The sequence below is a fragment of the Pantoea sp. X-Soil-OKNW-556 genome, assembly GCF_059730695.1.
On record NZ_AP035990.1, the window covers coordinates 2,929,088 to 2,986,758 of the forward strand.

The window sequence follows — 57,671 nt, forward strand, 5'->3', positions numbered from 1 at the left end:
GCAGTAACCTTTAGCCCAGAAGTGATTTCCCCAGAGTTTATGCTTACGTAAGTACGGAAACTTGCTGAAGAGCCTTATTGCCGTCCTACCTTTCAAGTGGCCCATCACTTCTGATACTGACAACTTCGGTGGTATCTTCACCAGAAGATGTACATGATCTAACTGAACATTTAATTCAATAATTTGGATCGTTAGCTACTCGCTGAGTATCCATATCTGCCGGTACACTTCTTTGCCAACATTACCTTTAAGAATTCTGAAACGGCACTTAGGCGTCCAGACTATGTGATATTGACAATGCCACAGTACGTGGGAAGCTCTTTGAAACCTGCTCATGTTTAATTTCCTTATCAGTTGTGGGGACAACAGCTAGGGATTTTGGCATGGATAGGTTCTTACATGCAGAGCCAAAACCGAGTCGATAACCACGTCCACAGGACGTGGTTTTAAGCTAGCAATAAAAAAAGCCTGTTTATTAAACAGGCTTAGAATTTGATGATATTTAATTAACGAAACCCATTCGGGTTCTTTGACTGCCAGTTCCAGGTATCACGCATCATCTCATCGATACCCCGAGTCACACGCCAGTCCAGCTCGCTATTCGCCAGCGAAGCATCCGCCCAGAATGCAGGCAGATCGCCGTCGCGACGCGGCTTAAACTCAAACGGAATCTGCTTACCGGAAGCCTTTTCAAACGCGTTGATCATCTCCAGCACCGAGAAACCTTTTCCGCCGCCGAGATTATAGGCTTTATACCCGGTCACTTTTGGCAGATGGTCGAGCGCTTTCAGATGGCCTTCGGCCAAATCGACAACATGGATATAGTCACGCAGGCAGGTGCCGTCAGGCGTATCGTAGTCATCGCCAAACACGCCCAGTTTGTCGAGACGACCGATGGCGACCTGAGCAATGTACGGTAACAAATTATTCGGAATGCCGGTTGGATCTTCACCAATCTCACCCGATTCGTGCGCACCTACCGGATTGAAATAACGCAGCGCAATCGCATTGAAGCGGTTATCCGCTTTGGCGAAGTCGCGCATCACCAGTTCAATCATCAGCTTTGATGTGCCATAGGGGCTGGTGGTGCCGCCAATCGGGGTGGTTTCCACATAAGGAACCGGTGCATCAGCGCCATAGACCGTCGCTGAAGAGCTGAAGATAAAGTTCCATACACCCGCGCTGCGCATCTCTTCCAGCAACACGACGGTGCCTGCCACGTTATTCTCATAGTATTCCAGCGGCATACGGGTCGACTCCCCCACCGCCTTTAACGCAGCAAAGTGGATGACAGCCGTAATTTCATTGGCGGCGAACAGATCGCGCAAGCACGCACGATCGCGAATATCACCTTCAACAAACACCGCCTTTTTGCCCGCCAGCTTTTCTACGCGGTTAATCGCTTCGCGCGAGGCATTGCAAAGGTTATCAAGGACTACAACGTCGTCACCGCGCTGCAACAGCGCCAGCACCGTGTGAGAGCCAATGTACCCCGCCCCACCCGTTACCAAAATAGCCATGCGTACTCCTTTAAGCCGCGCAACCGCGCGGCACATAATGAAAAGGGTTATTTCGCCAGGATTTTCTGAATAGCAGCGCGGAAGTCACGGCCCTGGCTGTTGTTACGCAGGCCATAAGAGACGAATGCCTGCATGTAGCCTAGTTTACGGCCACAGTCGAAGCTGGTGCCAGTGAGCAGCGTCGCATCTACCGGTTTTTTCTTGCCAAGGGCGGCAATGGCGTCAGTCAGCTGGATACGTCCCCAGGCACCCGGTTCGGTGCGTTCCAGTTCAGCCCAGATATCGGCAGAGAGGACATAGCGACCTACCGCTGCGAGGTCAGAATCCAGTGTGTTAGCCTCTTCCGGCTTCTCGACAAAATTGGTGATAGTGCTGACGTCACCTGGGTTATCCAGCGGCTGTTCAGTGGTGATCACGGAGTATTCAGAAAGATCGGCACCCGGCATATGTTTTGCCAGTACCTGGCTGCGACCGGTTTCCTCAAAGCGTGCCACCATTGCGGCAAGGTTATAGCGCAGGTGATCGGCGGTGGAGTCGTCCAGCAGAACATCCGGCAATACCACTACAAATGGGTTGTCGCCAATCATCGGGCGAGCGCACAGAACCGAGTGGCCTAACCCCAGTGGGTTTGCCTGACGTACGTTCATGATAGTTACGCCCGGAGGACAAATCGATTGCACTTCGCTCAGCAGCTGACGTTTAACACGCGCTTCAAGTAACGCTTCCAGCTCATAAGTGGTGTCAAAGTGGTTTTCCACTGCATTTTTGGAAGCATGAGTGACCAGCACAATCTCCTTGATGCCTGCAGCCACGCACTCATCAACGATATATTGGATCATCGGTTTGTCGACGACAGGCAGCATTTCTTTCGGAATGGCTTTCGTCGCAGGGAGCATATGCATACCGAGACCCGCAACCGGGATTACAGCTTTAAGCTTGGTCATATTTATTCCATTTCATGAAGTGAATACGTGGGGTCGATTATGCAGGATCGGCCGGAACAGCAAGTATAATCTTTATCTGAAAAACCGGCACTAACTCTCTGTCACAGCATAAAAAATCGCTTTTTTCGGCACCCACCGATGCGCCAGTTGGCAGGAAAATTAAATCGCTAAACCACTGTAAAACAGTAGAAGGGATCAGAGAAAGTCAGATTTAATAAGACCAGTCATTTTCAGACAGATCGTGAGGTCGCGGCGCGAAAAATCGCGCCGCCAGATTAGAGCCAGCCCGCAAACCATTCCGGCATCACGAACAGGTTGAAATGGTTAACCAGCAACATCAGGCCGACAAATACCACCGAGACGGAGACCCACTGACGGGCATAAGGCATAAAGCGGATGCCAATCACCGGCTTGATGAAGAACGGATGGGCAAAAGCCGAGATCAATACCTGAGAAATCGATAACGTCAGCGCCACATAGATGACGTTCGGCCAGATCAAGGTGGTCGCCAGCACGGCCACCACCACCAGGCTGGCAACGATATTCCAGTAGAACTCGACGTTGGTCCGTCCATTGGCCTGAGAAATTGCGCCGGTCAGGCCGCCCATCGGACGCAGCATGCCAAACAGCAACATCAGCGGGATCAGATGGTAAACCTGCTCATGGGAAGAGCCGTACAATACCCGGACAATCACCGGTGACAGAATGCCAATCGCCAGGTACATCACACTGCTGAACAGCATGATGACGAAGGTGCCTTTCAGGAACAGTTTCTTCAACTGTTCAGGATCGTGCTGTTTCTCGGCAAAGCGCGGCAACGCCAGACGGTTGATTACCGGTGAAACCAGCTTCAGCGGTTGCAGAATCAGCTCTTTAGCCAGCGAGTAAATCCCCAGCATATCGGCCCCCATCACCTTACCCACAATCAGCGCATCTGCCTGGGTACGCAGTTGGTTGATGGTTTGCGATCCCAGTTGATAGATACCGTAGCGCACTGCCGCAATGAAGGTTGCCCGGTCGAATTCCCAGGTTGGCCGCCAGGATTTTTCACCGAAGTAAATCATGCAGAGAATACGCGTGAAGGCTGCGATGAACAGACCGAGGATCGCCGCGGCCACCGTCAGCGTGGTGAAATACAACATCGCCACGGTACACAGGAAGGCAAACAACTTGGTGACCATCTCAATCTTCGCCAGCGTCACCATGCGTTTGGTTTTGACAAAATGCGCCTGATATTGCGACAGATGCCCCAACACGAGGAAGTTCAGGCTGGTGAGCATAATCAGCCCGGTCAGCTCCGGCAGATGGTAGAACCAGGAAACCGGCCAGGCAATTATCAACATAATCAAACCGGTACATAAACTAAGCGAGACGTTAACCCAATAGATGGTGCTCTGCTCACGGCGTGTAATGTCCTGACGGTGCACGAGGTAACTGCTCATGCCCATGTCCTGCAACACCGAGGCAACCGCCAGAATGGCGTTAATGATCGCCAGTAATCCCAGCTCATGCGCCTCCAGCTTACGCGCCAGGACGCTGAGTTGTAACACCTGCAACACCGCAGCAAAACCGGTGCTGCCGAGTAACCAAATGGCTTGCGACTTTAATCCGCTCACACTATGCGCTCCAGAATCTTGGCCAGCTCGCCATAGGCGATATGTTGATTAAACTCGGTTTCCACTTTATGGCGCGCAGCGGCAATTACCGGTGCAACGTCCACATCCCCGCGCGACAGGCGTAATAACGTTTGCGCCAGCTCATCGGGATTGTTCTCAGAAACCAGCCAGCCGCTTACGTTGTTCTGTATCAGCTCTGGGATACCACTATGGAAGGTGGAGACAACCGGCAAACCTACTGCCATCGCCTCCATCAGCGCCACCGGAATTCCCTCCATATCGCCATCCGCCGCCGTTTTAGACGGCAGCAAAAAGATGTCTGCTTCGTTCAGCGCCTGGCGAATCTCGTCCTGTGGTTTAAAGCCCGGCATGCTGACGCAATCTTCCAGGCCTGCGCGCGCAATGTGCTCACGCATCATGCCGTCCTGCTCACCGTTACCGATAATGGTGAACTGGAACTGACCGCCCTGATCACGCAGGATTTCACTGGCTTTCACCGCCACATCCAGCCCTTTTTTCTCAGTCAGACGTGCCACGGAGACAATGCGCAACGGCGAATGAAAAGCGGCACGCGGGCGGAAATTAAACTTTTCTGGCTCGATGCCCATGCGCGTAACATGAATTTTCTCCGCCGGGCAGCCCATCTCAATTAGCTTGTTCTCCCACAGATGGCTGATAGGTAGCATCAGTTCGCTCTGGCGGAACAGATTGACGTAATCCAGCTTGTGTTCCTCGAGGATATGACGACGTGAGATGTCGGCACCGTGGAACACCGTCGCCTGCTTGCCTTTCAGTACGCCAAGTTCACGCAATTTATTCGCCAGCGCTCCGGCATAGCCGAAATGCACCAGGAAGACATCAGCGACAAAAGGTTCTCTGGTATTGGCGACAATCGCCGGCAGCAGCAGTTTGCTGGACTGTGCGCCATAGCGGCGCACATTGAGGGATTTGATCAGCGAGGGCTTGGCAATTTTCGGCAGCATCAATCCGATACGCTGCGTAAGCTTATCGAGATTCGATACTTTCTCTTCCGGCAACAGATAATGTGTTTTCGCCACCAGATTGTAATCATCGAACGCGGCATGACGGTTAATCATGTCGCCCGGAAACACGGAGATCACCTCCACGTCATAACCGGCATCAATAAAATGCGTCACCTGATTGAGGACAAACGTCTCAGAGGCAACCGGAAAACGCATGGTGAAAAAGGTCAGCTTCATCACTTCACCCTAAGACGTTAAGAATTTCTTCAGTGATTCGGTTACCAATCTCACGTTCCTGTGCCACTGCTGCGTCAACTTTCTGTTTCACGTTGTCGTAATCCGCCAGTACGGTGTGTACCTTATCGATGAGTGAGCCATCCATCAGGCTTTTCACATCGGTCGCCATTTGCGGCAGGCCAAGCTGGTTCATCACACCCAGCGACTTGTGCTCATAATTGATGGCGACGGCAGGGGTACCGAAATTCATCGAGATAATGGCGGAATGCAGGCGAGTGCCGATCGTCAGATGGCAATGACTTAATAATATGCCGAGTTCGAGGTCGTTAAATTCGTCCATAATCACATGATAATGCTCAGGATGATCAACGCGATCGCGCAACTGTAGCGCCACCATGCGGTCATCTTTGGCATAACTGTCGATGCCGGTACAGGTCGAGAAAGCCACCACCTGATAACCCTCGGCGATCATCGCGTTAATCACGCGACCAAACGCGGCTTCATACTCTTTCTGCGTCACGCCAAGACGTTTGTCGAACGGTGCCAGCTCACGCACGGTGATGGCTATCGTTTTGCGCGCGCTGATAATCTCTTCCCAGTGCAACAGGTTATGACTGGGGTTCGCCACTGCGCGGGCCTTAACCAGAAAGGCTGTGTCAACGCCCTTTTTCACCCTGCTGGTGGTCACGCCATCTTGCTTCAGGCGATCGAGACTCACCTCTTCGCGCAGCACAAGGCTATCGACACGGTCAAATACGAAGTTCGCCAACGCATTCACACGCGGATTTTCAAACGGCCCGACCGAATGGCCGATCATATGTAGCGGTTTTTTTGCCATCAGCGCACACAGCGCATGATCGAACTGCGTCACCCCATACAGATCGACAAAGAAAGAACCGCCAACCTGAATAACGGCGTCATAAGAGGCAAGACTTTTGGTGAATTCAGCCAGATGCGGCGGCACGGAGAACGATTTATACAGCCCACCTTTGCCGAGGTGCGCCATCATAATCTCCGGCATCAGTCGGTTTGCAACTTTACGCTTGACGCTGCCCACCAACCCTTTTGCTGATTTGCTGTTGTGCAGAAACAGGGAATCCTGCTGAATCTCATGCTGCAACAAATATCCGGAGCTGGTTGGATAACGACTGATAACGTCAATATCCAGATCACTACGCGCAGACTGAAGCGAATCGATCAGTCCACGTAAAATCGCGCCATCCCCACGATTTCCACAGGTATGGTTACCCACCAATAAAATCTTCATAAAAACTCCAGATAAATTTTTGTAATTCTACAAACCGCCATTTCCTGAACTGGCAAAGTGAACTCTGTATTAAAAAGACTGCAATAGAGGCGAAACGCCTGGAAAAGACCTGCTCCTGGCATTCCGGCCGCGTCCCGGTGCGGCCGGTTTAATCATCATGACTTGATAGCGAAATACGGCAGTGCGCACGGCTCCCCATTGATAACCACGGAGACATACCCCTTTGGCTCGCGCGTATCGACCTGCTCGGGCTTGAGCGGGCGTGACGCCATCAACAGATCCCCTTGTTCATTGCCGCCAATCCCGGCCTTACCGTTATGCAGGCTGAAACGCTGTGGAGCGGGCTTGCTGCCGTTGGACGGATTGCCCTGCGTCATGCTGGCATCCACCCTGGCGCAACGACCGGCGAGGAAGCGATCCTTGCCGGTGCTTTTGATCAGCACGGCGCTGGTTGGCGTCCAGCCCGCCAGTTTGACGAACACTTTGGTATCGGTATCGGTGCGTGGTTCAAAGCGCACCTCAACCACGGGTGAACTGCCTTCAGCCGACCAACTGGCTTCCGCCTTATTGGTTTTGCGTTGCAGATGGATCACCGCCCTGCCGCCGGTCCCTTTACCGTCGATTGGGTTCATTAGTGGCTGATTGTCGGTGCCATTGCTAAACTGCGACTGACCAAACACTTCAATTTCCCAACTGTCGCCCACCGTCGGCGAGTAGAAGTTGCCCAGCTCAAACCAGGTTTCCTGATTGGTGTTGTTGGTCAGTCGAAAGCGTGAGGTGATGTAGTTGTATTTCAGGCTGCCATCGATGGCGACGCCGTAAGACTCAACCCGCGTGGAACCCATCTCCCAGATATTCAGCCAGCGTTCGCCTTCGAGCGAGTTGTCGATCCAGCTTCCGGCCTGCAAATTGGTCTGACGCATATTCAGCCGCGAGTTACGAGCGATCAGCGGGTTCTTACAATCCTCAAGACTCAACGCATCAATGATCCATTGCCCGTTGGAAATATCGCCCGGATGTTCGGTGTGCTCGATCCAGCCGTTGTGAATAATCGACTGGCTGCAACGCGGCAGATTCAACACCATGCCACCTTTACAATGCTGAGCATTAAAGTTGGAAAGCTCAATTGCGGTGCTGTGATCCCAGTTACCGGCTTTCTGCCCGGACCAGCTGGCTTTGATCACATCGCCGGTACAGGCGTTGGCATACCACTGGTCAATTTTGCAATCCAGCGTATCGAGCAGACTCAGCGAGACGCCACCCACCTGGTTAAAGCGCAGACAGGCACCACGGAAGAACTGCCCCCCCGGACAGGTGTTGCGGAACAGTCCCTGCCTGTTCGGGCGCTTGTCAGTGTTGCCGTTAAAAATCAGGTTAGAGATTTCGGTCCAGCGCGCATTCACCTGGAACAGGAAGTCGGAACGTCCGTCAGATACCAGCGTGGTGGCCGGAAAGTAGCCAAAGTTGACCATCGCACCAGAGATGCGGAAGAAACGCTGCTGCTGGTCGCCAAAATCGCAGCCAGAAACAAAGAACGTGCCCGCCGGGAACTGCACGCATATCGGTTGATTCGCATCCTGCGACCATTGATACATCGCTTTGATGGCAGGCGCAGTATCGGTTTTGCCGTCGGCTATCGCGCCGAAATCAAACAGCGTCAGGCGATTAAAATCGTCCACCACACGACGCCAGGTAAAACCCTCACCGGCAAATATCACGCCGCTATCGTCTTTACCCGCGCCAAACGCACCAACAAACTCACCGCCACCCACTTCCAGCCCTTCATGCCAGCTTTTCAGCTTGATTTTGGCACCGGCAAACAGTGGGCGGGTTTTGCGCAACTCCTCCACCGACGGGATCTCGCCAATCAGCTGATAACCGTTCGGCTGCGCCAGACGCTGGCTGAAATTGCTTTGGTTCGGGCGGCTAACGTCATCAATGGAGAACAACGTGTTGCCATTGCTGTCCTCCACTGCCATTGAATGCGCAGGATCGGCAATCAATGCGGCATTATCGTGAATAAATTGCGCAAAGTTGCCCTTATTCAACGCAATCGGCTGACTAATTTGGGACACTTTTCCGCTGGCGTCGCGCAGATAAACCGGGATTTGATTCCCCGCTTTACTGGCATCGCTGCCCGCTTTACCAATCCACAATTTGCCCTCGAAGTTCTGCCAGAACTGCGGCGGCATGGTGTAAACATTTTCCGGGGTGAGAATCGGTACATCCCCCTGCGGTACGCTGGAGGGATCCACCGTTTTCAGCGCCGGCTGGCCACTTTTTGCTGCGTAGCTGGAAAACGCACTCACCGAGAGTGCGGCAACAATGGAGGAGGCTGCGGTTTGCAAGACTTCTCTTCTTTTCATGCGTCAAATTCCGTGGTCAATGGGCGGTGAAAGTATCCCCGAGGCACGACAATCGTTACGGCTTGCTAAACAAGCGCCAACCAGCTTTGTTTGATCTGTTTACCGTCAAACTTCAGCGCAGTGTCTTTGGTTTTTTCGCTCATGGCATAGAACAGGGCATCGTTGCTGGCGAGCTGATCCATGCGTGCCAGGAAGGTGGCTTTATCGTCCATCGGCACCAGGAAACCATCTTCGCCCTGATTGATGATCTCCTGCGGTCCGGTCGGGCAGTCATACGCCACCACCGGTAACGACCAGGATTTGGCTTCCAGCAGCACCAGCGGCAGCCCTTCATAGCGCGAGGTCATCAACGCCATGTCACTGTCACGGTAGTAATCGTTGATGTTGCTGACTCGGCCGACAAAATTGACGCTATCGTTAAGACCCAGCTGTGTCGCCTGCTCCTGTAACGACTGGCGCAGTTCACCGTCGCCAGCAATCACCAGCTTCCACTCCGGGTGGGTTTTGCTGAAATCGGCCCAGATATCCAGCAGCAAATCGAAGCCTTTCTGGTGTTCAAGACGGCCAATGGCCAGCGCCTGCCGACTGCGTGCATTACGCTGGAATGATTTGTACACCACCGGATTCGGGATCTGCTGGCTGGGAATGTTCCAGCGGCTGAACACCTGATGATCTTTGTCGGTCAACACAATCACCTGGTCATAGAAGCGCAACAGCAGCCATTTCAGCAGTTTGATCGGTTTACTGAATGAGTTGATGGCGATGTGTTCACAGGCATAGGCCTTGAAGCGTTTTTTCTTCATCGACATCAGATTCCAGAACGCAAACATCACGCTGAGACGCCCCATGCTGATCAGGAAAACGCTGTCGAATCCCTCCTGCTGGATACGCGCCACCGCACTTTTAATCGGGTTTTTATGCCCGGCGAAACTGACGATCTCTTTCGCATGGGTGAATGGATAGAACGGCTTACCACTGCCCTCCAGCGAATACACGGTGACATCATGTTGCTCGCCGAGACACTCGGACATAAAGTTGCAGATGTTTTCCGTCCCCGCGTACGAATAGGCATCCTTAATCACCAGAACAATCTTTTTCATGAAACGCTTTCCACCTCAAACGTAAATGATGCCAGCTATTAACGATGCTTCAGGGTGAAAAGCACACCATTCACCATATACCAGCCGTAATAGTAATAAATTTTTAAGGGATTGTTTTTATAGATAATTCTTAATAATTCCAGATGCCATTTCGCTGCTTTGTTTTTATTACGAGACAGCGAATCGCCCAGTTCGTAATAGTTCACCAGCGTTTTCTGGATCACCCTGGCTTGCCTGTAGCGGAGAAACAGTTCGTAGAGGAACAGGAAATCTTCATGGCCTTTACGCTGGAAGAAGATGCCCTGCGGGGGACGGCGGAAACAGACGGATGAGAAGCAGACGCGATACTGCTTCTTCACGAAGTTTTCCTGTTGCAGATAGGGTTTGCTGTAGTTGATGTCGTGATCAGCGCTTTGGGTTTTGTAGTGATAATGGGTAATGACGAAATCGTCACCTGCCGCCAGCGCGGCGGCCTGCTCCGCCAGTTTTTCCGGGTGCCACTCATCATCACTGTCGAGAAACGCAATGATCTCTTCCTGCGCGGCGCGCAACCCGACATTACGGGTTTCTGCGGCCCCGAGGTTCATCTCATTATCCAACACAGTGATGCGCGCATCCTGGCAGTGCTCACGCACCAGCGCCAGTGAGTCATCGGTCGACTTATCGTTGATGAGGTAGATGTGCCAGTCGCTATAGCTTTGATTCATTACCGACTGCACGGCACGCAAAATGGTCTGACGTGCGTTATACATCGGCATGACAATGCCAATGGTGCCAACATGATTTTTCATCTGAATACCCGTGAGAGGAGATGACAGGAACCAAAAAATGCTCCAGAGATCGGAGCCAATAAATACGCAATCAAGAAACGGCTCTGCTGCCGAAAAACCGGGCTTTCACCTTATCCATCAGGCGGCTGAGAAAGTAGGCCTGGTTGTCCTTGTTGGTCAGGAAGAAGTAGCGCGCAAAACTGAGGCTCGCCTGCAATGAATTGCCATCCATTTTGTAGCGCAGTGGCAACTTGAACGCTTTGTAGGTGTGGATATCACGCGCAGTCAGGTAGGGTTTCATGGTGTCGAGCCAGAAGAAGGAGTATTTCACCGACTCCCCTTTATGTTTCGAACCGAATTTGGTCACCAGATGGTAGGTCGCCAGCGGCTTATCGATCATCACAAAGGTATAACCCATGCGATCGGCGCGGATGCAAAAGTCGTAATCCTGATGGCGGATATAACGGGCATCAAACTTGATCTTTTCAGCATCACCACGTCTCAGCACGATGGTACTGGTCTGAATAAAGCCATAGCAACCAAACAGATATTCAGCCACCGTCTCTTTTTTGCCCGGCGGTTGCATCGGCATGACTTTCAGGAAGCTGCCATCCTGATGGATGTTTACCTGGCTAAAGATGACATAGCGGGATTTGCCCTGCGCCTCAAGGCTGGCGATGGTGCGGCTGACTTCCAATAGCTTGTCCGGATGCCACTCGTCATCCGCATCAAGGAAGCTGATAAAATCACCCGTGGCAAGTTCAATGCCCTTATTACGCGCACCCGCACCGTTCAGTTTGACGTCCGACAGTTCCAGCCGGATATCCAGGTCCTGATAGCGATCGCTACGTACCACCTGCGCCAGTTCAGTCGCATCGGCCGATTTGTCATCCACGATGATGACCTCAAAATTGCGATAGCTTTGCGCATTGACGCAATCCAGCGTGGTCACAATCGACTTCGACGCGTTATAGGCGGGAATTACAATTGAGAAACGGATGTCCTGCATTGCCAGCACCTCTTAAACAGCTGTTCCAGGGTTAACGGTAACCTCTGCGGGCTGAAGAGAGGAATTGGCTTTATTCCTAAAAATCATAGCGTTAGTTCCATTCTTCATTTGCAGATACGTACCATTACGGAATTACTTAAGCGTGTGCTGTGTGTAACGTCATGCCAGACGGCATGAAAAAAATGAACGGCATCAATTCATCGCGCATTTAAAAACCAGGGCGCGCGATAAATCGCGCCGCTACATAAAAATGGGGCGGATAAACCGCCCCGGAACTTTGCGTTTTAATTAGCTTTTCGTTTCTTTGCCGTATTCGTAGTTGTAGTAGTCGTAGCCATAACCGTAGGCATTCGACGCTTTACGTACGACGGCGTTGAGGATGACGCCTTTAATTTCGATACCGTTCTGTGCGAAACGACGGTAGCTGACATCCAGTTCCTTGGTGGTGTTGGTCTCGAAGCGCGCCACCATCAGTGAGGTTCCCGCCAGCTTACCGATAATGGAGGCATCGGTGACGGCCAGAATCGGCGGCGTATCGATCAACACCAGATCATAGTTCTTACCGGCCCACTCCAGCAGCTCACTCATGCGGCGGTGCATCAGTAACTCTGACGGGTTCGGTGGCACCTGACCACGCGGCAGGAAATCAAACCCATAAACACCTTTCTGAATCATGGCTGGCGAGAATTCAGTCTTACCCGACAGCACATTAGACAGACCAACCTTATTCTCCGCACCGAGCAGTTCGTGGGTATAACCACGACGCATATCACCATCGATGAACAACACGCGCTGACCGGCTTTTGACACCAGCGTCGCCAGGTTGGCACAGATAAAGGTTTTACCAATACCCGGGCTGGCACCGGTGATCATCAGGATGTTGTTCTTCGCTTCCATCATGGCGAAATGCAGGCTGGTACGCAGGCTACGAATCGCTTCGATGGAGAGGTCAGTCGGGTTCCCCAGCGCCAGCAACGTATTGTGCGGGTCGCTTTTCTCTTTGTGACCACGACGCGCCAGCGCTTCGGTGTCCTTCTTACGCTGCCAGTCCGACAAGGGAACACTGGCGTAGACATTCATGCCCAGCTCTTCCAGCTGTTCCGGGTTCTCGATACCGTGGTGGAACAGCGCTCTCAGCAGCACCAGACCGACTGACAACATCAGACCAACAATCAGGCTGGCGGCGATAATCAGCAGTTTCTTCGGTGCCACAGGTGACGCGGCCGTCTCTGCCTGGTCGATAATACGCACATCGCCAACGGTACTGGCTTTACTGATACCCAGCTCTTGCTGACGGTTCAGTAACTGCATGTAGATTTCCTGCCCTGCCTGCACATCACGGGTCAGACGCAGAATCTCCTGCTGGGTTTGCGGCATCTGGGCAATTTTCTTGTTCAGATTGGCCTGCTCATTTTCCAGCGTTTTGCGTTTTTCCAGCAGCGCGCGGTACGTCGGGTGATCTTTGGTATACAGCTGTGACACTTCCGCTTCACGGAAGGTCAGCTCGTTAAGCTGGCTCTGGACGCTGACAGACGAGTCCAACGCTGATTTCGCTTCCAGCGACATATCCACCGATTCGTTTTCACGGCGGTAAGCGTTCAACTTGTCTTCTGCCACATTCAGACTTTCACGTACTTCGGGCAGCTGATTTTTCAGGAAGTCGAGGCTCTTCGCCGCCTGCTCCGATTTGCGATCAACGTTCTGCAACAGATAGTTGTTCACAATCTGGTTCAGTACACGACTGGCCTGATCCTGGTCTTCGTCCTGGTATTCCAGACCCAGTACGCCGGTATCTTTCCCTTTATCAGCCACGGTCAGGTTAGCCAGCACCGCTTTGATCGCCTGCAGATCGCTCAGCTTGGTGACATCAAAGCTGGTGCCGGTATCAGCCTCAATACCGCTTACCAACATGGTCACTTCGCCGTGCTGCTCCAACTGGCCCACGCGGCCTTTGAACAACTCATCGCCGTCGCTGGTAACGGTGTAGGTCTGCGGACCCGTCACTTCCAGCTGTACGGTGCGTTTCTCAATTGAGCGCGGAATTTCCAGACGGGTAATGGCGATTTGCGCGGGTTTGTTGCCCATCAGGCGCGACAAACCTTTACCAATAATCGGGAAATAGTTTTGTTGCACCACGGTATCCAGACCGAGGTCATTTACCGTCTTACCCAACACCATGCGAGATTCAAGAATCTGAATTTCGGTATCTGAAGCCGGGGTTGAAGGAATAATGTCCTGTAAGTCATTCAATACCGAGTTGGTATTTTTTTGCTCGACCTGCACCATAGCATCGGCGCTGTAGATCGGTGTCGCGAACAGTGTGTAAAGGGTGCCCGCTAGCATGAAGAAGGCGGTGACAGCGACAATGATCCAGCGATGGTCAATGAGCTGTCCCACAAGATGCGCCAGATCCCATCCATTCGAATCCTCTTTCGGCGCTGTCATAACCTTGTTTTTTATATTCATGGATAATCCCAACTATCGGCTTAGTACGTTGACCCATTTCTGGGTAGCGTTTTCCAGTAACCCGTAAACCTCTTCAAAGGCCTCACGGCTTTTTTTGTACGGGTCCGCTATTTCCTGTTGGTTGAGCCAGTGCCCAAGCAGCATGGTTTTCCCGCGCGCGGCTGGATCGATGCGATTTACCTGTTCAACATGACGCTTTTCCATCACCAGGATCAGGTCATAGTCACGACACATATCTGCCGTTAACTGTTGAGCATGATGTCCCGCCAGCGAGAGGCCATGTCTGGCGGCCACATCACTGGCGGTCTGGTCTGCCGGGGAGCCACGCAAGGCACCCAACCCGGCAGACGCTACCCGGGTTTCAGGTAAAGCGCGTTTGAACAGACGCTCCCCGGTAGGGGAGCGGCAAATGTTGCCGACACAGACGACTAACACGGACGTAATCATGGTTAAACCTTAGTCTGACCAGTTGCGGAAACGCAGTGCTGCGGAGCTTGCATCATCAATACCCACAATGGTCGGTAACAGCGCGGAAATCACACGGTTCCAGCGGGTGAGCGGAGTGGAGGTGACATAAACAATGTCATACGGCTCCAGTTGGAATTCGGTGCCCATCACCATCGACGCCGCATCTTTGGTATTCAACTGATAGATGTTGGCAATCTTGGTGCGGTTGCTGCCACGAATAGGACGAATAACAAATACGCCGGTGGCATCGGCTGTGGTCTGATCCATCCCCTGCGCATTGCCCAGTGCTTCGGCTAGCGTCATACCGCTGCGGTCCATCTTCAGCGTGGTCTGCTGCTTCACTTCGCCCATCACGAAAATCTTCAGATCATCGTTACGTGGTACGTAGAGAATATCGCCCGGATACAGCAGATGGTTCTGGCTCAGGTCACCGTTTTGCATCAACGCCTGCAACGAAATACGCTGCTCGCGGCCATTGTGCGTCAGCACCACATTGCGCCAGTCAGCATCGGCGGTCAGGCCACCGGCGGCGTTGACGGCATCCAGCACGGTAAGGGGTACGTTGGTGATCGCCTGCTGGCCGGAGGTGGTCACTGAACCACTGATGTAGGTTTTTTGTGAGCGGAAAGCCGCGACATTCACATCCACCTGTGGGCTTTCGATGTACTGCGCCAGACGACGGGCGATTTCCGCACGGATTTCGGTCACCGTTCGACCTGCGACGCGCACTTTACCGATATACGGATAGAAGATGGTACCGTCTGCCTGCACCCAGTTACCGGTGTCGCTGGCACTACGATACTGACCTGCCGGGGTGGTTAATTCCGGGTGATCCCAGACCGTTACGTTAAGCACGTCGCCAATGCCAACACGATATTCGTAGTTCTGAATTTCGTTCTGCAACATTGGGTTGGCTTGCGCAACCAGCGGTTTCGGGCGCATCTGCTCAACCAGACGCGGCGTTAAAGGAAAGACGTTAACGTATTTGTCGATGTCAAAATTGCTATCCTGTTGTTCAATGACATCTTTTCCGCTAGTGGAAAGGCGCTGACCTGGTTCGATCGTGCACCCGGATAGAATAGTGGCGGATACCAGTAACGGTATCATTTTAATTTTCATTGTAATCATCTGGATCTTCGCTATCAGTTAATGATTGATAGAGGCGAAAACGCCGCTGTGTAAGCGTCTTACAAAACAAAGACTGACGGGTTAAACACCGAAACTGTGGGTCATTATCATTTGCTCCCTATGCTTTCTGTTCTCACCCTGCCCTCGCGTCTATCAATAGGCGCCATCGCGCTTGAGCACTACGCCAACGGTCTTAAACAGAATCGCGATGTCATTCCATAGCGACCAGTTTTTGACGTACCACGAATCGAAATAGACACGCGTTTCATAGTCAACGTCGTTACGACCGCTGACCTGCCACAATCCCGTCATGCCTGGTTTCGCCATCAGGTAATAATCGACATCACCGGCATAACGGCAGAGTTCATCTTCGATAACCGGACGCGGTCCTACGAGGCTCATATCGCCACGGACCACGTTCCACAGCTGCGGCAGCTCATCCAGGCTGGTTTTACGAATAAAGTGACCAACCTTTGTGATGCGCGGGTCATTTTTCAGCTTGAAGTCTTTGTCCCACTCGGCTCGGGCCACCGGATCGGTACGGAGCACCTCTTCCAGCACCTCTTTGGAGTTGATCACCATGGAGCGGAACTTCAGGCATTTGAATTTTCGGCCATTCATACCGACACGTTCATGACCATAAATTGGATTGCCACCGTCACGTCCGACAAGGAACCCTAACACCAGCAGGGCTGGGGACAGCGCGATGATAATGCTGAGTGCACCGACGATATCGAACGCGCGCTTCAGGCAGCGTGAGGTGCGTTTTGCCAGGTTGTTATTAACGCGCAAAATCATCACTTCGTGGCTGAAGATATACGCCATATCGGTGCCGTAGAGTGGTACACCACGCAGGGTCGGGATCACTGACACCGAACGGCAGTTGTGCATCGCCAACGTCTTCAACCAATTATCGCGGTACTGACTCTGCTCAAATTCAACGGCGACAATAAACTGCGTTTCATTGTTGGTAAGTTGCCAAAGCTCGTGTTCGCTGCGTAGCACCGGCACACCTTCGATGCTGGCTTGCGGGCAACTGCCATCAACATCGAAAAAGGCAATCACATCAAATCCCATCACCTCTTCGCTTTGCAGCGCCTGCCAGGCTTCCACGGCATTTTTGCTGCTGCCAATGATGATGGTCTGCTTTTTCCACAGTCCAAACCGGTTCAGCACACGTTTTGCAATGGCGCGCCCCAGCGGGATCAACATTAATGCCAGCAGCCAGGTCAGCACCCAGACGAAACGCGACATTTGCCATTGCGACAGTGCGGTAATGGACAAATCGATAACTGAGAAAATAAGAATGGTACGAAAGATCTCTTTCAACTCGAACCAAAAAGGTTTGCGATAGGTGAAATGACGCAGCCGCACCCAGAACCAGCCAACACAAATAATCGACAAACAGATGTGCGTGGCGATTTTTAAATTGAGGTCTTTTTCAGAAATATCTGCCAGTGGGGAATTCGTGAGCGAATTAATGAGTGCCAGAGCAATAAACAACGCCGCGTTGAAACAAATTAAATCCGAGCACGCCAGTAAAATTTTAGTGAGAAGACTTTTATAGGTAAATTCGTTATCGCGCATAATTAACTCTTTATTTTATTTCCCTAATCCTTAACGCCTCTGGCCTGTGTAATAAACGAGCGATATTGAAACTGTCATAAAACAGGCAATCTGCGGGGAAAATCTCTGGCGTTCATGTCAATTCCCTTACCGAGAAAGAAAGAAAATTGTGATAAATACCAACAGATTAGTCTGAATTCCTTCAACACTCTTGCAGACCAGATTCCCAGTTTAAAAAGTACTTCGGACACGCTACCGCCCTTGGCTGTCGCTGCCAATACCGCTTTACTTGCCCTAATTTCCCGTCCGTGGTTACCGGTTTGCCATGACAATAACTGGCCTTAACCGGGACACGATCACAATTCTCAACATTAAGAAGCTAAACAAGACGCTATTAACTACATAAGCGCAGACATTTACTAACACGTTGCTATACTAGTTATTACTGGCTTGTTTACAAGTAGACCCCGTGTTCCCTGCTCTCTTTTAGGAAAAAGACTACCAGTCATTAGTATTGATGCCATCCCTTTCAGGCCATTCCCACGTAAAAATCAGAAAAGTTCGATATTCAACTTCTGAGCAATTCGCATTAAAAACGAACGCAGTCACGCCCCGAAAACAATTAACCACAACAAATTCAGGTATGCGGTGTTTATCCATACATTCAACTTATCTGTCAAAAAACCCCTCTCGGATTAATCCTTATTACGCTGCTGCACTACGGAAATCGGCAAGGTCGGGGTATTTGTTCCCCTCACAGGATTAACTATGATAAGACTAAGCTCATTCTCAGACATTCAGGTGATGAAAGCATGTTGGAGTGGATCGCTGATCCCTCGCTCTGGGCAGGATTAGTCACGCTAATCGTTCTTGAGCTGGTTCTGGGCATTGATAACCTGGTTTTCATTGCCATTCTGGTGGAAAAACTACCCCCTGTGGTGCGCGATCGCGCTCGCGTGATTGGTCTGCTGCTGGCGTTGCTATTGCGCCTGGTTCTGCTGGCTTCGCTTTCCTGGCTGGTCACGCTGACCCAGCCGCTGTTTACCCTGTGGCAACACAGCTTCAGCGCCCGCGATTTGCTGCTGTTTGCCGGAGGGGTATTTCTCCTTTATAAAGCCACCACCGAACTGAATGACCGTCTTGAAGGCAGCGACGAGGACAACGGTCAAACCAAAAATGGCGCTAAATTCTGGCCGGTAGTTGCGCAAATTGTGGTGCTGGATGCCATTTTCTCGTTGGATGCGGTGATTACCGCCGTGGGGATGGTCAATGAATTGCCGGTAATGATGACGGCGGTGACCATTGCTATCTTGCTGATGTTAATGGCCAGCAAACCCTTAACGCGCTTCGTCAATAGCCACCCCACCATCGTGATTCTCTGCCTCAGTTTTCTGCTGATGATTGGCTTCAGCCTCGTCGCTGAAGGACTCGGTTTTATCATCCCGAAAGGTTACCTGTATGCCGCTATCGGTTTCTCGATTCTGATTGAAATGTTTAACCAGCTGGCGATGTTCAACCGTCGTCGTTTTCTCTCCGCAGGCCGTCCCTTGCGCCAGCGTACCGCCGAAGCTGTATTACGTATTTTGCGCGGAGAAGCACAGCGAGCAGAGCTGGACGCCGATACCGCCTCATTGCTAAGTGATGAAGAAGGCGCGCTATTTAACCGACAGGAGCGACGGATGATCGCACGCGTGCTGGGGTTGGGACAGCGTCAAATCAGCAGCATCATGACCTCACGTCACGATATCGAGCATATTGATCTGAGTGAAGATCCAGCGGAAATCATGGCCAAGCTCGACCGTAATCAACACACGCGCATTTTGATTACCGAAAAGGGCAATGAACCGCTCGGTGTCGTCCATGTGATTGATTTAATGCATCAGTCGCTGCACGCAAAATCACTGGATTTACGTTCACTCATCCGCCAACCGTTGGTTTTTCCCGAGCGCGTCACACTGCTACAGGCACTGGAGCAATTTCGTCAGGCACGCACGCATTTTGCCTTTGTTGTCGATGAGTTTGGCTCGGTGGAAGGTGTGGTTACCTTAAGTGATGTGATGGAAACCATTGCCGGCAATCTCCCCAATGAAGGGGAAGAGATTGATCCCCGCTACGACATCCAACCCGGCCCACAAGGTGGCTGGATTGCCAACGGACATATGCCGCTGGAGGATCTGGCGACCTATGTCCGGCTGCCGCTGGATGATAAGCGCAATTATCACACACTGGCCGGTTTGCTGATGGATAGCCTCCAGCATGTGCCGCAGGAAGGTGAGGAGTTGCAGGTGGGGGATTATTTATTGCGTACATTGCGGGTGGAAAATCATCGCGTCCAGAAGGTAGAGATTGTGCCGCTGGACAGAATAGGCGATCCACTTTCGTAACAGCGCGATAAATCGCGCCGTTACGTTGGTCAATCAAGGTTTCTTCTGTGATGATTGCTGACGATCCAGCCACTGTTCCAGTCGGTTCTTCGCTTCGCTTTGCAACTGCTGGCGCAATACCTGATCTACCGGCAGCGAGTACTGCAAATTATCCCACGGCCCGTACATCCGCAGGGGAATGGTCTGCTCATTCATGACCGCAGCCAGCTTCTCGTCCCCTTTCCAGCCACGCAACATCATATTGATGGTCACATCCAACTGACGGGTAAGCAGATTGATATTCCCCTGGCTCTGTACCGCCAGATGATTGCTGCCGCCCTGTAAATCAGGCAGCGTGACAACACCTTTATTCAGGCTGATGCGGCCACTCAGTTGCTGGATGCTCTGATCTTCACCTTCATCATTGCTGACGCGATTGCTGACGCGCGCCACGGCACGGCTCACCATCTGTTGCAGATTAAGCTGCGCGAGTTGCAGGTTGCTCGCCGTCAGCTCTGCACTACCCTGCCACTTCTGTTTAGCATCATCAATGCTCAGACCACTGCCGCTCAAATCCCCTTGCAGAGATACCGTCCCCTGAAGCACTTCCGGCAAGGCAAACGCCTTCAGCAATGGCGCAATCGCCACCTGCTGCAATTCGGGTTGCAGTGTCACCGTGGTGATTGGATGACGAATATCGACAGTGCCCGGAATAGAAAATTGCCCGTCACCCAACTTGCCCTGTAACTGACTCAGCGTCATCAACCCTTCCTGGTTGCTCGCCGTCAGTTGCAACTGACTGAGCGTCAGGCCACGCCATACCGCCTGATCTGCCGTCAGGTTGAGCGCCAGATCCATCATATTCAGCGGAGAATCACTATTGTCACGTTCGCGTGGTTCCGCAATCACTGGCGTGCGTATCACAGTGGCATGCTGCGCGGCACTGCTATCAGTTGCCGGCGCACTGACCATCAGGTTATCGAGGTTAAGTGCCGTCGCATGCAATTTAAGATCAAGCCGCTGCGGCAGCATCAGGCTCCCTTCTGCACTGCCATCAAGAGAACTGTCGTTGGCGCTCAGCTGCAATTTATTAAAGGCAAACTGCTGCCGGTCACTGTTCCACTCACCCTCACCGCTTAACGTCCCTTTAATCCCCTGCGTCGGAAGATTCGCGCCATCAAGGGTGTAATCCAGCGCGTCAATGCTGCCACTGAGACGGTGGGGGTACTGAGCCGCATCGAACTGCCCTTTCAGGCTGACAGTGAAATTACGCTGATTACGTGAAACACGGGTGCTGAGATCGATGCTGGCTTGTTTGCTGGCATCCTGATTCAGGCTGAGATTGAAATCGCGGAAGTTATATTCGTCGCCACCCTGCTGCTGCCAGATAAGCAGGCTATCAGCAAGTCGTAGCTTACCGATATCAAAAGACCAGCCATTGCTGCTGGTGGTCGGCTCGGTATCACGCGGCCCCACAGGTGAGCCAGTGGGTTTTTGCGCATCGCTGTCGGGTGTGACACGAATGATGGCATTCTTCAGCATCACCTGACTGACGCTGAGTTGATGAGAAAGTAATGGCCAGAGATTCACGTCAAGACGCATATTCTCGGCGGTAACCAGCGGCTGGCTGGCACCCGGCGCTGTCAGGCTCATGCGCCCCGCGAGAATACTGAGCTGCGGCCATACATGCCAACGTAAATCGCCGTTAACCTGAAGCCGATAACCACTTCGTTGTTCCACCTGATGTACCATATAGGTACGAAAGTCGTTGGGGTTTACCAGCAACACCAGAGCGGTCATTCCCGCGACGACCACCACTAACAGGATGGCCAGCGTGGTTATCAATCTTCTCATTACTTCCTCAAAGTTTGACGATCAATCTTTGTCGATACGGCTGGCATCAGCACCCTGCTGACCGCGATATTTCGCATCTTCACGACGATTGTAAGGACGCGCTGCCGGACCAGAGAGCGGCTCAAAGCTTAATGCCCCAATCAACATGCCGGGACGCAACGCCAGCGGCAGCTTACCCGAGTTGTAAAACTCCAGCACAATCCGTCCCTGCCAGCCGGGATCAATACGGTGCGCCGTAACATGCACCATCAATCCCAGACGCGCCAGTGATGAACGACCATCCAGCCAGCCGACGAGATCATCGGGTATCGTCACCGACTCAAGCGTCACCGCCAGCGCCAGTTCCCCCGGATGCAGAAAGAAGGCTTCCCCTTCCGGCAGCACGATTTCATCGCTCATCACGCGGTCCAGCGCAGCACTCACCTCATGCTTCGGACCACTTAAATCGATAAAAGGTGCAGTGTGACCGCTAAACGTGCGGAACTGATTGCCCAGGCGCACATCTACGGTGGCCCCATTAATACGTTCAACCGGTGGACGCGGTGTGATCGCCAACTTACCGCTGTCCAGCCAGGTTTCTATATCGCGATCGCATAATCTCATCGCTGTAACTCCATGATTTAAGTGTAGCGAAAGGTTGCCATTTGGTGACAACCTGAGCCGCACACGTCCATCCGGACGCGGTTTATTCGAAGAACTGGTTAATTTTTGCCTTGAGGATATCAATAGCAATACGGTTTTTCCCGCCGCGCGGCACAATAATGTCGGCGTACTGCTTGGAAGGCTCGATAAATTGCAGGAACATCGGGCGCACGGTTTTCTGGTACTGGCTCATCACCGAATCCATCGAACGACCACGTTCATTAACATCGCGTTTCATACGACGCATCAGACAGATATCCAGCGGGGTGTCGACAAAGATGGAGAAATTCATCTCCTGACGCAAGCGTGCATCAGTCAGCAACAGAATCCCTTCCAGAATGATCACTTTTTTCGGCTTCAGATGGATAGATTCAGAGGTACGGGTGTGCTCGACATAACTGTAAACCGGCAGATCAATGTTCTGGCCTGCCTTCAGCGCCTGCAAATGTTGCAGTAACAAGTCATGATCCATCGCGCTGGGATGGTCATAATTGGTTTTTACCCTCTCTTCCATTGTGAGATGACTTTGATCTTTGTAGTAGGCATCTTCCGGGATCACCCCGATATGCTCGTCACCGACCTGGTCACGGATTTCACGATAGAGCGTGCTGGCAATAAGACTTTTTCCGGATGCGGATGCACCTGCAATGCCAACGATCACGCACTGATGAGACTTGTCAGTCATACTTTTTTAAGACCTGATAACTGGAGCCTGTTGAAGCACATGCTTCGACGGGCCGATAATGAGAGGGTTTGGTTGGCGGCAATTATAGGGATTTCACCGGTTTGATGCCAGAGAAATGCAGCCGACACCTTTTCAGATTATCCCCTTTTGCAGCGGGGCGCATAATCGATACACTGTTCTTCATGCCGACGTGGTATGCAGCGTTGCGCCTGTTCGATTGTAAGCCCGCAAGGAGAAGTATGAGCTGGAAAACCCTGACGTATTTCGGTGACAGTATGTTGCTGATCCCCACCGCGGTGATCATCGCACTGGTGTTGCCGTGGAAAAGCGACAACCATCGTACCGTCTGGTACTGGTTGCTGGCATTTGGCCTCGCGGGTTTGCTGGTCAGCATCTCGAAAATCATGTTTCTCGGCTTTGGCATCGGCAGCGCCAGATTTAACTTCACCGGATTCAGTGGTCACAGTGCCATGTCAGCGACGCTCTGGCCGGTGATGATGTGGCTGGTGTCGGGTCGCTGGTCTGGTTTCTGGCGGCTGTGCACCATTGGTGTCGGCTACCTGATTCCGATGATGGTCGGCTTCTCGCGTCTGGTGATCCATGCGCATTCGCTCAGTGAAGTGCTTACCGGCCTGATGCTGGGCTTTACCCTCAGCAGTGCGTTTCTGCTCAGCCAGCGCGACACCGCACTTAAAGGTTTTAGTCTGCCGCAGATGGGTGTCGCATTTCTGGTACCACTGTTATTGATGAGCCACGGGCGGGTTGCGACCACCCAGCAATTCCTTGAACGCTTCTCCGCTGACCTCGCCGGGCTGGAAAAACCTTATACTCGTGCGGATCTTTTTCGTCAGTGATCAGTCAGCCCTTTGTTAATAAAGGGCGATTCAATGCATTGAATAAGGTAGAAAAGTGAATTCGCGGCAGACATCTTTTCCAGATGTGCTAGCATTCCAGTTAGAGAATGACTGGCGCATTTTTCGTCGTGTTGCGAATGCGCGCTGCTGGATTCGTGCATGACCCTCGAAATTTTAACCTCGCAAGATGGCTCAAAGAAACATTGGCTCAACGCCCTCTACCTGGGGGTAGTTGCGTTTGTGCTGACGTTATTCTGTCTGGAATTGATCATTGTCAGCGGGCGTATTTCTCCGTTGTGGTTCTCCACCGCGTTAATGACCATTGTGGTGTTCCGCGCCCCGGTGCACCGCGTGCCGCTGTTATTATTAGGCTGCATGGTGGGTACTGCGTTAGCCAACCTCCTGGTGATTGGCCCGGCGGTCAGCAACCTCAAATTTGCCCTGCTTAACATGTTACAGGCGCTGATGGGCGGCATCATGCTGCGTGTGCTGCTCGATCGGCGCGCGCCCCTCGACTCACTGCTGGACTGGGGCCGTTATGTGGTCACTGCCGGTATTATCGCGCCTTTTGTCGGCGGCTTGCTGGCACTGTGGTTGTTAAGCGTCAGTGGCACCGCCTCGCTGCCGTTTTTCTCCACCTGGGTGATTTCTGAAGTCATTGGTATGCTGGCGCTGGGCCCGGTGTTGCTGCTGTGGCCGTTAGGAAAGCAGGAAAACCCGGTTGCGCGCCATCGCAGTATAGAAACGATCCTCACCCTGGCCTTTACCCTGCTTGCCAGCTACCTCAGCCTGCGTTATCTGCCGTGGCCCTTCACCTTTATTGTAGTGATCCTGTTTTGGTGTGCGATACGCTTACCCAAGTTCGAAGCCTTTTTACTGTTCCTGCTCAACTCCAGTTTTATCTCGCTGCTGCTGGCATTCAACCTGGTCAATCTCGGTCACGATGACCGTATGCTGGGTCAGGCTGGAACCTGGCTGCCCTTCCTGTTGGTGCTCATCCCCAGCCACGTTATGGCGCTGGTGATGGATGCATTCCAGCGTGAAAAAAATCATATCGCTGAGAGCGAAACCCGCTTCCGTAACGCTATGGAGTATTCCGCGATCGGCATGGCGCTGGTTTCCCCGCAGGGGAACTGGTTGCAGGTCAACCAATCGCTGTGCCGAACTCTGGGCTTTCCGGCGGAAGAGTTGCGTAAGCTCACTTTTCAGCAAATCACCCACCCTGACGATCTGAACAACGATTTACAGCAACTCAGGCGGCTGCTGGAGGGTGAAATCATGACTTACACCCTGGAAAAGCGTTATTTCCGCAAAGATGGCGAAACGGTATGGGCGCGCCTGACCGTCTCAGTGGTGCGGGATGCCCAACAGCAACCGCTGTATTTCATTTCACAAATCGTTGATATCTCTGAGCTTAAGCAGAGTGAGCAAGTAAATCGACGCCTGATGGAACGCATTACCCTCGCCAATGAAGCGGGCGGTATTGGCGTGTGGGAATGGAACCTGGTGACCGGTGAGCTGATGTGGGACAAACGCATGTATGAGTTGTTTGCGCTGGCACCGCATGAAGTCCCTACCTATGACCTGTGGTTACAACGGGTGCACCCAACAGAACAGGAATATGTCGCACTGACGGTGCAGCAGGCGATTGAACGCCGCAGTGCGTTTCATATGGAATACCGCATCGGATTATCGGAGGGGATCCGTTATGTGCGTACCGAAGCCAACCGTATCCTCAGCCAGGATGGGCAGATCGAACGTATGCTCGGTATCAGCCAGGATATTACCCATCTGCGCGCACTGAACGATGCCTTATTCCAGGAAAAAGAACGCATGGCGATTACCCTGGATTCGATCGGTGAAGCGGTGATCAGCACCAACGATGAAATGCAGGTCACCTTTATGAATCCGGTGGCAGAAAAGATGACCGGCTGGACGCAGGATGCCGCAGCAGGGATGGCAATCTCCGAGTTGCTTAACATCACGCATGGCCCTGCCGGGGCGCGGATCCACAATCTGCTGTTGTGCCAGCTTCCGGCAGAAAAAACCACGCCAGACCTGGAAGAAGAGCTGGTGTTGCACACCGCCGACGGGGGCGTATTCGAAGTCCATTACAGCATCACCCCGCTGAAGACGCTGACTGGCGACAGTATTGGGGCAGTGATGGTCATTCAGGACGTCAGCGAATCACGCAAGATGATGAAGCGTCTGAGTTATAGCGCTTCTCACGATATGCTGACGCGTTTACCCAATCGTCTCAACTTTGAAAGGCAGTTTAAACGCTTGCTGAGTGATGCGGCAGTCAACCAGCATCAGCATGTGCTGGTATTTATCGACCTCGACAAATTTAAAGCGGTGAATGATACCGCGGGCCATGCTGCCGGAGATGCGCTGTTGCGCGAGCTGAGTGAGCTGATGCAACACCATATCCGCAGCAGTGATTTCCTCGCCCGCCTCGGCGGTGACGAATTTGGCTTGCTGTTGCCGGACTGCGAGGTCGATGACGTGCGCGAGGTGGTACAACGGCTGGTGACGGCGATCAATCAGTATCGTTTTATGTGGCTGGACAGTATCTATCAAGTCGGTGCCAGCGCCGGTATGACGCAGATTGACGAGCATAATTGCATCAGCAATCTGGTGATGTCCCAGGCCGACGTTGCCTGCTACAGCGCCAAACACGCCGGACGCGGGCAATATCATGTTTATCAGGAAATACAGATGTAATCTGCCTTGCCTGCCCGCGCGAGCTGCGCTAAAGTCGCCCCCTTTTTTCCGGCATGGGGGACAATAATGTTTATCGGATTCGATTATGGCACCGCCAACTGTTCCATCGCAGTCAGCGATGCGGGCACACCACGGCTGCTGACGCTGGAAAATGGCCAGCGCCTGCTTCCCTCCATGATTTGCGCGCCCACCCGCGAAGCTATCAGCGAATGGCTTTACCGTCACCATCAGGTGCCGACTCCCGATAGCGAAGGTCAGGCGTTGCTGCAACGCGCGTTGCGTTTTAACCGCGAAGAAGACATCGATGTGACCGCCAGCAGCGTCCAGTTTGGTCTTACTGCGTTGCAAAACTATATGGTTGAGCCGGAAGAGGTGTGGTTTGTTAAATCGCCCAAATCCTTTCTCGGGGCCAACGGCCTGAAACCACAGCAGATCGCGCTGTTTGAGGATTTGGTCTGCGCCATGATGCTGCATATCCGCCAGCAGGGTGAAAGCCAGCTCGAGCAGCCGATTGATCAGGCGGTGATTGGCCGTCCGATTAACTTCCAGGGTCTGGGCGGAGATGAAGCGAATGAGCAGGCGCAGGGGATTCTACTGCGTGCGGCTAAACGCGCCGGTTTCCGCGATGTGGAATTTCAGTTTGAACCGGTGGCCGCAGGTTTAGATTTCGAAGCCACACTGACCAAAGAGACACGGGTGTTGGTGGTCGATATCGGCGGCGGTACTACCGACTGCTCAATGCTGTTGATGGGACCGGAATGGCGCAATAAAGCCGATCGTCGCGCCAGCTTGCTGGGGCACAGCGGTTGCCGCGTGGGCGGAAACGATCTGGATATTATGCTGGCGTTCAAAACCCTGATGCCGCTGCTCGGTCTTGGCGGTAACACGCAGAAAGGCATCGCCCTCCCCGCCCTGCCGTGGTGGAACGCGGTGGCGATCAACGATGTTCCGGCACAAAGCGAGTTTTACTCTGCCGCCTGCGGCAAGCTTCTGCGCGACCTGGTACGTGATGCCCAGGATCCTGATCAGGTCGCATACCTGCTGAAGGTATGGCAACAGAAACTGAGCTATCGGCTGGTGCGTGCGGCGGAAGAAAGCAAGATCGCGCTTTCCGATCAACCGGTTACCTCCGCTTCGCTGGCATTTATTGCTGCGCAGTTACAGACGGAAACCAGCGCGGCACAGCTGGAAGAGGCGATCAATCAACCGCTGGAACGCATTCTGGAACAGGTGCATCTGGCACTGGCGACCTGTGAGACCAAGCCGGAGGTGATCTATCTGACCGGCGGCAGCGCCCGTTCACCGGTGCTGCGTGCAGCGTTACAGCAGGCATTACCGGATACGCCCATTGCCAGTGGCGATGATTTTGGCTCAGTCACCGCGGGCCTGGCCCGTTGGGCCGAGATTATGTTCGGTTAACCGAACATAATTTCTGTCGCGGCGCGATTTATCGCGCAGAATTGGAGGCGTCCCACAGGACGCCTCTTTGGTAAGTGATTAATCAGAAATTGATATTCGCCGCAATACCGCCGATAAACGCATCTTTCACTTCGCTCACGGCCCCCGGCGCTACAACATATTGCAGGTTTGGACGCAGTTGCAGCCATTTGGTCAACTGAGCGTTGTAATAGATTTCATAGTTATATTCAGAACCATCCTGAATCGGCAGATAGGTCGGGCTGTTGTAGTCCGTTTCACCATTCGCCGCATTTTGCTGACGTAATGCCGTGGTATAGGAGCTGTTTACGTGGATACGTGCTGCACCAATACCAATTTCGTCGGCAGGACGCGCATCAAACGGTCCTTTCCAGGTAAAGCTGATGGATTGATAGTTGTCGGTTTTTGAGGTTTTGTGATCGTTCATCACCGCCTGAACCGTGACGCCCAGACCACGGCTGGCATCGCCGCCCTGCGCCGTCAGCTGTTGTTGCAACAGGACATAACCACCATAGGCATGCGCCTGATCCTGGTAAGCGCCATTACGCCAGCTGCCATACACATCGCCATCAACTGACGAATAGTAGTAACCGATACGGTAGTTACCCGGCAGTTTGTCCGGGCCAAAGGTCGGTTTCCAGCCTAATTCCACCGGCACCATGTTGCCGAGTGAATTGTTCATATCAAGGCGGAAGCCATTGCCGGTATCGTAGTTTTTCGGGTTGTCGTTATAGAAGCCCACCTGGAAGAACACTTCCGGCGTAATGTTAACTTTGATACGACCGCCCCATTGTGAAACCGGCCAGTTGTACCAACGGTCGCCACGCCAGTTACCGGCCTGGCCACTGCCGAACGCCAGGTTCTGGAATTTGCTGTCGAAGTTATCGAAGTCTTCACCCACGGTGACACGACCCGCTTTGATATCGACCACGTCATTAAATAGTCCCTGGCGTAACCAGAATTGGGTTAAACGCCAGGTCTGACCGCGACCGTAGACTTCCTGAACGGAAGAGAGCGTGCCGCTTCGCGGATCGCCCACCTGATCAGAGATGTTGCGGCCATTACGGTCGGTAATGGTCATCTGGAATTCGGCATCCTGCCAGTTCAGCAGTTTTTCCAGATCGAGATTGACACCAAACGCCCACTGATCGCTGTAGCGCATCGAGGTGTTTTTGTCATAACCGCCACCAAGGTTAGAGGCGCTTTCCATGGTGTAGTTAACGTCAAATTTGACGCCATCGTTCTCAAGCTGCGTTCGGTAACCGCCCCAGTCACCAAACATATAGGGAGAATCGTAGCTGAATGCATCTGCTGCCACGGCAGATGCGCTCAGCAGAGCGAACATAATCGTTCCCGCGGCCAGACGGCTCGGGATGCGTTGCACTGCTTCTTTTCTGTTCATAATGGTTATTCTTTTGTGAGTTACTGGAAAGATCGAGCAGAGAATAGTGCTGAGGGTGGGGTGATTTTTGCAAATATGTGCTCAGAGTTCCCTGAGGTGACAGTTAATTAATGCAATTGTGACAGCGATCTATGAATGAATATCTTTTGACGAGAATGGCATTTTTTGACTGGAAAAAATTACGCTCCGGTTAACATCAGCAACCCATTGTTGCGGCGCGATAAATCGCACCGCGACGAAAGGATAATTAACCGGCACTGGCGCGCGACAGTTCTTCAATCTCTTGTTTACCTAACCTGAGTTGCGTTGCCTGCACCAAATCATCAATCTGCGCTAACGAGGTCGCGCTGACAATTGGCGCGCTGATACTCGGGCGGGCAATCTGCCATGCCAGGGCTACCTGAGTGGGTGACGCATCATGGGAATCGGCCACGGTGTCCAGCGCATCAAGAATGCGCAAGCCGCGCGGATTAAGATATTTTGCGACCACGCCCTGTCCACGCGCACTTTTGCTGGCATCTGCTGCGGTACGATATTTGCCGCTGAGGAAGCCACTGGCCAGTGAATAGTAGTTAATCACGCCCAGGCCATGTTCCACTGCAACTTGCTCCAGACCGCTTTCATAGCCCTGGCGATCATACAGGTTGTACTCCGGTTGTAACGTTTCATAACGTGCCAGCCCCTGCTGCTCGCTGATGTCCAGCGCTTCCTGCAACCGTTCGGCGCTGTAGTTGGAGGCACCTATCGCCCGTACCTTCCCTTCTTTGATCAATGAATCGAACGCGGCCAGCGTATCAGCCAGCGGCGTATCCTGATCATCGCGGTGCGCCTGATACAAGTCGATATAATCGGTTTGCAAACGGCGCAGTGAGTCTTCCACCGCCTGGCGAATATATTGCGGTTTCAGGCCGGTTTTATCCGGCGACAATTCCATACCCACTTTGGTCGCCAGCACGATGCTGTCGCGTTTGCCGGTTTTTTTCAGCCATTTACCAATAATGGTTTCCGATTCACCGCCCTGATTGCCAGGCGCCCAGCGCGAATAAACATCGGCGGTGTCAATAAACCACAATCCCTTCTCCACCAATGCATCCAGCAAGGAAAAGGACGTTTTCTCATCCACGGTCCAGCCAAATACATTCCCACCAAAAGTAAGAACCGGCACTGCTATACCCGTGTCGCCAAGCTGGCGAGTTGATTGTTGACTCATTTTATTTCTCCTTAATTGAAACGAGACGGCTCAGCTCTCCAGCTTAGCAAAGGGCAAAACCGGCTTATGAAAAAATCCTGATAAAATTCGTACAGAATATGAATACTTAGCGTGCACAGGACGATATTCTTATTTCCTTCAATTTTCGCCCATGCCTGGCGACTACAATTCTTTCGTTTGCGCTCCGGCAGGTTGGGCGGCGCATTTTGGGAAAACGAATTCGCTGGAGAGCACATAACTTCATGAACACCCGACGTCCATTGTTGAAAAAAAGCCTGATTACTCTGGCGATCGTCGCTGTACTGGCGGGCGGTTATTACTGGTGGCAACATCCGGCTGAACCCAATAAACAGCCACAGGCCGAAGGACAACGCCATTATGGGCGCGGCGTGAGTGGTGCAAATGGCGCTAATCGTCGACCACTGGCCCCGGTTCAGGCCGCCACCGCCACCTTACAAAGCGTGCCACAGTATCTGACTGGCCTCGGCACCGTCACCGCTGCCAACACCGTCACGGTGCGCAGCCGGGTCGATGGTCAGTTAATGGCGCTGCATTTCACAGAGGGGCAACAGGTTAACGCTGGCGCGTTGCTGGCCGAGATCGACCCTCGCCCTTATCAGGTGGCGCTCACCCAGGCACAAGGACAACTGGCTAAAGATCAGGCCACACTTGCCAACGCCAAACGCGATTTGGCCCGTTATGAAAAGCTGGCAAAAACCGCGCTGGTTTCACAGCAGGAACTGGATACCCAACGCTCGCTGGTGAGTGAAACCCTCGGCACCATCAAAGCCGATGAAGGCAACGTCGCCAGCGCGCAACTGAACCTGACCTACAGTCGGATTACCGCCCCCATCTCCGGGCGCGTCGGCCTGAAGCAGGTCGATGTTGGCAACTACATTACCTCTGGCGACACCACCGGCCTGGTGGTGATCACGCAAACGCATCCGATTGATGTGGTATTCAGCGTGGCCGAGAACAATATCAGTCAAATCCTCAAGGCACAGAAAAGCGGCCAGCCGCTGGTGGTGGATGCCTGGGATCGGAGCAACACCAACCTGCTCGCCACTGGTTCGCTGCTGAGTATTGATAACCAGATTGATGTCACCACCGGTACCATCAAATTAAAAGCGCGTTTCAGCAATGAAGACGACGCGTTATTTCCCAACCAGTTCGTCAATGCACGCCTGAAAGTCGATACCTTGCAGGATGCGGTGGTTATCCCTGCCGCTGCGTTGCAAATGAGCAACGACGGCCATTTTGTCTGGGTGGTGAATAGCGAGAACAAGGTGAGCAAAAAACGCGTTACCGCCGGTTTGCAGGATAGCCAGAAAGTGGTGATCAGCGCCGGGCTGGAAGCGGGTGAACGTGTGGTGACCGACGGTCTGGATCGTCTGACCGAAGGCGCAACCGTTGAGATTGTCGCGCCGCAGAGCACCGCCACCCACAGCACTCGCGCTGCGCAGCCAGCACGCGGAGAACGTCAATAATGCAGGTTATGCCTCCCGACACCAGCGGTGGACCGTCCCGCCTGTTTATTCTGCGCCCGGTGGCAACCACCCTGCTGATGATCGCTATTTTGCTGGCCGGTATCCTCGGTTATCGCTTCCTGCCGGTTTCCGCGCTGCCGGAGGTGGATTATCCGACCATTCAGGTCGTTACCCTTTACCCCGGCGCCAGCCCGGATGTGGTGACCTCGTCAATCACCGCACCGCTGGAGCGCCAGTTTGGTCAGATGTCGGGGCTGAAGCAGATGGCTTCGCAAAGTTCCGGTGGCGCATCGGTGATAACGCTGCAATTCCAGCTCACGCTGTCGCTCGATGTTGCCGAGCAGGAAGTGCAGGCGGCAATCAATTCCGCAACCAATCTTTTGCCGAGCGATCTGCCCAATCCACCGGTCTACAGTAAAGTTAACCCGGCCGATCCGCCGATCATGACCCTTGCCGTCACGACCACCAGCATGCCGCTCACCCAGGTGCAGGATATGGTGGAAACCCGTGTGGCGCAGAAGATTTCTCAGGTCAGCGGTGTCGGCCTGGTGACGCTCTCCGGCGGGCAGCGTCCCGCCGTGCGCGTGCAGATGAACGCGCAGGCGCTGGCAGCATTGGGGCTGACCAGCGAAACCGTGCGTACCGCCATCAGCAACGCTAACGTCAATTCGGCGAAAGGAAGCCTCGACGGCCCCACCCGTTCAATCACCCTGTCAGCCAACGATCAGATGACCTCTGCCGAGGATTATCGTCAGTTGATCATCAGCTACAACAACGGTGCACCGGTGCGTTTGGGCGATGTTGCCACCATCGAACAGGGCGCGGAAAATAGCTGGCTCGGTGCCTGGGCGAACCGTCAGGCCGCCATCGTGCTCAACGTACAACGCCAGCCAGGCGCTAACATTATCGCCACAGCAGATAACATTCGGGCGCTGCTGCCATCCCTGACCGCTGCGCTGCCGAAGTCGGTTGAAGTGAAAATGCTCACCGATCGCACCACCAATATCCGTGCCTCAGTGGCCGATACCCAGCACGAGCTGATGCTGGCAATTGGCCTGGTGGTGATGATCATCTATCTGTTTTTACGCAATGTCCCGGCCACCATTATTCCGGCGGTAGCCGTTCCCCTGTCACTGGTCGGCACCTTCGCCGCGATGTATTTTCTCGGTTTCTCGATCAACAACCTGACGTTAATGGCGCTGACCATCGCCACGGGCTTTGTGGTCGATGACGCCATCGTAGTGATTGAGAACATCTCCCGCTATCTGGAGAAAGGGGAAAAACCGCTTACCGCGGCGCTGAAAGGTGCCGGTGAAATCGGCTTCACCATTATCTCCCTCACCTTCTCCCTGATTGCGGTGCTGATCCCGCTGCTGTTTATGGGAGATGTGATTGGCCGTTTGTTCCGTGAATTTGCCGTCACCCTGGCGGTGGCGATCCTGATCTCCGCCGTGGTATCGCTGACGCTGACGCCGATGATGTGCGCACGCATGCTCAGTGCCGAATCCTTACGCAAACAGAACCGTTTTTCACGCGCCAGTGAAGCGATGTTTGATCGAGTAGTCGCCGGTTATGGCCGCTGGCTGACGCGGGTGCTGAAACATCCGTGGCTGACGTTGTCAGTCGCGCTGGGCACCCTGCTACTTACCGTTTTGCTATGGATCGTTATCCCCAAAGGATTCTTTCCGCAACAGGATAACGGCATCATTCAGGGCACCTTGCAGGCGCCACAGTCCGTCTCCTATGCCAACATGGCGCAACGCACCCGCGATGTCGCCTCGATCATCATGAAAGATCCGGCGGTGCAGAGTCTGACTTCATTTGTCGGGGTGGATGGCACCAATGCCGCCCTGAACAGCGCACGGCTGCAAATCAACCTCAAACCGTTGGCCGAGCGCGATGATCGTATCCCGGCAGTGCAGAAACGGTTGCAGGATGCGATCGCCAGCGTGCCGGGCGTGTCGTTGTGGCTGCAACCGGTCCAGGACCTCACCATCGATACTCAGGCCAGCCGCACCCCGTATCAATTCACGCTGCAATCCGGCTCGCTTGATTCGCTGAGTACCTGGGTGCCGGCGCTGCAAAACCTGCTCAACACCCTGCCCGAACTGCGCGATGTCAGCAACGACTGGCAGGATCAAGGGTTAGAAGCCTTTATCCGTGTCGACCGCGACAGCGCCAGCCGTCTGGGTATCACCATGGCGGATGTCGATAACGCGCTGTACAACGCCTTCGGTCAGCGTCTGATCTCAACCATTTACACCCAGGCCAATCAATATCGCGTGGTGTTAGGACAGAACAACGAGGCCACACCCGGCCTCGCCAGTCTGGACGGCATTCGTCTGACCAGCACCGATGGCGGCAGCGTGCCGCTGAGTGCCATTGCCAGAGTGGAAGAACGTCATGCGGCGTTGAGTATCAACCATCTCGACCAGTTTCCCTCAGCAACGTTCTCCTTTAACGTGGCCGACGGCTATTCACTTGGCGACGCCGTCAAAGCGGTCAGCGCAGCTGAAGATCAGGTCGGCATGCCTGCCGAGATGATGACCCAGTTCCAGGGCAGCACGCTGGCATTTGAAGCGGCGCTCACCAGCACGGTGTGGCTGATCATCGCGGCGGTGGTGGCGATGTATATCGTGCTGGGGGTGCTGTACGAAAGCTTTATCCATCCGGTGACCATCCTCTCAACGCTGCCTACCGCCGGGGTGGGGGCGCTGCTGGCGCTGATGATCAGCGGCAACGAACTGGATATTGTTTCGATCATCGGCATCATCTTGTTGATCGGTATCGTGAAGAAAAACGCCATCATGATGATCGACTTTGCGCTGGCGGCGGAACGGGAACAGGGTATGTCCCCGCGAGAGGCGATTTATCAGGCCTGTCTGCTGCGTTTCCGTCCGATCCTGATGACCACGCTGGCCGCTCTGCTGGGTGCGCTGCCATTGATGCTGAGCACCGGCGCGGGGGCAGAGTTACGTCGGCCGCTGGGAATTGCTATGGCTGGCGGCCTGATCCTCAGCCAGATCCTGACGCTGTTCACCACTCCGGTCATCTATCTGTTGTTTGACCGCCTGGCACAGATCACGCGTCGCCGCTTCCGCCGCCCGGAGACGCAGCCGTGAAGTTCTTTGCCCTGTTCATCCACCGCCCCGTCGCCACCACGCTACTGACGCTGGCGATTGCGCTGGCGGGGATTCTCGGCTTCCGCCTGCTGCCGGTCGCGCCGCTACCGCAGGTTGATTTTCCGGTGATCGTGATTTCCGCATCGCTGCCGGGTGCCGCGCCGGAAACCATGGCCTCTTCGGTTGCGACGCCGCTCGAACGTTCGCTCGGGCGTATCGCTGGCGTCAGCGAGATGACTTCCACCAGCTCGCTGGGCAGCACGCGTATTATCCTGGTGTTTGATTTTGACCGCGACATCAACGGTGCCGCACGCGATGTGCAGGCGGCGATCAACGCCGCGCAGAGCCTGTTGCCCACCGGGATGCCAAGCCGTCCGACTTACCGTAAGGCCAACCCTTCCGACGCGCCGATTATGATTCTGACGCTGACCTCGGAGATTTATAATCCCGGTCAGCTGTATGATTACGCCTCAACGCAACTGGCGCAGAAACTGTCGCAGATTGAAGGCGTTGGCGATGTCACGGTGGGCGGAAGCTCGCTGCCAGCGGTGCGTGTCGAGTTGAATCCGCAGGCGTTGTTCAATCAGGGCGTGTCACTGGATGCGGTGCGCACGGCCATTGCTAACGCCAACCAGCGCCGTCCACAAGGCGCGATTGATGACCACCAGCAACGCTGGCAATTGCGAACCAACGATGAACTGCAAACCGCCAGCGATTATCAGCCGCTGGTGGTGCATTACAACAACGGCGCGGCAGTACGGCTGCGTGATGTGGCGAACGTGCAGGATTCGGTGCAGGATGTGCGTAACGCCGGGATGACCAATGGCAAACCGGCGGTACTGCTGGTGATCCGCAAATCCCCGGAAGCGAACGTCATCGACACCGTTGACCGTATTCGTGCCGAACTGCCGGAGCTGCATGATGTCATTCCGGCATCCATCGACCTGCAAGTGGCGCAGGACCGTTCGCCCACCATCCGCGCCTCCTTGCAGGAGGTGGAGCAGTCGCTGATCATCGCCGTCGCCCTGGTGATTCTGGTGGTGTTTTTCTTCCTGCGTGACGGACGCGCCACGTTAATCCCCGCCGCCGCAGTGCCGGTGTCGTTGATTGGTACCTTTGCCGCCATGTATCTGTGCGGCTTCAGTCTGAATAACCTGTCGTTGATGGCGCTTACCATCGCCACCGGTTTTGTGGTAGATGACGCCATCGTGGTGCTGGAGAATATCGCGCGCCATGTTGAAGCCGGAATGAAACCCTTACCGGCGGCGTTGCAGGGGGTACGTGAAGTCGGTTTTACCGTGCTGTCGATGAGCCTGTCCCTGATTGCGGTATTTCTGCCGCTGCTGATGCTCGGCGGTATCATTGGCCGCTTCTTCTCTGAATTCGCGATAACCCTCTCGGTGGCGATCCTGATCTCGCTGTTTATCTCCATCACCCTGACGCCAATGATGTGCGCATACCTGCTGAAACCACATGCTCCCCGCGCACAGCCGCGTCTGCGCGGTGCCGGACGCGTGCTGATGGCGGTACAGCATGGCTATGGTCGCTCACTCGGTTGGGTGCTGGATCATGCGCGCTGGGTCTTGCTGGTGCTGCTGGCCACCGTCGGGCTGACCATCTGGCTGTTTATCTCGATTCCCAAAACCTTTATGCCAGAGCAGGATACCGGACGCCTGACCGGCTTTATCTCTGCCGACCAGAGCATCTCCTTTCAGGCGATGCGGGGGAAATTGCAGGACTTTATGAACATCATCAAGGCCGACCCGGCGGTGGATAATGTCACCGGTTTCACCGGTGGCTCGCGCACCAACAGCGGCTCGATGTTTATCTCCCTTAAGCCGCTTTCCGAACGGAGTGAAACCGCCCAGCAGGTGATTGCCCGCCTGCGCACCAAGCTGGCAAAGGAGCCGGGCGCTAATCTGTATCTCAATGCGGTGCAGGACATCCGTATTGGTGGACGCGAGTCAAACGCCAGTTACCAGTACAGCCTGCTGTCCGATAACCTGGCGGATTTGCGCACCTGGGAGCCTCAGATCCGTAAAGCATTTGCCGCCCTGCCGGAACTGGCTGACGTCAACTCTGATCAACAGGATAACGGCAGCGAGATGGCGCTGACTTACGATCGCGAGAGCATGGCGCGGCTGGGGATTGATGTTTCTGCCGCTAACGCCTTACTGAATAACGCCTTTGGTCAGCGGCAGATTTCGACCATCTATCAACCACTGAACCAGTACAAAGTGGTGATGGAGGTGGAACCACGTTACACCCAGGATATCAGCGCACTGGAGCAAATGTTTGTCATCAACAGCGACGGAAAAGCTATCCCGCTGAGTTGGTTTGCCCGCTGGCAACCGGCCAATGCGCCGTTGTCCGTTAACCATCAGGGCTTATCTGCCGCTTCGACTATCTCTTTTAACCTGCCGGAAGGCGTATCCTTGTCGCAGGCGTCCGATGCGATTGACCGCACCATGACGGCACTGGGTGTCCCCAGCAGCGTGCGTGGCAGCTTTGCTGGTACGGCGCAGGTGTTCCAGCAGTCGCAATCCAGCCAGCTGTACCTGATTCTGGCGGCAATTGCGGCGGTGTATATCGTGTTGGGGATTTTGTATGAGAGCTATGTCCATCCGCTGACTATTCTCTCTACCCTGCCCTCCGCCGGAGTCGGTGCGCTGCTGGCGCTGGAACTGTTTAACACCCCGTTCAGCCTGATTGCGCTGATCGGCATTTTGCTGCTGATTGGCATCGTGAAAAAGAACGCGATTATGATGGTCGACTTTGCGCTGGAGGCAGAACGAAACGGCAACCTGACGGCGCGTGAGGCAATATTTCAGGCGTGCCAGCTGCGTTTTCGCCCGATTCTGATGACCACGCTGGCCGCGCTGTTTGGCGCACTGCCGCTGGTACTGACCAGCGGCGATGGCGCAGAACTGCGGCAACCGCTCGGCATCACCATCGCTGGAGGCCTGGTCATGAGCCAGCTGCTAACGCTCTACACCACACCGGTGGTGTATCTGATGATGGATAAGCTGCGACGCAGGAAGCGCCCGGCGCTGATCAACATTCAGGAGAATTAACGGGATGAAGAGACCATGACCACTCAGAACGCGACGGTGCGCTGGCAATTGTGGATTGTCGCTTTTGGCTTTTTTATGCAGTCGCTGGATACCACCATCGTCAACACCGCCATTCCGTCGATGGCGCGCGACCTCAGCGTCAGTCCACTGCATATGCATTCGGTGATTGTCTCCTATGTCCTGACGGTGGCCGTCACCCTGCCGCTAAGTGGCTGGCTGGCTGACCGTTTTGGTGTGCGGAATATCTTCTTCACCGCCATCGTATTATTCAGCATTGGTTCGGTGTTCTGTGCCTTCTCCGGCACACTGGATCAACTGGTGCTGGCGCGTGTCATTCAGGGGGTCGGCGGCGCAATGATGGTGCCTGTCGGGCGCTTAACGGTGATGAAAATCGTCCCGCGCGAGCAATATATGTCGGCGATGACCTTTGTTACCCTACCCGGCCAGGTCGGTCCGCTGCTCGGTCCGGCGCTGGGCGGTATTCTGGTGCAGTACGCCAGTTGGCACTGGATCTTCCTGATCAACATCCCGGTCGGCATCATTGGTGCCATTGCCACCCTCGCGATCATGCCCAACTACACCATGCAAACCCGACGCTTCGACTTTCTCGGCTTTGGTTTACTGGCCGTAGGCATGGCGACCCTGACGTTGGCGCTTGATGGACAGCGGAGCACCGATGGCTCTGCGCTGCTGCTCGGTCTGCTGATCCTGGTTGGCGTCTTTTCCCTGCTGTTTTATTTGATGCACGGTCGTAACAACGACGATGCCCTGTTTAGCCTGAAATTATTTGATAATCGTATCTACTCCATCGGTCTGCTCGGCAGTTTTACCGGTCGCATCGGCAGCGGCATGCTGCCGTTTATGACGCCGATTTTCTTGCAGGTGGGCCTCGGCTTCAGCCCGTTCCATGCGGGGCTGATGATGATCCCAATGGTGCTGGGTAATATGGGGATCAAACGCGTGGTGGTGAGGATCGTGAATCTGTTCGGTTACCGCAATGCATTGGTGGGTGGCACCTGCGCGCTCGCGCTGGTGGTGCTGCTGTTCCCGGCGGTCGCGTTGCTGGGCTGGACCTGGCTGCTGCCGGTGGTGTTACTGCTTCAGGGGATGGTCAACGCCATTCGCTTCTCATCCATGAACACCCTGACGCTGAAAGAGCTGCCAGATGAACTGGCGTCCAGCGGCAACAGTTTGCTGTCGATGATCATGCAGCTCTCCACCAGCATTGGTGTCACCATCGCTGGCCTGCTGCTGGGTGCTTTCGGTCATGGCGCCATCGCCAACAGCGCAGCAGCCCACCAAACCTTTATCTACGCTTACCTCAGCATGGCGCTGGTGATTATCCTGCCTGCGCTGGTGTTCTGGCGTGTGCCGAAAGATGTGAGCAAAAACGTCGATCTGCGACGCAAAAGGAGTGAAGGATGAAGCGCGCGCTGAAACTCGGCATTGGTCCCAAGCTGTTTATGGCGATTTTTTCCACCTGCATGCTGGTGATTATCATCATGCACTGGGGGGTGCGGCTCAGCTTTGAACACGGCTTTGTCGATTACATTCGTAAAGGGAATGAACAACGTCTGACGCTGCTGAGCGATGCGCTTGCTGACCAATATGAACAGCACGGTAACTGGGATTTTCTGCGCAACAATGACCGGCTGATTTTTTCTATCCTGCGTTCGCTGGAGCAGAACCCCGGCAGCGGTAACCTGCTGCCCCCACACGGCTGGCGCACCCAGTTCTGGATTATCGATCAGCAATACAAGGTACTTTCTGGCCCGCGATCCCCGGTCCCCCCTGAAGGGACAAGACGCAATATCACCACCAGCAATGGCAAAGTGGTTGGCTGGGTGATCGGCTCACCTGCTGAACGCCTCACCCGCAGCACTGACATTAATTTTGACCAACAACAGCGCCGCACCAGTTGGATCATCGTAGGCTTTACGGCACTGATGGCAGCGCTGGCGACCTGGCTGATGGCGCGCGGCTTGCTGGCCCCGGTAAAAAGGCTGGTGGATGGCACCCACCATCTGGCCGCAGGCGATTTCGCCACGCGGGTCGAAGTGGGAAGCAGCGACGAACTCGGCCAGTTGGCGCGCGACTTTAACCAGCTCGCCAGCTCGCTGGAAAAAAACGAGAGCAACCGCCGGGCCTTTATGGCGGATATCTCCCATGAACTGCGCACGCCGCTGGCGATCCTGCGTGGCGAGCTGGAGGCCATGCAGGATGGTGTGCGCAAACTGACACCGGAAGCCATCTCTTCGCTACAAAGCGAAGTGGTGGTGTTGACCAAGCTGGTGGATGATTTACATCAGTTATCACTCTCTGATGCCGGTGCCCTTGCCTATCGCAAGCAGGCGGTGGATTTAGTCCATCTGCTGGAGGTGGCGGCGGGCAGCTTCGGCGAACGCTATCGCAGCCGCCAGCTGACCTTGCAGCTGACATTGCCAGCAGAAGCGCCGAGTTTCGGCGATCCCGATCGGTTGATGCAGCTGTTCACCAACCTGCTGGAAAACAGCCTGCGCTATACCGATGCCGGTGGTCAGGTGCGCCTGACCATGAAAAACCTCGGCGACAGTTGGCAGCTCTGCTTTGCCGACAGCGCGCCTGGTGTGGACCCGGCCCATCAGGCCCGGTTGTTTGAGCGTTTCTTCCGCACGGAGAGTTCACGCAACCGTGCCAGCGGCGGCTCGGGTCTCGGTCTGGCGATCTGCAAAAATATTGCGGAAGCGCATGGTGGCAGCATTAGTGCAGATCTCTCTGATTTAGGTGGTCTGCAAATCACGCTAAACTTGCCTTATGTTCCCCATTAAGCACAGCCTATGAGCACGGAAAAGCACGACCCTTTAATCCTTGTTGTTGAAGACGAGCCGAAACTGGCGCAGCTGATGATTGATTATCTGCAAGCGTCCAACTATCGCACCCACCATATTGGCAACGGCAGCGAAGTGCTGAGTTATGTGCAGCAGACGCCGCCGGATTTGATGCTGCTGGATTTAATGTTGCCAAGTCGCGATGGCTTAACCTTGTGTCGCGAAATTCGCCGTTTCTCCGAATTACCTATCATCATGGTGACGGCGCGCACCGAAGAAATTGATCGCCTGCTTGGCCTGGAAATTGGGGCCGACGACTATATCTGCAAACCCTTCAGTCCGCGTGAAGTGGTGGCGCGGGTGAAAACCATTTTGCGCCGCGTCAAACGGACGCCGGAAGAAGCGCAACAGGCGTCACATCTGGTGATCGATGAGGGGCGTTTCCAGGCCACCTGGCGTGAACAGCAACTGGAGCTGACCCCAGCCGAGTTTCGGCTGTTGAAAACGCTGGCGCTGGAACCAGGTAAAGTGTTTTCGCGTGAACAGTTGCTCAACCATCTGTACGACGATTATCGCGTGGTGACCGATCGCACCATCGACAGCCACATCAAAAATCTGCGCCGTAAGCTGGAAAGTCTCGACGCGGAACAACCGTTTATCCGCGCGGTATACGGCATGGGTTATCGCTGGGAGGCCGATGTCTGCCGCATCCTGTAGCAATCAGCGCCTTAGCTTGATCCAGGTCAATTTACTTCGTGAGTGGCCCTGCCTAAAATTCCCCACCTTTTGCAGGGCCGTCTGATACGGCCACTGCACCTGCCATCGTCGATGGCATGCTGACCTGACATCAGTGAGATCCCATGTTTAAACCTGAACTGCTTTCTCCAGCGGGAACGCTGAAGAATATGCGCTATGCCTTTGCCTATGGCGCTGACGCGGTGTATGCCGGGCAACCGCGCTATAGCCTGCGCGTGCGCAATAACGAATTCACCCATGAAAACCTCGCCAAAGGCATCGATGAAGCCCACCGACTTGGCAAAAAATTCTATGTGGTGGTGAATATCGCACCGCATAACGCCAAACTGAAGACCTTTATCCGCGATCTGACTCCGGTGGTGGCAATGCAGCCGGACGCGTTGATCATGTCCGATCCCGGCCTGATTATGCTGGTACGCGAAGCCTTCCCGGCGATGGCGATCCATCTCTCGGTACAGGCTAACGCCGTCAACTGGGCGACGGTGAAATTCTGGCAGCAGATGGGGTTAACCCGCGTGATTCTTTCGCGCGAATTGTCACTGGAGGAGATCGGTGAGATCCGTCAGCAGGTGCCGGCAATGGAGATCGAGATCTTCGTACACGGCGCGCTGTGCATGGCCTATTCTGGCCGTTGTTTACTGTCCGGTTATCTGAATAAACGCGATCCCAACCAGGGGACCTGTACCAACGCCTGCCGCTGGGAATATAAGGTGGCGGAAGGCCAGCAGGACGAGGTCGGCAATATTGTCGGTGTCCACCAACCGGTTGAGGTACAAGCAGCCACGCCGACGTTGGGACTGGGTACGCCAACGGATCGCGTTTTTCTGCTGGAAGAGAAAATGAAACCGGGCGAAACCATGAGCGCATTCGAGGATGAGCACGGCACCTATATCATGAATTCGAAAGATTTACGCGCCGTGGCACATGTTGAACGTTTGAGTCAGATGGGCGTGCATTCGCTGAAGATTGAAGGCCGTACCAAATCGTTTTATTACTGCGCTCGTACCGCCCAGGTGTATCGCCGGGCCATCGATGATGCCGCCGCAGGTAAACCCTTCGATCCTTCGCTGCTGGAAACCCTGGAGGGTCTGGCACATCGTGGCTACACCGAAGGTTTCCTGCGTCGTCATACCCATGACAGCTACCAAAACTACCAACAAGGCTATTCGGTGTCGGAACGCCAGCAGTTTGTCGGTGAATTTACCGGTGAACGCCGTGGCGAGTGGGCGCAGGTGGCCGTGAAGAATAAATTCTTGCTGGGTGATGAGCTGGAAATCATGACCCCCAATGGCAATCTGAATTGTCGGCTGGAAGCGATGCAGAATGACAAGGGAAGCGCCGTTGATGTGGCACCGGGGGATGGTCATCGTGTCTGGCTGCCGGTACCCGAGCACGTCGATCTCGCTTTCGCATTGTTGCTGCGTAACTTTTCCGCTGGCGACAGCACGCGCGACCCACACGCCAGCAACCGCACTTAATGAAAAGAAATGGGTGAAATTAGAACAGGATCACAGACCGCCGTTTCGCCCTGGCGTAAACTCGCTTTCGCTGCTAACGAGTAACAATAATCAGCAGGTAGTACCAGGAACCACCTCATTCACCCGCCCGGCTCCCCCGTGCGGGTTTTCTTTTTTTCATCCCCGCACCGATAAAGTTCCTGTCCCGGCTATGCTATAACCACTTTTATCTGTAATGCCTCAGGGAATGGACGATGCAAAACCAACCACTTACCTTATTGATTTTGAATGGCAAAGGTGCCGGAAATGAAGAACTCCGCACCGCGGTAAATAAATTGCGTGATGAAGGCTTTAATCTGGCCGTGCGTGTCACCTGGGAAAAAGGCGATGGCGACCGCTACGTGCAGGAAGCCGTCAGTTTGCAGGCGGAAACGGTGGTAGCTGGCGGCGGCGATGGCACCATCAACGAAATTGCCACCGCACTGGCAGCGCTACCCGCAGCCCACCGTCCTGCGCTGGGCATTCTGCCGTTGGGTACCGCGAATGATTTTGCCACCAGCGTCGGTATTCCGCTGGAGATGGAACCGGCACTGCGCCTCGCGGTGCTCGGCAAAGCCACCGCCATCGACCTGGCGCGTGTCAATGGCGATCGCTACTTTATCAATATGGCGACCGGCGGTTTTGGCACTCGCATTACTACCGAAACACCGGAAAAACTCAAATCCGCGCTGGGTGGTGTTTCCTATTTCATTCATGGCCTGATGCGTGTCGATGCCCTCAAACCGGACCGCTGTGAAATCGTAGCACCTGGTTTTGACTGGCAGGGCGATGCGCTGGTCATTGGTATTGGCAACGGACGTCAGGCAGGTGGCGGCCAAAAATTGTGTCCTGACGCGCTGATTAATGATGGCCAGCTCAATCTGAGCATCGTCACCGCCCAGGAACTGTTGCCGACCCTGTTGCATTCGCTGACGCGCGATGATGAAAACCCCAACATTGTCTCAGCGAAGTTGCAGTCGCTGAGTATCCGCTCTCCCCACGAGATGACATTTAACCTGGACGGCGAACCCCTGAGCGGTAGCGAATTCCAGATAGAGGTGCTGCCGGGCGCATTGAGCTGCCGTCTGCCGCCGCAGTGTCCGCTACTGGCGTAATTTGTATCTTACGTAGCGGCGCGATTTATCGCGCGGGGTTTTCTGCCAGCATGCACAGAACCGCGCGATAAATCGCGCCACTACGTTCCGATCCCTCCTTTCCCGAGCTGTGACCCTCTTCACAACTCTGTTAAGTCGACTTGTATGGTAGTATTTGCAAGCGTATTTTTTCATCATTGATTTCCCGTTAAAGCCCCTCGACCGTGAATGACGGCCCAGGGCAAAGGAGCTGATGATGAAAAGTGTGGTGATTGAACAACCGGGTGAACTGGTACTGGCAGAGCGTCCCTTACCGCAACCTGCTGCCGGTGAAGTTCGCGTGAAAGTCCAGTTTGCCAGCATCTGTGGTTCGGATGTGCATATCTGGCACGGCCACAACCCATTTGCTAAATATCCTCGCGTTATCGGGCATGAATTCTTTGGGCTGATCGACGCCGTCGGCGAAGGCGTCGATGCACAGCGTGTTGGCGAACGCGTGGCAGTCGATCCGGTTGTCAGTTGCGGTCACTGCTATCCCTGCTCGATTGGTCGCCCCAACGTTTGCAAGGAACTTCAGGTGATCGGCGTGCATCGCGACGGTGGTTTCAGTGAATTCGCGGTCGCTCCAGCCAAAAACGCCTTTCGTCTGCCTGATACGATTCCCGATAAGCTCGCCAGCATGGTTGAACCCTTCACCATCGCCGCCAACATCACCGCGTTTCTGAAACCACAATCACAGGATGTGGCGCTGATTTACGGCGCAGGCCCAATGGGACTAACCGCCATTCAGGTACTAAAAGGCGTCTATGGCGTTGAACAGGTACTGGTGGTGGATCGTCTGCCAGAACGCCTCGCATTGGCGCAACAAAACGGTGCCGACCAGGTATTCAACAACAGCGAGATCCCGCTGGCGGCGCAACTGGAAGGGCTACAGCCGACACTGATCATCGATGCCGCCTGTCACCCCAGCATTCTGGCGGAAGCGGCCGCCCTCGCCTCTCCGGCCGCACGCATCGGCTTGCTGGGCTTCTCCGGCGAACCGTGCAGCATTACGCAACAAAGCCTGACCAGTAAAGAACTGTCGCTGTTCACCTCACGTCTGAACAGCAACCGTTTCCCGCAAGTGATCGAGTGGATGGAAAAAGGCCAGATCCAGCCAGAGAAGCTGGTGACGCACTACTTCCCGCTGGCGGAAATTGAACGTGCCATGACGCTGTTTGAAAAAGACCCACGCACCTGCTGCAAAGTGATCCTACACATGGGTTGAGTTAACCTTCACACCAGGTGTCCTCTTGCCGGTGCGTACCCGCCGGCAATAATACAATAAAGCAAGATGTCGGAGTTTCTATGTTAAAGAACCTGCGCTGGACCCTCGTACTGCTGTTATTTCTGGTTTATATGATCAATTACCTCGATCGTATTGCCCTGTCCCTGACCGTACCGCTGGTGGAAAAAGATCTGATGATCAACGCTGAACAGTTCGGCATGATTTTCGGCAGCTTCTTCTTCGGCTATGCGCTGTTTAACTTTATTGGTGGCCTTGCGACCGATAAATTCGGCCCGACCATTGTGCTGGGCACCGCTGTGGGTATGTGGTCGCTGTTCTGCGGTATGACCGCACTGGCGACCGGCTTCTGGTCAATGATGATTCTGCGTGTGCTGTTTGGTATGGCAGAAGGCCCAATCTGCGCCTCGGCTAACAAAGCCATTAATGGCTGGTTCCCGAAAAAACAAGCGGCTACCGCGATGGGCCTGCTCAGTGCCGGTTCACCGCTGGGTGGTGCCGTCGCCGGCCCAATTGTTGGCTATCTGGCGCTGTCATTCGGCTGGCGCCCCGCTTTCGTGGCAATCTGCCTGATTGGTCTGGTATGGATGGCGTTCTGGTTCTTCTTTGCCGCTGACAATCCGGCGAAAAGCAAGCGCGTCTCCGCGGAAGAACGTGCGCTGGTGGAAAAACTGAAAGCGGAGCAGCCCGGTGAAGAAACCGATCTGTCCGGTGCTGTACATGGTATGGGTTACTACCTGCGCCAGCCGATCATCCTGGTCACCGCTTTCGCCTTCTTCTGCTACAACTACATCCTGTTCTTCTTCCTGAGCTGGTTCCCGGCCTATCTGGTGCAGGCACATGGCCTGGATATCAAAGCCATGAGCATCACCACCATGATCCCGTGGATTGTCGGTTTCGTCGGCCTGGCATTGGGCGGCTGGATCTCCGATAAAATCTTCAACATTACCGGTAAGTTACTGTTGTCACGTAAAATTGTGCTGGTGGTCTCACTGCTGGCCGCCGCAATTTGTGTCGCGCTGGCCGGTACGATAAAAGAGGTGAATTCGGCGGTGATCATGATGTCGATCTCCATCTTCTTCCTCTATATCACCGGCGCGATTTACTGGGCGATTATTCAGGACGTGGTGCACAAAAGCCGTGTCGGCAGCATCAGCGGCTTTATTCACCTGGTGGGTAGCCTGTCAGGCATTATCGGTCCCATCGTCACCGGTTTTATTGTCCAGCACACCGGCAAGTTCGATAGCGCCTTTATCCTGGCGGGTGTGGTTGCGGGACTGGGCGCGCTGCTGGTGCTGTTTGTTATTCGCAGCCCAAAAACCAGTAACAAACCGGTCTCAGCCTAAAAAATTGACCATTGCGGGGCGACTTTACGCCCCGCTTGCTAAAAGGAATGATTATGTTAGAGATTGGCAGCCTTCCCGCCGATGTTCAGCGTCCAGGCTATGATCGCAGCCGCCTGAAAACCCGCATGGTCCACATCGGGTTTGGTGCCTTTCATCGTGCCCACCAGGCACTGGCAACGGACAAGCTGGCGGAACAGGGCAGCGACTGGGGTTATTGTGAGGTGAACCTCAACAGCGGCGCGTTGATTCAGGCTTTACGCCAGCAGGATTTGCTCTACACCCTGACTGAAATGGCTGATGACAGCCTGCATACCCGGGTGATAGGCGTGGTGACTGGCGCGCTGCACGGTAAAGGGGACGGTATCGACGCGGTTATCGAGGCAATGTGTCAGCCGGATGTGGCGATTGTGTCGATGACCGTCACCGAAAAAGGGTACTGCCACCTACCCGCCAGCGGCAATCTCAACCCTGATCATCCCGATATCGTGCACGATTTGGCGCATCCGCAGGAGCCGCATTCGTTACCCGGCCTGATTCTGGCAGCGATTATCCGTCGGCGCGCAGGCAATTTACCGCCCTTTAGCGTGATGTCCTGCGACAACATGCCAGAGAATGGCCATGTGACGCGCAACGTGATTGTGCAACTGGCGGAGCGACACAGCTCAGAACTGGCCGACTGGATCAAAAACCATATCACCTTCCCTTCCACCATGGTGGACCGCATCGTCCCGGCGATGACCGATGCCGCTTTTGCCAGCCTCACTGCGCGTCTCGGTTGCGAAGACCCGGTGGCGGTGGAAGCGGAACCCTTTTTTCAGTGGGTGATCGAGGATAACTTTGTGAGTGGGCGTCCGGCGTGGGAAAACGCCGGAGCAGAACTGGTCAGCGATGTGCTTCCGTTCGAAGAGATGAAGCTGCGAATGCTGAATGGCAGCCACTCTTTCCTCGCGTATCTTGGCTATCTGGCGGGTTATGAACATATCAGCGATTGTATGGCCGATGCGCATTATCGCCATGCCGCCCGTGCGCTGATGATGCAGGATCAGGCTCCGACACTGCGTACCAACGGGGTGGATCTGGCCGCGTATGCCGATTCGCTGATCACCCGATACGAGAATCGCGCCATTAAACATCGCACCTGGCAAATCGCCACAGATGGCACGCAAAAGCTGCCACAGCGAATGCTGGACAGTGTGCGCTGGCATCTGCGCAATGGCTCTGACTGTGACTTTTTGCTGTTGGGTGTGGCAGGCTGGATGCGTTATGTCAGCGGCGTTGATGAGCACGGTCAAGCCATTGAGATTCGCGACCCGCTGAAAGATGAACTGGCGCGTATTGTAGCGACCAGCGAAGAAGGCGCGCCGCGTGTCCGGGCGTTACTGGGGTTGAAAGCGGTGTTCGGTGACGATTTGCTGCAACACCCAGGCTTCGTGAGCCGGGTGACAGAACTTTATCAGCAGCTGTGTGCCGAAGGGGCGCGTGCCACGGTGCATGCCCTCAGTCAGGGGTAACGCCGCAACAAACTGGTAGCGCAGATGCAGCGTGCTGATTAGACTGAATCTTTCCCATAAAGGCTGGTCAATACCAGCCATAAATACGGATATTGCTGCATGTCAATTGCCTATACCATCACCACCAGCGAACCGGTGAATCAGCAGATCTATCGCTATTTGCGTCGGGACATTGTCACCTGCGCCATTCACCCTGGCTCGCTGCTGTCGGAAAAAGAGGTTTCTGCGCGCTTTAACGTCTCTCGTCAGCCGGTGCGCGAAGCTTTTATCAAGCTGGCTGAAGCCGGCCTGGTGCAGGTATTGCCGCAGCGTGGCACCTTTGTGCGAAAAATCTCTGCCCAGCGCGTTGCTGATGGTCGTTTTATTCGTGAAGCGGTGGAAATTGCCGTGGTCCGCCGGGCCGCGCAGGAAATTACGCCTGTCGCCCTGATGGCGCTGGAGCATAACCTGCAACTGCAACGTTTAGCGGCCGAACGCCACGACAGCCAGGCGTTTCTCGCCCTCGACGATGAGTTTCATCGCCTGATTGCGGAAAGTATCAACTGTCTGCTGGCCTGGGAAACGGTGGAAAATATCAAAGCGACCATGGACCGGGTGCGTTTTCTGACATTAAGCGAAGTCTCACCGCCGGAGAACTTGATCCAGCAGCATGAAGAGATTTATGCGGCGCTGAAAGCGCACGACGTTGAGGCTGCGGAGTCGGCAATGCGCCGCCATTTGCAGGAGATGATTATGACAATAACGCCGATTGCAGAACGCAATAGCGAGTGGTTTGAAGCGCCTTAAGCAGTGTGACATGCCGTAGCGGCGCGATTTATCGCGCTGTTTTTTTGCGGCATCATGCGCAGAATTGCGCCGCTACGGTTTAATTATGCGATCGTCACATCTTTGGACAAATACACATCCTGCACCGCGTTAATCAGCTCCACGCCCTCTTTCAGCGACTTCTTAAACGCTTTGCGTCCCAAAATCAGTCCCATACCGCCGGCGCGTTTGTTAATCACCGCCGTACGCACCGACTCGGCCACATCGGTTGCCCCTGCTGCCGCACCGCCAGAGTTAATTAACCCGGCGCGCCCCATATAACAGTTTGCCAACTGGTAGCGTACCAGGTCGATTGGGTTTTCGGTGGTCAACTTGCTGTAAACGCGATCATCGGTATGGCCGAAATTCACCGCGGTATAACCCCCGTTATTCTCTGCCATTTTTTGCTTCACGATATCCGCGCCAATGGTCGCGGCCAGATGGTTGGCCTGACCGGTTAAATCGGCGCTGGCATGGTAATCCACGCCATCTTTCTTGAAGCCGTTATTGCGCAGGTAGGCCCACAGCACCGTCACCATACCCAGCTCATGCGCACGTTCAAACGCGGCGGAGATCTCTTCAATCTGGCGACGTGATTGCTCAGAACCGAAGTAGATGGTGGCCCCGACCGCAATGGCTCCCATATTGAACGCCTGCTCGACGCTGGCGTACAGCGTCTGATCATATTGCGTCGGATAGCTCAGCGTCTCGTTGTGGTTCAGCTTCACCATGAACGGGATCTTGTGCGCATAACGCCGCGCCACCGAGGCCAGCACACCGTAGGTGGAAGCGACGCAGTTGCAGCCCGCTTCAATCGCCAGCTCAACAATATTTTTCGGGTCGAAGTAGTGAGGATTGGCGGCAAATGAAGCGCCGGCGGAGTGCTCAACCCCCTGATCAACCGGCAAAATCGACAGGTAACCCGTCCCAGCCAGGCGACCGGTGTTGTACAGCGTTTGCATGTTGCGTAATACCACAGGAGAACGATTGTTATCGGTCATTACGCGATCAACATAATCCGCGCCCGGTAAATAAAGGCTTTCCGCTGGAATGGTCATGCAGCGATGTTGAAGAAGGCTATCCGCTTCTTGGCCCAATAACTGAACGATGTCCGTCATACTCACTCCTGATTAATGGCTGGATTGGAACCGGCACCTGCCGATTCGCCCCCAACAGCCTGGACCGGGATCCGCCAGGCTGGCAAATTGCTGACTCCATTTTTCAGACAGATACGCAGGCAAAAAATGGCAATTCGGCGTTACGCCCTACCACCAACGATGAAAATGGTGCACCGGTCCAATGCCTTTTCCGACTTCCAGAGAATCGGCATGCAGTAACGCTTGTTGCAACCAGGCTTTAGCCTCGGAGAGCGTCGCAGCCCAGTCATCATGGCGTGGACGTAGCGCCGCCAACGCAGCTGACAGCGAACAACCGGTGCCGTGGGTGTGGCGAGTATTGACGCGTGGCGCGGTAAAACGCTGACGTCCGTTGCGGGTGATAAGCCAATCCGGGCTCTCCGCATCACTCAGATGTCCTCCCTTCATCAGTACCGCTTCACACCCGAGATCCAGCAATGCATCCCCCTGCATCAGCATCGTCTTCTCATCCTGCGCCACACTGCGGCCAAGCAGCGCCGCGGCTTCTGGCAAATTCGGCGTAATCAACGATACCTGTGGTAACAACAACTCACGCAGGCTGGCGATGGCATCCGGTGATAACAACGCATCGCCACTTTTGGCAATCATAACGGTGTCCAGCACCACGAACGGCAGGCTGGCACGCTTCAGCTTGTCAGCGACAATTTCCACCACCGCCGTTTCCGCCAGCATGCCAATTTTTGCCGTGTCGATACGCACATCATCGAGCACCGAATCCAGCTGCGCTCCGACAAAATCTGGTTCGATACGATAGACCGACTGCACACCACGGGTATTCTGGGCCACCAGCGCGGTAATGACGCTGGTGCCATAGGCACCCAGCGCGGAGAAGGCTTTGAGATCGGCCTGAATTCCAGCACCACCGCTGGGGTCAGTACCGGCAATAGTCAATGCGTTAATACGTTTCATGGCGTCACCTCCAGTGTCCACAGCGCATCCAAAAAGGCAGCAACAAAGCTGCCCGGCCCCTGGACCTGACGTGCCGCCCGTTCACCGGCCAGTGACATGACCCGACAAGCTGCCGCCACATGTTGCAGACGTTCACCCGGCAGGCTGGCAAAAGCCGCCACCACTGCCGACAGTGCACAACCTGTCCCCACTACGCGTGTCATCAGTGGGCTGCCGCCCGGGATGGCAAAGGTATGCTGACCATCGGTAACGTAATCCACTTCGCCGGTTACCGCCACGATGCTGCGGTAATCGTGCGCCAACTGTTGAGCAGCGCTGAGTGCGGCGTCAGCCTGATGCATGCTGTCCACGCCACGCCCGCCCGCCGCCTGGTTCGCCAGGGCAAGGATTTCCGAGGCGTTGCCACGGATGGCTGCCGGTTGCTGGGTCAATAGCTGCTGACAAAATTCGGTGCGAAAGGTTAACGCGCCCACTGCGACCGGGTCGAGCGTCCAGGGTGTGCCGGCACGGTTTGCCGCCTCTACCGCAGCCTGCATGGCGATGCTGCGATCGCGCGTCAACGTACCCACGTTAATGAGCAGAGCATCGGCATAACCGCTGAACTGTGCGGCCTCATCAGCGTCGATCACCATGGCAGGTGAGGCACGCAGTGCCAACAGGACATTAGCGGTAAAGGTCTGTACCACATCATTGGTCATGCAATGTACCAGCGAAGCATGTTGTTGCAGTAACTGAAGCGAGTGCGCGAGTTGCGCGGAGGAAAGAAGGTCAGGTTGTTTCATAAAGCTCCCAACCGGCGATCAAGAAGGCGAATGCGGTCAGGCATCTGACTTCCCTACGCTGGCATTATCCAGATCAGGTGGTACGGGTATTTCTCAGCCTTCACAAGGAAGGGCACCCCGAGTCATTTATATGACTGGCAGATTAGGGCAAGTGACTTGCTGACGCAAGCCCGCCCTGCTCAATATACCGCTGGGCTTTTTCCCCATACGTTGCGTAGCGGCGCGATTTATCGCGTAAAACTTCAAGTTCGCGTGATAAATCGCAGCACTACGATTGAAAACAAATACACATTGCGCATGTGGTCGTTGCTTGTAAAATGACCACCGAGATTATTCCCACAACAAGATGAAGGATTTATGGCAAAAGGAATTGTGCTTTGTCAGGGAGACAGGACGTCATGCGGCGGCAAAATCACCGCAGGCGCAAGAAGGCAATCCTGTTACCTGTGGGAAAGATGGTAAGACCTACAAGATTATCGGAGGCATACCTTTTTACACCAGCGGCCCCGATAAAAAACGTATTGCCGGATCGCTTGATAGCCACAGTTCATGTCCTTGCAAGGCTAAAATCACACCGTCTAACGCTTATCCTGGCTATGTGAAAGAAGACCCCCCTGTCTCGCGAGAGACTGGTTTAGCGGCTTAGGCTCCAGCCGCATTAATGCCAAAATTTCAGTCAGAACCAGAACAACATGCAATTCACTCAATTAATGAAATCGATGAGGCTTGCTCAATTGGCCGGGAAGATGAATGTTCTAAGAAAAAATACACCGAGATTGGTCGCTTCTCTGGAGGACTTGCTGGTGGTTATATTGGAATACGCTTCAGATAAAGGCGAATACCTTGGTGAACTTTTCTATAATTCGGTAGGTAAATGACATGAACGTTGTATCTGCTATTTTATTTTCGTTATTTCTCGCCTCTACAATCACAACATATGGATATTCCGCGTTAAAAACCGAAAGACACATTATGTTATGTACTCTCTTTCGTGAAAAATCTGGATACTTACCCAATGGAATGACCCTTGCTCAGAATGGAGGGGCTTTCTTTACCTTCCAAAAAGATTTATATTTCTTCTTGCCACTTATTGTCAGAAAAGGCAGTTTTACTGTTAGAAAAGGCAGTTTTACTGTTAGAAACATGAAATCAGAACATTATGACTTCATACGAAGTCTACCACATGAAACGACAGGATGGTTGAAGATCAAATTCTATTTATTTACCATAACGACCACTCTACTTTTTTAAATTTTTTATTTGATTGCTTTTCATAAAGGCATTATGAAATCATACGTAAACAACATGCATCCTCACTATAAACCCGCGCGCCAGCATAAGTAAAAAACCCCGCAGAACGGGGTTAGTCAGTTATTTTCTTCCTGAAAATCACTTTCGCTGATATTGATTCAAGTACTGCTTAACTTTCTCAGTACCATTACCTACGTTAGCAACAGCGGTACGCAATTGTGTCGCGCTCACTTCCAGGGTGTTCGTCCAATACTCAACCTCCCAGGTTTCAGTAAGACTAATAAAGCGTTTGTCTTCCGGTTGTTTTCTCTTTAAATCATCAGCCATTTTGCAGCTCCTGAGGTTAATCCTGAAAACATGACTATCGCTTCTTAAGAAGAGTAACTCGTTAGCTTAACCGAAGGATGTTAGCCGTCCGGTGATTGCCATACAGCCCCACTTAAGGCCAGGAGCCAGCACAGCGCTGGCTTCCGGAAAAAATCCTAGACAATATGGCTGACGATATCAAGGTATAGCAACTATACCAAAGAACAACAGAACAAAACTTTTTTGCTGCATCTTAAGGCTGAATGTTGTTCCCGGTTTTCTGCTAATCAACAGGATCAAGTACTGAGAAACAATTGACTCACATAAACAACAAAACAGTAACATCATGATATTAGTGAATTAAATGCTTATTTTTGCGTCCTGCGTCATAAATCGTACTCATCGTCATTGATAATTCGCGTCACGAAAAATAGCATCTGCGCACTGGTTACACGAAGTAACAGTAAATGGAAAGCATCATCACACAAGGGATTATCACGGAGGATTTACCATGCACAGGACAGTTCGCACGTCGCTATCCACAGCTATCGCCACTGCACTTCTCATTACATCATTTATCCCTGCCCCTGCTTTTGCAGCCGGTTTCATTGATGACTCATCCCTGACCGGTGGTCTCTACTACTGGCAGCGGCAGCGCGATCGCAAAGAGATGGATCCGCAACAGGGTAAATACGGCCAGTATGATGCCAACCTGCATCATGCAACAGGCAATGCCAGCCTCGATTTCTCCTCAGGCTATCTGGCGGACGTCATCGGCCTTGACCTTGCTGCGTATGGCGCGCTGGAGCTGACTCATGGTGGTCCGGCTGCACCCAACGAAATCGGGTTCAGTGATGCCAGCAACCGCTGGGATGAAAAATGGACCGGTGATAAAAGTGGTGCCAGCTTGTACAAAGCTGCGCTAAAAACCCGATGGCAGGATTACTGGCTGCGTGCCGGATATCTACAACCCACCGGCCAAACGTTACTGGCACCGCACTGGAGTTTCCTGCCGGGAACTTACCGTGGTGTCGAGGCGGGAACCACCTATGATTTTGGTGATACGGGAGCCCTTTCCTTCTCATGGATGTGGACCGATCAATACAAAGCGCCCTGGTACCAGCATATGTACAACTTCCGCAAAGCAGACGGCACTACGGATGTACCGTGGCTGCAATCTTTCGGCGCGAAGTACGATTTTAAAAATAGCCTGGTCGTGGAAGGGGCTTACGGCCAGGCCGCAAACTACATGGATCAATACTTCGCCAACGCGTCGTATCAACTGCCGTTGGCCGGTTCGCCGTTGCGTACCAGTTATCAATTTTATGGTGCACAGGATCGCGAGGGAGGCGGCGCCAGCAACGTCAACAATGTCTATGACGGTTTAGCCTGGCTCCAGGCGATGACACTCGGCTACACCCTTGGCGCATTTGATTTCCGCCTGGAAGGCACCTGGGTAAAAGCAGAAGGTAATCAAGGCTTCTTTTTACAACGCATGACGCCCTCGTACGCCAGTTCCAATGGTCGCATGGACGTCTGGTGGGACTCGCGTTCAGACTGGAACGCTAATGGTGAGAAAGCCGTGTTTGCTGGCGTGATGGCCGATCTCGCACACTGGCAATTGCCGGGTTGGCAGGTTGGTGGCTCCTATGCCTATGGCTGGGATGCGAAGCCTTCCACCAATCCCATATACAACCAACAGCAGCGCCTGACAGAATCCGCCTGGAGCCTTGATCTGGTGTACACCTTGCAGGAAACACGCGCTAAAGGGACGCAGTTCAAATTGCATTACACCCAATATGACAACCATAGCAACCTGCCGAGCTACAGCGGTGGCTACGGCAACATCTTCCAGGATGAAAAAGACATCAAATTTATGGTCATTGCTCCCTTTACTATTTTCTGACGCTAAGCGGGCTGGATCCCGCTATTGTCATCCATGCACAAGGATAACCGCATGAAAAAGTTACAGTTAAGCTTTCTGGCACTCAGCATGATGGGCATTACCGCCTGTAGTGCCGTACCGCAAAATCAGCAACAGGTCGTCGATCAAATCAGTCAATTTGGTGTGCAGTACCAGGTCACGGATAACCAGGCTGCCAGCCACGGCGTGGATTGCGCCCAACTGGGTGCTGACTGGGCATCCTGCAACCGGGCAACCATCAGATTGACCAACCACGGTCCGGCCATCACCAGCAAAAACTGGGCGATTTATATGAGCAACGTGCATGAAACCCTGCGCGTTGATAATGACCAGTTTAAAATGACGCATATCGTCGGTGATTTAACCCGACTGGAGCCTACGGATAAGTTCACCGGATTTGCTGCCGGGGCCACGGTGGAGATCCCCATCGTCAACGAATACTGGCAACTGTTTATTACCGATGTAATGCCGCGCTGGTACGTCACTGCGGCAGGAGCATCGCCCAAGATTATCACCAGCACCGACACGGAAAATTTAACCGATTTTGTCATGCCGTTTGGCGAACAGTGGAAACGTACCGCAGATGACAAAAACGTGCTGATGCAACCGGTCAGCCGCTTTGAGAAAAATGCCGATATCAAGCTGCTGCCTGCTGTTTCGCTGCGTGGACAGATCACCCCCACGCCGCGATCGGTGAACATTCATACGGCAGATGTCGATCTGAGTCAGGGTGTCGCACTCCAGTTGAATACCCTGACGGCTGACCAGGCGGCGGCAGTGCAGCAACGCTTTGCCCTGCTGAATATCAAGACGAACCCAACCGGTTATGGCATCGCAACGCAAATCGATGCCGCACGCTTCAAGGGAGAAGAGGCCGTGTCCGGGGCGTATCAGTTAACCATCACCCCACGCGGCACTGACATCGTCGGCTATGACTCTGCGGGCGTTTTCTATGGACTGATGTCGCTGCTGTCTCTGGTACCGGCAGAGGGTAAACCGCTGATCGCCACCCTGGAGGCCCAGGATGCCCCCCGCTTCGCTTACCGTGGTGCATTCCTCGATGTGGCGCGTAACTTCCACAGCAAACAGGCGGTACTCAGCATGCTCGACCAGATGGCGGCATGGAAGATGAATAAATTCCATTTCCATCTGAGCGACGATGAAGGTTGGCGCATTGAAATCCCCGGACTGCCGGAACTGACTGAGGTTGGCAGCAAACGCTGTCACGACATGGATGAGCAACGCTGTCTGGTGCCACAACTGGGTTCTGGACCGTTTAGCGATAACAACGGCAGCGGCTACTTCAGCCGCGCCGATTATATCGACATCGTGAAATACGCTCAGGCACGCAACATTGAAGTGATCCCGGAAATTGATATGCCCGCACATGCCCGTGCTGCGGTTATAGCGATGGAAGCGCGTTATAACACCCTGATGAAGGCCGGTAAAACCCGTGAAGCGAGCGAGTTCCGCCTGGTCGATCCCACCGATACGTCTAACACCACGTCAGTACAGCTGTATGATCGCACCAGCTATCTCAATCCCTGCCTCGACTCGTCGCAGCGTTTTGTTGATAAGGTGATTGGAGAGATCCAGCGAATGCATCGTGAAGCCGGCCAGCCGCTGAACACCTGGCATTTTGGCGGTGATGAGGCGAAAAACATTCGCCTTGGTGCCGGTTACACCGACATCTCTAACCCGGAAGCTGGTAAGGGGGTCCTGGACCAAAGTAAAGAGGATAAACCCTGGGCGAAATCTCAGGTCTGCCAGGCATTGGTGAAATCCGGCAAGGTACAGGATCTGGAACACCTCCCCAGCCACTTCGCGTTGGAGGTCAGCCAACTGGTCAAAGCGCACGGCATTCCGGTGATGCAGGCGTGGCAGGATGGTCTGAAAGATGCAGCTAATGCACAGGCCTTCGCCACGTCCCGCACCCGCGTTAATTTCTG

The 57,671-nt window shown here is 54.0% G+C and carries 41 protein-coding genes, 1 pseudogene and 1 riboswitch (2 of these 43 running past the window's edge); of the genes and pseudogenes, 19 read left to right on the top strand and 23 right to left on the bottom strand.

The window, feature by feature from the left end; all coding sequences use genetic code 11:
• The 14 genes and pseudogenes from tnpA to wbaP all read right to left on the bottom strand — a co-directional run.
• Positions 1-336, bottom strand: a pseudogene (gene tnpA / locus AC6I8T_RS13795) (IS200/IS605 family transposase); it reaches 102 nt to the left of the window's first position.
• Positions 337-506: 170 nt separating this feature from the next.
• Positions 507-1,520 carry a UDP-glucose 4-epimerase GalE gene (gene galE / locus AC6I8T_RS13800; protein WP_497834038.1) on the bottom strand — a complete coding sequence of 338 codons (1,014 nt, stop codon included), beginning with the start codon at positions 1,518-1,520 and terminating at the stop codon, positions 507-509.
• Positions 1,521-1,567: 47 nt separating this feature from the next.
• Complete coding sequence (gene galF, locus AC6I8T_RS13805; RefSeq protein WP_208723989.1) at positions 1,568-2,464, bottom strand: UTP--glucose-1-phosphate uridylyltransferase GalF; 897 nt, start codon at positions 2,462-2,464, stop codon at positions 1,568-1,570.
• A 275-nt stretch (positions 2,465-2,739) separates the two neighbouring features.
• Positions 2,740-4,080: a lipopolysaccharide biosynthesis protein gene (locus tag AC6I8T_RS13810; RefSeq protein ID WP_208723988.1), complete on the bottom strand. Its 1,341-nt coding sequence runs from the start codon at positions 4,078-4,080 to the stop codon at positions 2,740-2,742.
• A complete protein-coding gene (locus AC6I8T_RS13815) occupies positions 4,077-5,300 on the bottom strand; it encodes a glycosyltransferase (RefSeq protein ID WP_208723987.1) in 1,224 nt (407 codons plus the stop codon). The genes AC6I8T_RS13810 and AC6I8T_RS13815 overlap by 4 nt, the downstream gene beginning before the upstream one ends.
• Positions 5,301-5,304: 4 nt before the next feature.
• The gene (gene wcaK / locus AC6I8T_RS13820; RefSeq protein ID WP_208723986.1) at positions 5,305-6,567 is read right to left on the bottom strand and encodes a colanic acid biosynthesis pyruvyl transferase WcaK; all 1,263 of its coding nucleotides are present in this window, start codon (positions 6,565-6,567) and stop codon (positions 5,305-5,307) included.
• Positions 6,568-6,722: 155 nt separating this feature from the next.
• The gene (locus AC6I8T_RS13825; RefSeq protein ID WP_208723985.1) at positions 6,723-8,933 is read right to left on the bottom strand and encodes a phage tailspike protein; all 2,211 of its coding nucleotides are present in this window, start codon (positions 8,931-8,933) and stop codon (positions 6,723-6,725) included.
• A gap of 65 nt (positions 8,934-8,998) precedes the next feature.
• A complete protein-coding gene (locus AC6I8T_RS13830) occupies positions 8,999-10,033 on the bottom strand; it encodes a glycosyltransferase family 4 protein (protein ID WP_021185974.1) in 1,035 nt (344 codons plus the stop codon).
• Positions 10,034-10,071: 38 nt separating this feature from the next.
• Complete coding sequence (locus AC6I8T_RS13835) at positions 10,072-10,824, bottom strand: glycosyltransferase family 2 protein (RefSeq protein WP_021185975.1); 753 nt, start codon at positions 10,822-10,824, stop codon at positions 10,072-10,074.
• Between the two features lie 70 nt (positions 10,825-10,894).
• The gene (locus tag AC6I8T_RS13840; RefSeq protein ID WP_208723984.1) at positions 10,895-11,812 is read right to left on the bottom strand and encodes a glycosyltransferase family 2 protein; all 918 of its coding nucleotides are present in this window, start codon (positions 11,810-11,812) and stop codon (positions 10,895-10,897) included.
• Between the two features lie 288 nt (positions 11,813-12,100).
• Complete coding sequence (gene wzc, locus AC6I8T_RS13845; RefSeq protein ID WP_497834039.1) at positions 12,101-14,278, bottom strand: tyrosine-protein kinase Wzc; 2,178 nt, start codon at positions 14,276-14,278, stop codon at positions 12,101-12,103.
• Positions 14,279-14,290: 12 nt separating this feature from the next.
• Positions 14,291-14,725, bottom strand: coding sequence for an arsenate reductase/protein-tyrosine-phosphatase family protein (locus AC6I8T_RS13850; RefSeq protein ID WP_021185978.1), 435 nt, complete (start codon positions 14,723-14,725; stop codon positions 14,291-14,293).
• Between the two features lie 9 nt (positions 14,726-14,734).
• Positions 14,735-15,874, bottom strand: coding sequence for a polysaccharide export protein (locus tag AC6I8T_RS13855; RefSeq protein ID WP_036627640.1), 1,140 nt, complete (start codon positions 15,872-15,874; stop codon positions 14,735-14,737).
• Positions 15,875-16,027: 153 nt separating this feature from the next.
• Positions 16,028-17,461 carry an undecaprenyl-phosphate galactose phosphotransferase WbaP gene (wbaP, locus tag AC6I8T_RS13860; RefSeq protein WP_021185980.1) on the bottom strand — a complete coding sequence of 478 codons (1,434 nt, stop codon included), beginning with the start codon at positions 17,459-17,461 and terminating at the stop codon, positions 16,028-16,030.
• Between the two features lie 791 nt (positions 17,462-18,252).
• Here wbaP and AC6I8T_RS13865 point away from each other — a divergent pair.
• Positions 18,253-19,824, top strand: a complete 1,572-nt coding sequence (locus AC6I8T_RS13865; protein WP_208723983.1) for a TerC family protein — start codon at positions 18,253-18,255, stop codon at positions 19,822-19,824.
• 33 nt (positions 19,825-19,857) lie between these two features.
• Here the strand turns inward: AC6I8T_RS13865 and asmA are convergent, their stop codons facing one another.
• From asmA to udk, 3 genes are all read right to left on the bottom strand, one after another.
• Positions 19,858-21,657: an outer membrane assembly protein AsmA gene (gene asmA, locus AC6I8T_RS13870; protein WP_497834040.1), complete on the bottom strand. Its 1,800-nt coding sequence runs from the start codon at positions 21,655-21,657 to the stop codon at positions 19,858-19,860.
• Between the two features lie 21 nt (positions 21,658-21,678).
• Positions 21,679-22,260: a dCTP deaminase gene (gene dcd, locus AC6I8T_RS13875; protein ID WP_021185983.1), complete on the bottom strand. Its 582-nt coding sequence runs from the start codon at positions 22,258-22,260 to the stop codon at positions 21,679-21,681.
• A gap of 82 nt (positions 22,261-22,342) precedes the next feature.
• Positions 22,343-22,984 carry a uridine kinase gene (gene udk, locus AC6I8T_RS13880; protein WP_021185984.1) on the bottom strand — a complete coding sequence of 214 codons (642 nt, stop codon included), beginning with the start codon at positions 22,982-22,984 and terminating at the stop codon, positions 22,343-22,345.
• Positions 22,985-23,223: 239 nt separating this feature from the next.
• On the opposite strand from udk, the gene AC6I8T_RS13885 reads away from it, so the two are divergent.
• From AC6I8T_RS13885 to yegD, 3 genes are all read left to right on the top strand, one after another.
• On the top strand, positions 23,224-23,838 hold the full coding sequence (locus AC6I8T_RS13885; protein WP_497834041.1) for a phosphatase PAP2 family protein: 615 nt from the start codon (positions 23,224-23,226) through the stop codon (positions 23,836-23,838).
• A gap of 159 nt (positions 23,839-23,997) precedes the next feature.
• Positions 23,998-26,562: a diguanylate cyclase gene (locus AC6I8T_RS13890; RefSeq protein ID WP_497834042.1), complete on the top strand. Its 2,565-nt coding sequence runs from the start codon at positions 23,998-24,000 to the stop codon at positions 26,560-26,562.
• Positions 26,563-26,628: 66 nt separating this feature from the next.
• The gene (gene yegD / locus AC6I8T_RS13895; protein ID WP_208723979.1) at positions 26,629-27,981 is read left to right on the top strand and encodes a molecular chaperone; all 1,353 of its coding nucleotides are present in this window, start codon (positions 26,629-26,631) and stop codon (positions 27,979-27,981) included.
• 82 nt (positions 27,982-28,063) lie between these two features.
• Here yegD and AC6I8T_RS13900 read toward each other — a convergent pair whose 3' ends face one another.
• On the bottom strand, positions 28,064-29,401 hold the full coding sequence (locus AC6I8T_RS13900; RefSeq protein WP_208723978.1) for a carbohydrate porin: 1,338 nt from the start codon (positions 29,399-29,401) through the stop codon (positions 28,064-28,066).
• A gap of 247 nt (positions 29,402-29,648) precedes the next feature.
• Entirely contained in the window at positions 29,649-30,611 is a 963-nt protein-coding gene (locus AC6I8T_RS13905; protein ID WP_497834043.1) for an aldo/keto reductase, read from the bottom strand.
• A gap of 242 nt (positions 30,612-30,853) precedes the next feature.
• Here AC6I8T_RS13905 and AC6I8T_RS13910 point away from each other — a divergent pair, with 242 nt between their 5' ends.
• The 12 genes from AC6I8T_RS13910 to AC6I8T_RS13965 all read left to right on the top strand — a co-directional run bounded on the left by AC6I8T_RS13910 (position 30,854) and on the right by AC6I8T_RS13965 (position 49,375).
• Positions 30,854-32,098, top strand: coding sequence for an MdtA/MuxA family multidrug efflux RND transporter periplasmic adaptor subunit (locus tag AC6I8T_RS13910; RefSeq protein WP_497834044.1), 1,245 nt, complete (start codon positions 30,854-30,856; stop codon positions 32,096-32,098).
• Positions 32,098-35,220, top strand: a complete 3,123-nt coding sequence (locus AC6I8T_RS13915) for an MdtB/MuxB family multidrug efflux RND transporter permease subunit (protein ID WP_208723975.1) — start codon at positions 32,098-32,100, stop codon at positions 35,218-35,220. The genes AC6I8T_RS13910 and AC6I8T_RS13915 overlap by 1 nt, the downstream gene beginning before the upstream one ends.
• On the top strand, positions 35,217-38,294 hold the full coding sequence (gene mdtC / locus AC6I8T_RS13920) for a multidrug efflux RND transporter permease subunit MdtC (protein WP_021185992.1): 3,078 nt from the start codon (positions 35,217-35,219) through the stop codon (positions 38,292-38,294). The genes AC6I8T_RS13915 and mdtC overlap by 4 nt, the downstream gene beginning before the upstream one ends.
• A 15-nt stretch (positions 38,295-38,309) precedes the next feature.
• Complete coding sequence (mdtD, locus tag AC6I8T_RS13925; RefSeq protein ID WP_021185993.1) at positions 38,310-39,719, top strand: multidrug transporter subunit MdtD; 1,410 nt, start codon at positions 38,310-38,312, stop codon at positions 39,717-39,719.
• A complete protein-coding gene (gene baeS / locus AC6I8T_RS13930; protein WP_021185994.1) occupies positions 39,716-41,101 on the top strand; it encodes an envelope stress sensor histidine kinase BaeS in 1,386 nt (461 codons plus the stop codon). Before mdtD ends, baeS begins: the two co-directional genes overlap by 4 nt.
• A gap of 9 nt (positions 41,102-41,110) precedes the next feature.
• Positions 41,111-41,818 (top strand): envelope stress response regulator BaeR, encoded by a 708-nt coding sequence (gene baeR / locus AC6I8T_RS13935; protein WP_497834045.1) that lies wholly within the window; start codon positions 41,111-41,113, stop codon positions 41,816-41,818.
• 143 nt (positions 41,819-41,961) lie between these two features.
• Positions 41,962-43,335 (top strand): prephenate-dependent tRNA uridine(34) hydroxylase TrhP, encoded by a 1,374-nt coding sequence (gene trhP / locus AC6I8T_RS13940; RefSeq protein WP_208723973.1) that lies wholly within the window; start codon positions 41,962-41,964, stop codon positions 43,333-43,335.
• Between the two features lie 233 nt (positions 43,336-43,568).
• On the top strand, positions 43,569-44,468 hold the full coding sequence (gene yegS, locus AC6I8T_RS13945) for a lipid kinase YegS (RefSeq protein ID WP_497834046.1): 900 nt from the start codon (positions 43,569-43,571) through the stop codon (positions 44,466-44,468).
• Positions 44,469-44,703: 235 nt separating this feature from the next.
• Entirely contained in the window at positions 44,704-45,714 is a 1,011-nt protein-coding gene (locus AC6I8T_RS13950; protein ID WP_208725569.1) for a Zn-dependent oxidoreductase, read from the top strand.
• A gap of 80 nt (positions 45,715-45,794) precedes the next feature.
• The gene (locus AC6I8T_RS13955; protein ID WP_021185999.1) at positions 45,795-47,078 is read left to right on the top strand and encodes an MFS transporter; all 1,284 of its coding nucleotides are present in this window, start codon (positions 45,795-45,797) and stop codon (positions 47,076-47,078) included.
• 53 nt (positions 47,079-47,131) lie between these two features.
• Entirely contained in the window at positions 47,132-48,589 is a 1,458-nt protein-coding gene (locus tag AC6I8T_RS13960; RefSeq protein WP_497834047.1) for a mannitol dehydrogenase family protein, read from the top strand.
• A 99-nt stretch (positions 48,590-48,688) separates the two neighbouring features.
• On the top strand, positions 48,689-49,375 hold the full coding sequence (locus AC6I8T_RS13965; RefSeq protein WP_021186001.1) for a GntR family transcriptional regulator: 687 nt from the start codon (positions 48,689-48,691) through the stop codon (positions 49,373-49,375).
• Positions 49,376-49,458: 83 nt separating this feature from the next.
• Here AC6I8T_RS13965 and fbaB read toward each other — a convergent pair whose 3' ends face one another.
• The 3 genes from fbaB to thiM all read right to left on the bottom strand — a co-directional run bounded on the left by fbaB (position 49,459) and on the right by thiM (position 52,241).
• Positions 49,459-50,511, bottom strand: coding sequence for a class I fructose-bisphosphate aldolase (gene fbaB / locus AC6I8T_RS13970; protein ID WP_021186002.1), 1,053 nt, complete (start codon positions 50,509-50,511; stop codon positions 49,459-49,461).
• 147 nt (positions 50,512-50,658) lie between these two features.
• Positions 50,659-51,459 carry a bifunctional hydroxymethylpyrimidine kinase/phosphomethylpyrimidine kinase gene (gene thiD, locus AC6I8T_RS13975; protein ID WP_021186003.1) on the bottom strand — a complete coding sequence of 267 codons (801 nt, stop codon included), beginning with the start codon at positions 51,457-51,459 and terminating at the stop codon, positions 50,659-50,661.
• Entirely contained in the window at positions 51,456-52,241 is a 786-nt protein-coding gene (gene thiM, locus AC6I8T_RS13980; protein WP_497834048.1) for a hydroxyethylthiazole kinase, read from the bottom strand. The genes thiD and thiM overlap by 4 nt, the downstream gene beginning before the upstream one ends.
• A gap of 33 nt (positions 52,242-52,274) precedes the next feature.
• A riboswitch (TPP riboswitch) is annotated at positions 52,275-52,371 on the bottom strand.
• A 531-nt stretch (positions 52,372-52,902) separates the two neighbouring features.
• Here thiM and AC6I8T_RS13985 point away from each other — a divergent pair.
• Complete coding sequence (locus tag AC6I8T_RS13985) at positions 52,903-53,073, top strand: hypothetical protein (RefSeq protein WP_497834049.1); 171 nt, start codon at positions 52,903-52,905, stop codon at positions 53,071-53,073.
• Between the two features lie 557 nt (positions 53,074-53,630).
• On the opposite strand, the gene AC6I8T_RS13990 is transcribed toward AC6I8T_RS13985, so the two are convergent.
• Positions 53,631-53,819 carry a DUF3606 domain-containing protein gene (locus AC6I8T_RS13990; protein ID WP_036627648.1) on the bottom strand — a complete coding sequence of 63 codons (189 nt, stop codon included), beginning with the start codon at positions 53,817-53,819 and terminating at the stop codon, positions 53,631-53,633.
• 490 nt (positions 53,820-54,309) lie between these two features.
• Between AC6I8T_RS13990 and chiP the strand changes: the two genes are divergently transcribed.
• Both chiP and AC6I8T_RS14000 read left to right on the top strand, forming a co-directional pair.
• On the top strand, positions 54,310-55,704 hold the full coding sequence (chiP, locus tag AC6I8T_RS13995; RefSeq protein ID WP_497834050.1) for a chitoporin ChiP: 1,395 nt from the start codon (positions 54,310-54,312) through the stop codon (positions 55,702-55,704).
• A 51-nt stretch (positions 55,705-55,755) separates the two neighbouring features.
• Positions 55,756-57,671, top strand: partial view of a beta-N-acetylhexosaminidase gene (locus tag AC6I8T_RS14000; RefSeq protein ID WP_208723967.1) — the 5' portion only. It continues 748 nt past the right edge of the window; only the first 1,916 of its 2,664 coding nucleotides appear in the window; it begins with the start codon at positions 55,756-55,758; its stop codon lies beyond the right edge, outside the window.

Bases quoted from the DNA above. Each gene is read 5' to 3' on its own strand.
- AC6I8T_RS13965 (WP_021186001.1), top strand. From the start codon at position 48,689: ATGTCAATTGCCTATACCATCACCACCAGCGAACCGGTGAATCAGCAG.
- baeR (WP_497834045.1), top strand. From the start codon at position 41,111: ATGAGCACGGAAAAGCACGACCCTTTAATCCTTGTTGTTGAAGACGAG.
- mdtD (WP_021185993.1), top strand. From the start codon at position 38,310: ATGACCACTCAGAACGCGACGGTGCGCTGGCAATTGTGGATTGTCGCT.
- wzc (WP_497834039.1), bottom strand. From the start codon at position 14,278: ATGAATATAAAAAACAAGGTTATGACAGCGCCGAAAGAGGATTCGAAT.
- thiM (WP_497834048.1), bottom strand. From the start codon at position 52,241: ATGAAACAACCTGACCTTCTTTCCTCCGCGCAACTCGCGCACTCGCTT.
- yegS (WP_497834046.1), top strand. From the start codon at position 43,569: ATGCAAAACCAACCACTTACCTTATTGATTTTGAATGGCAAAGGTGCC.
- wbaP (WP_021185980.1), bottom strand. From the start codon at position 17,461: ATGCGCGATAACGAATTTACCTATAAAAGTCTTCTCACTAAAATTTTA.
- chiP (WP_497834050.1), top strand. From the start codon at position 54,310: ATGCACAGGACAGTTCGCACGTCGCTATCCACAGCTATCGCCACTGCA.
- AC6I8T_RS13905 (WP_497834043.1), bottom strand. From the start codon at position 30,611: ATGAGTCAACAATCAACTCGCCAGCTTGGCGACACGGGTATAGCAGTG.
- thiD (WP_021186003.1), bottom strand. From the start codon at position 51,459: ATGAAACGTATTAACGCATTGACTATTGCCGGTACTGACCCCAGCGGT.
- AC6I8T_RS13850 (WP_021185978.1), bottom strand. From the start codon at position 14,725: ATGATTACGTCCGTGTTAGTCGTCTGTGTCGGCAACATTTGCCGCTCC.
- AC6I8T_RS13910 (WP_497834044.1), top strand. From the start codon at position 30,854: ATGAACACCCGACGTCCATTGTTGAAAAAAAGCCTGATTACTCTGGCG.
- dcd (WP_021185983.1), bottom strand. From the start codon at position 22,260: ATGAGATTATGCGATCGCGATATAGAAACCTGGCTGGACAGCGGTAAG.
- galE (WP_497834038.1), bottom strand. From the start codon at position 1,520: ATGGCTATTTTGGTAACGGGTGGGGCGGGGTACATTGGCTCTCACACG.
- AC6I8T_RS13950 (WP_208725569.1), top strand. From the start codon at position 44,704: ATGAAAAGTGTGGTGATTGAACAACCGGGTGAACTGGTACTGGCAGAG.
- AC6I8T_RS13815 (WP_208723987.1), bottom strand. From the start codon at position 5,300: ATGAAGCTGACCTTTTTCACCATGCGTTTTCCGGTTGCCTCTGAGACG.
- AC6I8T_RS13890 (WP_497834042.1), top strand. From the start codon at position 23,998: ATGACCCTCGAAATTTTAACCTCGCAAGATGGCTCAAAGAAACATTGG.
- AC6I8T_RS13955 (WP_021185999.1), top strand. From the start codon at position 45,795: ATGTTAAAGAACCTGCGCTGGACCCTCGTACTGCTGTTATTTCTGGTT.
- AC6I8T_RS13960 (WP_497834047.1), top strand. From the start codon at position 47,132: ATGTTAGAGATTGGCAGCCTTCCCGCCGATGTTCAGCGTCCAGGCTAT.
- galF (WP_208723989.1), bottom strand. From the start codon at position 2,464: ATGACCAAGCTTAAAGCTGTAATCCCGGTTGCGGGTCTCGGTATGCAT.
- AC6I8T_RS13840 (WP_208723984.1), bottom strand. From the start codon at position 11,812: ATGCAGGACATCCGTTTCTCAATTGTAATTCCCGCCTATAACGCGTCG.
- yegD (WP_208723979.1), top strand. From the start codon at position 26,629: ATGTTTATCGGATTCGATTATGGCACCGCCAACTGTTCCATCGCAGTC.
- AC6I8T_RS13865 (WP_208723983.1), top strand. From the start codon at position 18,253: ATGTTGGAGTGGATCGCTGATCCCTCGCTCTGGGCAGGATTAGTCACG.
- wcaK (WP_208723986.1), bottom strand. From the start codon at position 6,567: ATGAAGATTTTATTGGTGGGTAACCATACCTGTGGAAATCGTGGGGAT.
- AC6I8T_RS13835 (WP_021185975.1), bottom strand. From the start codon at position 10,824: ATGAAAAATCATGTTGGCACCATTGGCATTGTCATGCCGATGTATAAC.
- AC6I8T_RS13985 (WP_497834049.1), top strand. From the start codon at position 52,903: ATGCCAAAATTTCAGTCAGAACCAGAACAACATGCAATTCACTCAATT.
- AC6I8T_RS13855 (WP_036627640.1), bottom strand. From the start codon at position 15,874: ATGATTACAATGAAAATTAAAATGATACCGTTACTGGTATCCGCCACT.
- trhP (WP_208723973.1), top strand. From the start codon at position 41,962: ATGTTTAAACCTGAACTGCTTTCTCCAGCGGGAACGCTGAAGAATATG.
- udk (WP_021185984.1), bottom strand. From the start codon at position 22,984: ATGACTGACAAGTCTCATCAGTGCGTGATCGTTGGCATTGCAGGTGCA.
- asmA (WP_497834040.1), bottom strand. From the start codon at position 21,657: ATGAGAAGATTGATAACCACGCTGGCCATCCTGTTAGTGGTGGTCGTC.
- fbaB (WP_021186002.1), bottom strand. From the start codon at position 50,511: ATGACGGACATCGTTCAGTTATTGGGCCAAGAAGCGGATAGCCTTCTT.
- AC6I8T_RS13900 (WP_208723978.1), bottom strand. From the start codon at position 29,401: ATGAACAGAAAAGAAGCAGTGCAACGCATCCCGAGCCGTCTGGCCGCG.
- AC6I8T_RS13825 (WP_208723985.1), bottom strand. From the start codon at position 8,933: ATGAAAAGAAGAGAAGTCTTGCAAACCGCAGCCTCCTCCATTGTTGCC.
- AC6I8T_RS13915 (WP_208723975.1), top strand. From the start codon at position 32,098: ATGCAGGTTATGCCTCCCGACACCAGCGGTGGACCGTCCCGCCTGTTT.
- AC6I8T_RS13830 (WP_021185974.1), bottom strand. From the start codon at position 10,033: ATGAAAAAGATTGTTCTGGTGATTAAGGATGCCTATTCGTACGCGGGG.
- AC6I8T_RS13990 (WP_036627648.1), bottom strand. From the start codon at position 53,819: ATGGCTGATGATTTAAAGAGAAAACAACCGGAAGACAAACGCTTTATT.
- AC6I8T_RS13885 (WP_497834041.1), top strand. From the start codon at position 23,224: ATGAGCTGGAAAACCCTGACGTATTTCGGTGACAGTATGTTGCTGATC.
- baeS (WP_021185994.1), top strand. From the start codon at position 39,716: ATGAAGCGCGCGCTGAAACTCGGCATTGGTCCCAAGCTGTTTATGGCG.